Raw genomic sequence first — 52,962 nt, forward strand, 5'->3', positions numbered from 1 at the left:
GACACCCAGACGGCGAAGTGTTCGGGGACGGCCTTGTAGGTGAGCAGCTCGGCCATGCGCTGGTACTGCCAGTCGTGGGCGCGTTCGCGGTTGTCGAGCACCGGCTCGTTGCGCAGCCGCATGGCGATGGCTTCGACGTAGGCGGCGGTCAGCGGGTCGCCTCGGCCGACGATCTCCCGGATGGCCTGGAAGTTGTGGACGCGCCAGACCGGTGAGTGCGCGCGGGTGTCGAACAGCTCGCGCAGCTCGTCGAGCGCTTCCTTGCTGGCCGGTCCGTAGCTGGTCATGCTTCCCTCCCCTTCACATACGCTACCCGTGCAGTCATTTGGTATGCAACTTGTTGGCTCATACTTTCGGACACAAGAGAAGGGCGCCCCGGGGAAGAGGGGCGCCCTTGCGGTGTGACGGCTTCTACCTGCGTGTTTGCATCTCCTTCCGCTCGTCGCTGAGCCTCTGCATGTCGGCGGCGAAGACGACGTCGGCCTGCTCCTGACGGCGACGGCTGAGCCGGGCCGCGGCGGCGACCATCTGGGCTCGGGCCCAGCGCACGAGGCGGTCGACCGGCTGGAACCGCAGCCGCAGCGCGGTCCACGTGCAGCACACGAACACGCCCACGCACACCGCCGTGAAGATGTCGAAGATCAGCAGCAGCATCGGCGTGCCCGGCGCGCCGTAGCTGAACTCGTACGCCTTGACCGCGCCGTACCCGGTAAGCGCGCCGAAGCCGGACGCTCGCGAGTACGACCACAGCCGCGGCAGGGAGTCCTTGTCCACCGTGGTCACTCCCCGTCCGGGCTGGCCGGGGTGCGCGGTGGGCGGCCGCGCAGGATCAGCATGGCGGTCGCGAACGCGAACAGCGCGGCCGCGGCGGCGGAGACGCCGATGACGGAGACGGAGTTGCGCTCGGGCCGGGCGAGCACGGCGATGACGGCGCAGGCCGGCGTGGCGAGTCCGATGATGACGGCCGCGGTGATCGCGGCGCTGCGGGTGAGCGGGGGCTTGGAGGCGGACACGGGCAGGTGCTCCTCACGCGAGGGGAATCCGATGTCGGCGCCCTGCCGGTGAGGCTCCCCTGGCTCCCAGCTGCGACGGTCTCGATACCAGTCGCGGCCGCGGCCTCTGTGGCGGAGAGCCTCACCGCGCTGGCCCGCTACGGGGCCGGGCCAGCGGGGCTGCTGGTGCACCGTTGGCGCGTCCAGCCCTTGCCGATACGGACAGGCTACCCCTGCCGCATGTGGAGTACAACCAGTTGGGGAACGCTATCTGCTACCGGTTACTGGCGGGCGGCGCCCTCGAGCGGCTCGCCGTGAAAGAACGCCATCCCGTCCAGCCACGCCACCAGCTCGTCCGCCCCGATCCGGTGCGTCTCGTCGCCCACCGCGAGCTTGTACTCGACCAGGCGGCGCGCCTTCGACGGGTCAGGCTCGTCCAGGTACGCCAGCCAGCCTTTGTCCTCGGCGGCCAGGATCAGCCGCAGCCGCCGGATCCCCGGCATCTCCGGAGCCGGATCCATGCCGGCCACGCCGACCCGCCGCTCGCGGTCGGCCCACTGGCAGCCGGTCGCCTCCATCAGCCGGTCCAGGTGCTCGACCGGCACGTTCGCACCGAACTGCAGGAACCCGCTGACGGTCTTCTTCGTCCACCCGGCACGGATCGCCAGCTGCTGCCCGCTGATCTCGTTCTCCGGGCCGCGGCCCCACATCACACCGAGCAGCGTCAACCGCGACCGGTCCACACCTGACGGGCTGGTCAGCAGCGCGCGGATCGCCGCGAACGTGCTCTCCCGCCGCGCGCCGATGTGCGCGGCCGCCGCCACGTACCCGTCGATCCACGGCAGCGCCGCACCCGGGGCGATCGGCGCGGTCGGCCGCCCGCCGGCGGCCAGCCGCCAGCCCTGCTCCTCGTCGAAACGCGACACCGTCAGATCGAGGCCGTCCCCGCGGGCCTGGCGCAGCCGGCGCAGCACCCGCACCATCGGCGCCACCGACGGCCCGGACACCATCATCTTCCGGCCGGCCAGCACGATCTCGAACTGGTCGCCTCCGACGAACCCGTCGTAGATGAGCAGCGAGTCCCGCTCGGCGGCGATCAGCAGTGGGGCAGGGTCGTTCTCAGGCGGGTGCGCGGAAGTCATGAGAGCCTCTCGAAGGACGGTCGGGTGTCCACCCGAGAGGCTACGCCGCGCCCATTTGGCGGACAACGTGCGGGGGAACGCTACCCGATGGGGGTCACCCGCCGGTATGGCGGGCCGCCCAGCCCCGCGTCGTCGGCCACGATCTTCGCTCTCCACTGCTCCAACACCTCCTGACATTTGCCGCACAACGGCGACGCCCCGTCGCCGTAGATCCGGGCGCTCTCCCCGCACCCGGCGCACGGCCCGAACGCCGTGCCCCACACGTCCCCCGCCCGGCGCTCCCCCAGCGAACCCAGCTCGCCGGCGGCCCGCCGCTCCGCGCCCCACACCGCACGGTCCTTGCACAGCCCGTCCCAGTGCGCGTGGTACCGCTTCTTCGCGTTGTCCCGGCCGGCGGCGAACGCCCGCCACCGGCTCTCCCCGTCGACCCGCTCGAACACCAGCAGCCCGTCCGGCGCCGGATCCACATCGATCGGCAGATGCACCACCTGGCCGCCGACGACCGTGCGCTCCCACCGCACCAGCGCGTTGCAGCGCCGCGCCTTGCAGCTGGTGGGGGCGGCGGCCAATCCGCCGCCCCGAACCGCGGTCGTCACCGCTACCAGCTCAACTCGCGGCTGTTCACCCGCCGGTCCCGGCCGGTGAACCTGATCAGAGTCGCGTCCTTCTGCAGCCTCGACCACATACGCGCGCCCAGCAGATCCTTGATGACCGACGACTCCACGTTCGTCGTGATCACCTGCCGAGCGCCCGCGCGCTCCAGCCGGGCACCGAGAAGCGTGCTCAGCTCCTTGCGGACGAACTCGGTGGGCGACGTGTCCATCTCCGCGCCGAGGTCATCGATCATCAGCAGCTCGGCGTCCTCGGCCCGCTTGCGGACCTGCCACGCCTTTTCCGGTGACCCGTCCGGCCGCAGCGCCTGGAGGTACGCGTCGACCTCCCAGCCACGCACCAGCAGCGGTCGCCGCTTCACGGACCCGTCCCGGCCGGTCGTCATCGCGCCCCACCGAGCGGCCTGACCGCACGTGGCGTATGCCGCCATCGTCTTCCCGTTGCCGGTCGGACCGGCCAGGATCAGCGTCCGCTGGTTCGGGTCGTTCAGCCACCCCTGGATCTCCCCGGCGTGCTGATCCGCCTCAAGCACGGCCAGACCGTTCACGCAGACCGCCCGTTCGTCGGGCAGCAGATCCAGCAGTGCGTTCTTCCGGTTCTCCACCCGCAGCTCCTCGATCGTGCGGGCCGCGTCCTCGCGCTGCTCCACGTCCACCGTTGGCCGGACGTACACCGTGCGGGTCGTCCCGTCGCCGTTGTCCACGGTCAGCTCGCCGGCCAAGGCCTGCGCCCGGCCGTGCTCCACGCCCTCCTGAAACGCGCGGCGCACCACCTCCGCCATCCGGCCGCGCGGCGTCAGCAAGCCCGGCATCAGGTGCCGGGCGTGGGTGCCCGCTCCGCCTCGGATCGGCTGCCCGGTCTCCGGGTCCAGCGCCTTCTCCTCGTTCACCACGCCGCCCCTTCGGTCTGCACCGGAGCGCTCGGATTGACCGTCGGGGTGGCCCCGACCCCCACGAGATCCCGTTCGGTGCCCTCAGCGCCGTCCTGGCGGCCCCAATGGGCGTTCACGTCGCGGCCGAAGCCCCGATCACCGGGCCGCATTTGGCGGGTCTGCGCCGCGCCGGGCTTCCAGTCCTTCGCCGGGCGCCAACCGTTCTGGCGGACCTGCACCAGCCCGGCCTCGAAACGGTCCGGGGTCGGCACCGACCGGTCGGCCCACATCAGCGCACGCTTTACGTCCGTCTCGCTGTACCCGGCCTTCAAGGCTGGCAGCAGCATGTTGCGCAGCACGACGATCGGGTCGCCTGTGCCCCGCCACACCAGCGGGCAGCCGAACGACTCACGCTTCGCCAGCCACTCCCGGCCGGTGCCAGTCGCCAAGTCGTTGAGGGCCTTCGCCTTCGCCTGCTCCGTCTCAGCCGGGTCGGGCAGATCCTCCGACAGGGGCGGCTGCTCGGCAGTCGTCGAGGACTTCGGCGAAGCCTTGCCGCGCCGTACCTGCGAAGCAGGTACGGAACCCGGGTTAGTAGTTAGAGGGTCAATAACAGGGTTGGGGGACTCTGAGACCCCCCGCTGTGAACTTGCAGTCCCCCCGTCGCGGTCCACGAGTCCCCCCGTGTCCGAATTGATGGGGTGACTTGAAGTCCCCTCGTCCCTATTCGCGAGGGGACTCGCAGTCTCCCCGTCGTTCTGCCTGCGCGGCTTCGGCTTCCCGACATCCGCGCGACGCTTCGGAGCCTCGGCCGGCGGCAGATCGGGCCGGTCCTCCGGGCGCAAGGCGTCCATCTGCTTGCCCAGGCGCTCCTTGTTGACGTTCTCCACGTTCGGGAACCAGGAGTACGGGATCATCAAGTCGCGGACCTTCGGGCGGCGGTCCGAGCGGATGTGCTGCACGAGTCGCTGGTCGCCCAGAGCGATCAGGCCGCGCTCCTCCATGTCGGCCAAGCGGCGGCGAACCGTGCGAGGCGAAAGCAGAGCGCGCTCGGCGATCGTGTCCTCGGACAGCCAGCAGCCGCAGCCCGAGCCGTCGACCTCGTCGCCCATGATCACGAGGATGGCGCGTTCCTCGACGTTGGCGGCCGGGGCGTCCTTCGCGCCCCACATCATCCCGGCGAGGCTCATGCGGCCACCGCCGCGGTGCGGTCGCTATCGATGCGGAGAATGCCTGAGGTCTTGATGCTGGTGGTGCTCATCGGGTGGGTCGGCTCCCTCTAAGGTGCGCAACCCCCGGTGCGGTGCATGTTGTGACCATGAAGGGATAGGACACGCGTTGTCCTATCCGCTAGCATGGGCATGCCCTCGCACTCTGGGGTAACAACTGAATGCATGGGAAGCAGTGCTTGACAGCTCGTCAGCCTGCGAAAAGTCGGTAGACACTCACTCTGTTTGTCACGCAACGCGATCTAGGTCGGCTCCCACTGACCCCTTGATCGCCCGGCTCACCTCCTGTTCTCTTCGGTTGTTGCTCGCGCACTTGCCTCCGCGCATGGGTGTTACGAGATGGCACACCGGGCCCCGCTTGTCGAGAGCGGGGCCCGGACTTTCTCCGGCCTTTGGGAACGCTCCCTGGACCGGATCAGTCCGTAGGTCAGCGATCGTAATGCCTTGATCGCTTCCAGTTGAGCTCACACGGCGCTCGCGCGACCGTTCAAACGTCAAGTACAGAGGCCGATCGGTTGTTCGGTCCCTTGCAGTAAGCGTGCAAATTCGCTACAACGTCAGCCCTGCCCGGCGGCTTTTGGCCGGTTCCTGGTGCCTCGCTCCTTTCCCGGGGGCAGCTTGAGCACGGGCTCGTACCAGGCGTCCAGCCACTTGAGCTGGCGGCAGGCGCGCATGGCCTTGCCCACCGGCCAGGTCGGTGACCATCCGTCCTTGATCGGTTCAGGCAGCGCACCGGTCAGCTTGGTGCGCAGGAACTCCATCTCGGCGAAGAACGGCGAGCCCTCGCGCCGCTTGTCCATCTTGAGCAGCTCGGCCGCGACCGCTTCCGCTTCGGCGTCCCGGCCGGCGCGGGCCAGCGCGATCCGCTGTTCGACGAGCCGGTCGTAGTCCTCCTCGTCGATCGGGGAGATGTCACGCAGCCGGTCCCGCCAGATCCCGGAGAGCATGTTCAGCTTCTTGACGGTGGCGTACTGGCGCTGCGAGATGACGTGCAGCCCCGCCATGGTGATCCGCCGGTCGTCGCTGAGGTAGCGCTGTTCGCGCTCGGCGGCGGTCTCGCGGCGGCTGGGGTCCTCGACGATGAACCACTGGTCGGCCTGCCGGCGGCTGGGGTCGCGTTCGATCAGCCGGACAGGTCGCGGGGTCGGGTTGAACTCGGCCGGTGGCGGTAGCGCTACGGCGAGCCTCGGGGCCATCGGCGGCCTCTCTTCGCAGGTCGGGGGCTTGATTCGTGTGGCAGGTGCCGGGTGTTGATCACCCGTCGCTCCGCAACGCTACTCCACCTTTGGAAAGGCATGCAACTTGTTGGGGGCGGTTCGCGTGTCGGGTGTTCGGCCATGCTCACACACCCAGGTCGTCAGGGTCATGCGCTGCCAGGGCAGCCACGGCCGCCACAACGTTCGGCGGGGCCGTGCCGGTGAACATGGCGCGCCAGTCGACCTCCCCGCACTGGCAGCCCGGCTCGTGACCGTCGCCGGGCGCCTGGTGCTCGGACAGCGGCCGCCGCCGGATCACCACGGCGACCACGGCCAGGTCGCCGCGCAGCAGCACCGACACCGACCCGGCGCCCTTGACCGCGCCCATCAGCACCGCCGGCGTCACCTTCGGCAGCTCGCCGGGGTCGCGCCGCTGCGTACGCCATCCAGCCGCGGCCAGCTGCTGCTCGAGCTGGGTGATCCATTCGTTGGTCACGGCCAGGACCATCGCGACCTTGGTCCGCGCGTCAACGTCCCTCATCGGTTCCTCTCCTCGCAGATGCCAAGCGGCGCCCGGGCCAGCTGGTGGCCGATCGGGCGCCGCAGTCCAGCAGTTCAGGCGACCCGCGCCTCGAGCTGCTCGGTTGTCACATGGTTGAGGCCGTCCGGCCCGGCGAGCTCCTTGCGCAGCGCGACCAGCCGCTCCCACCGCTCGGTGGGCACGAACCGGTAGCCCGAGACGGGTGCGTCGCAGTTCCACACCCAGCCGCCGGCGGCGCGCTGCGCCTTGTCGATCGCGGACAGGACCTTGCTGATCTCGTGGGTCTTCCACCAGAACGTCCCGGTCGGGCTCGGCCCCTTGTCGCGCCAGGCGGTGAGCGCCTCCCAGGCCAGCCAGGGAGTGTCATCCGCCCACACGTCGCCGCCGCGTTCGACCATCGACAGGTCGCTCATCGCGCGGCGCAGCGTCTCCGCTGCGGGGGTCAGCTGCCCGGTCAGGTCGTCGATGCTGATCGGCGTGGACTGCTCGGCCACGTCGATCATGTTCAGCTGGCGGGCGCTGACCCACCGATTCGTCGTTCCGTGCTCGGTGGGGATTGCCGGCAGCCTGAGCGCGGTGACGCCCGCACGGAAGGTGCCTTCCACGTGGCGGGCGTCGGCGCCGCGCATGCCGGGCACGACGAGGCGCTCCCCGTTGGCGAACCACAGCGTCACCGTCGAGCGGCGCTGCTCGAGGCGAGGGACGACCACGGTGGCCCCCCACACGTCGGTCTCGACGACGTCCCATCCCGCGACGGCGACGTCGGTGGTGGTGTACTGCTCGGCCGCGCGCTCGACGGCGTGCTCCAGGTGCCGGAACGCCAGCTGGGGCGCGTCCTTGTCGGCCGGGCGGCCGCGCTCACTGTTCGGCTCGTAGGGCAGCTTGTTCTCGTCCAGCTCGACGCCGGCGGCGAGGAACTCGTGCACGTACCAGCCGTAGGTCGCGGCGGGCGGCTCGGCCGGCTCGAACGCGTACTGGAAGGTGAGCAGCTCGTTGGGGATGCGCCCGTATCGCAGGGCGAGTCCGGGCTGCAGGTCGGTGGCAGGGAGGGTTTGGGTCATGCCAACCAAGCTATACCCCCTGCCCTTTGGTATGCAACTAGTCGGTGGTTACCCTGGTCAGATGGCAGGGCAAAGCAATGGGGGCCCGGCCACCCGGCCGGACCCCCATGCGATCGGAACGCGCGCTTACCTGTCCAAGCCCTCCAGCAGCGCGGCCGCCACCACACGCCGGGCGTCCGCGTCGAGCCGCTGCGCCAAATTGGCACCCACCTCCACCGGGGTCTTGCCCAAGCGCGCGACCGCCCGGTCGATCGGACTGGGCCGCTGGGCGCGCTGCGCAGGGACGGGCGGCACCTTAGGCGTCTCCCCCGGCTCGGCCGGCTCCGCGGCCGCCGCGGTCAGCTTGCCTCGCAGCCGCAGCACCTCCTGCAGGTATTCGATCTGCTCCTTCTCCGCCTTGCTGTGCAGAGACCCGCGCAGCTCGCGGATCGGCAGCCGATGCTGGCGGATCAGTTCCTGCGCCTCGGGCGACAGCTTCAGCAAGTTCAGGCGGTGCGCCACCCATGGCTGATCGTGGCCCAGCTCGCGCGCGGCCGCCGACTGGTTCCGGCCGCACGCCTCGAACACCTCGGCGACCGACTCGGCCTCCTCGATGAGGTCCAAGTCCTGGCGCTTGAGGTTCTCGACCGCGGTCGCGGCCTTCCACCGCTCAGGCGAGTCGGCGAACTCGTCCTTCACCCGCACGTCCAGGTCGATGCCCTTGACGATCGCGGCGGCTCGCCGGCGGCCGCCAGCGAGCTGCACGTACTGCGCATCGCCGATCGTCTCCTCGAGCTCGGGGAAGATCCGCAGGAACGCCGCCCGCGTCGCGATGGTCGACGCCTGGATCTGCCCGGTCGCCATCGAGTCGCCCAGCTCGCGGATGTCCTTCGACCCCGGGTCGATGCGCCGCTTGTTGAACGGGTTCGGCGCGATCAGGTGAGGCGAGATCGACGTCGGGTGCTCTGGCGCCGCACTCCCCCGCTGCGCCGGCCGCTCGTCCGGCTCGTCGATGCTGAACCGCCGCGACAGGGCGTTCGTCGCCACGGACGTGTTCGGCGGCGGCAGCGTCTTGCTCATGCGGGCACCTCCGCGAAGTAGTCGTCCACCCGCTTCGCCAGCGCCACGTACGCCACCGACGAGTCCGCCTTCGGCTCGTGCTCGATGACCGGCAGCTTCAACCGCCACGCCTCGCGGATCGCGGTGCGGTCACCGATCTCCCCCACCACGTCGACCTCCTCCATCGCCAGGTAAGCGTCACGGGTCGACGTGGCGATCAGGCCGCGGCGCTTGTCGTAGAGGTTGATGACCAGGCCGATGATGTCCACGGCCAGCTCCATCTCCTCCTCCATGGTGCGGATCTGCGTGAACAGCAGCCGCAGCGCGTTGAGCGACGAATCCTCCGCCTGCACCGGGATGAGCAGGCCACCAGTACGCGCCGTCTCCCCCTTGCGCCGGCTGATCGCCACGAGACCGTTGTCCGTGAGGGCGCCCAGCTCGGGCGGGCAGTCGATCAGGCAGTAGTCGTACGCGTCGTCCAAGGCGTCGAGCAGCCGACGCAGCCGGTGCTCGCGGTTGCGAACCTTCCCGCCGTACAAGTCGGGCTCGAGCAACACCATGTCGAGGTTGGTCGGGATCACGTGCAGATTCGGCCGGTACTCGACGATCAGCTCGCCCAGCTCCCCCGACCACTCGCCGATCAACGCGCGCTTCAACGTCGCCGGCTCGACCGCGTTCGGCAAACCGAGAGCGTCGGTCAGGTGGCCCTGCGGGTCGAAGTCGACCAGCAGCACCCGGCGGCCCGACGCGGCCAGTGCGGCGCCGACGTTAAGCGTCGTCGCCGTTTTCCCGACCCCGCCCTTCTGATTCGCGACAGCAATACGCCTCATGCAAATTCCGATCCTGATGATGTGTGTGGGAACTGCTGCGCACCATATCGGTCGCGCACGCCCACGATCACGCCCGCCGCGCTGCGATTCCTCCATTCGCACAGTGCGACTCGCGACGGGTAATCATGTCCGCGGACATACTTCGGGCCGACGACACGACCCGGGGTATGTCCGCGGACATAGCTGACCGACCCGGGGAGTCTCGACCGTAAGGCTCGGAGACCGGCGAGTCGGAGACCCGGAGACCCGGCCGGGACCGCGGCCGCTGGGTCAGTAGCGGGTCTCGACGGCTGGGTCTCGGGTGGTGTCGAGTCTCGGACGTCGCGCACGACGGAGACCGGTCGGGTCTCCGGAGCCCGGGCGGCACCCGAGACCGAGACCCGCGTTCGGAGACCGCGGAGACCCGTACGTCGGGTCTCGGCGGCACGCGGCGAGACCGACGCGGGGACCGCGACGGAGACCAGCGCCGGGGGAGACCGACCGTGGACCGTCCGCCGAGACCCGACTACCGGCCCTCTGGACCCGGCAAGCTGCGGGTCTCGCGGACCGACTCGTAGCCGTCCCGCAGTGCGCCGTACCGCCGCACCATGGCGGCCAGCTCGGTTCCGGCCGGCAGCTGCACCGGACCGTCCGGGCGCAGCCACCACAGCACTTGGCAGACGGCCGCCGCGAACGTCGCGGAGGGGTTCTGGGCGATGTGCTGGTCGCTGGCGTCGAGCGCCTCGTTGACCTGGTCGTGGAGCCGCACTGGGACGTGGCGCAGCAGTTCGTCACGCTCGTCAGCAAACAGCTCTGCGGCCCTCCGCAGTGCCGCGTGGTTAGCCTCGAGCCAGGCCGTGCGCCGGGCGGCCCTGGAGGAGGGCGCGACCGCCAGCTCGCTCTCGTATAGTTCGCGCAGCTCAGCGGCTTGGCGGGGGAGGTCGGTGCGGCGTCCGGGACGCCGGTTGTCCCGCCATCGTTCGATCGTTGAGCGCCGCCACCGTGGTCGGCGCCGGTTCTTCGGGGTGTCCGAGTCTGGGTCGTCCGGCGCTGGAACGCGGCGGGGCTTGCCTTCGGCCACGCGCTTCTCGTCGCGCCATGCGTAGGCCCGCCAGGTAGAAGGCTTTCGGCCGAGCAGCTCGGCGACCTGGTCGATGTAGAGCAGGGGATCGTCGTCGTCAGGGGTGCCCATGACGCGACCTTACAACTCCAGTGTTGCGCGGGGATCAGCATCCCAGTGCACCTAAGAACGGTGACGCTGCGTTGATCTATCCATCTATCCATCCCTACCCCCACCGGTACGCGGGGAGGGGGGGTCTACGTGCCCGGAAACGACTCAACCCCCGCCGTGGCGGGGGTTGAGATACGTGATGGATAGATGGATAGATCCACGCAGAGTTACCGGCTGCGGGGGAGCGCGGTCAGGTCGCCGCCGGCGGCTGATCCGGGGGGATGAGGTGCGCGAGCTCGGCCGGTACGCGGCTGCGCTGGCCCTTGTCGATCAGCATCCTCACCACGGCCGCGGGATCGACGTAGCGGTGCGAGTCGGGGCGGTGCGGGAAGCGGCGGCCGCCCTCGATGACGCCGTCGTCGATCCAGGAGTGAAGGGTGCGCACCGAGATGCCGAGCAGCTCGGCGGCCGGCTCGAGGCGCATGGTGCCGTCCGGGTGGAGCATCGGCAGGGGGCCTCGTCGTCTTGGCCCTGGCGGTGGCCCGCCCTCGTCCCTCTGCACGTCGAGCCCCCCTCGGCGAAATGCGGTTGTGGACACGCAGTCTCCCAGACGTTCTCCGCGGGGAGAGTCCGGTGCTGGACAGTCTCCCGGAGACCGGCTTGATCTTGGTGGATGAGTCTCGGTCTCGGCGAGTCTCGGTGCTTTGACCTGCGGGTCTCCACCCGAGTCTCCATGTAACCTGCAAAACCTGCAAAACCTGTGGCATGATGATCGCATGCCCGAGACCGAGACCCACTCCGTCGAGACTCCGGAGACTTCCGTCGAGTCTCCGAAGACCGTCTCCGAGACCCTGGCCGCGATCGCCGAGACCCTGACCGAGACCGACCGCGCGGCCGAGACCGTCGAGACCCGCGCGGCCTCCCGTCCGGTCTCGGGTCTGCGGTCTCCGGTCTCCGAGACCGAGACCCGCCGACCCGCCCCGCGCCGCACGATCCGAAAGGTCGTCGTGCACAAGCACACCGGTATTCGCCGTCCGGCCCGGCCGCTTTTCTCGCGGACACCGAAAACGGCGGATGTGAAGAAGCAGGAGAACGGCGAGCAGGTGATGCCGCTATCCGTCCGGCTGCTCGGCGGATTCGGCCTCACGATCCTGAGCGGACTGGTCGCTGTGATGGCGTCGGTCGGCCAGGTGCTTTTCGCCAAGGCGCAGGGCGCGGTGGAAATGCTGTGGCTGCTCGGCCACGACATCACCCCGTACTTCGCGCCTGCCCTGTTCGACCTGTCCGTCGCCGTGCTGCTGGCCCGGGGTCTTCGCGCGGCCTACAAGAACCGGTCGCCGTGGCCGTACTGGATCGCCGGGTTCGGCGTCGGCGGCTACTCGATGTTCACCAACACCCAGCACGAGGGTGCGCTGCTGTTCGCCGGGGCCAGCGGCATCCTGATGCTGATCTGGTTCCTGAACCTGTACGGCGACTACGTCGACCTGGAGATCGCCGCCGAGCGGCGCGCTGCGGCCCGGCCGAAGCTGATCCTGTCGGACCTGATGCTGTCGGCGCCGCGCACGGCGATCCGGGCGCAGATCATCGTGTCCCGCAAGGACCTGCCGCGGCGGGTCGCCGAGCTGGCCGCCGAGGGCAAGCCCACCAGCGAGCGGGCTCTGGCGATCAAGATGGCGGACCTGTGGCTGACGCTGTTCGATGACCGGCTGATGGCCGAGCTCGCGGTGGCCGGCCGCAAGAACGGGGCGCGGAAGCAGGCCAGGCGCAAGGCGAAGCTGACCGCGTGGCGTGAGGTCGACCGGCGGCTGGGGGAGGAGCTGGTCGATCTGACCGGCATCGAGATCGGCGAGGTCACCTACGCCGCGCCGAAGCCGCAGCCCGCCCCGGTCGTCGTCGAGCCGCAGCCGCAGGCCGAGAAGCCGAAGGAGCGCCCGGCCAACGCCCCGGTGTCGCCCGCCGCTGGCAAGTCCGAGCTGCCCATGGACGGGCTGCCCGTCATCACCGACCCGGCGCTGCGGGCCGAGGCCGACAAGGACCTCAAGTACCTGGTCCGGATCATCACCCACCCAGACTTCGACAAGGGCCGCTGGCACTCCCGCAAGGACGACTTCAGCAAGGCCGACATCGAGACCGCGACCGGCATCGTCGGCAGCGGCACCCAGTACCGGCTCATGGTGCTGGTCAACAAACTCCGCGACCTTCCGCTGCACGACAAAACCGCCGCCGCTTGAAGGGAGGCACCCGGATGACCGCCCAGCCCCACACCACCAGCTCCGACACCGGCGCCGCCGGGGACACCCCGAAGAAGACCACCGAGGCTGCACCGAAGCAGCCCGAACACACGCCGGCCCAGGACACCGACATCGACCTGCCGCTGGGCGTCGGCGACGACGAGCAGCCGATCATCCAGACCGGCGGCGTCACCAAGGACCAGGGCGAGCCGAAGCAGGACAAGGTCCCGGCCGCCCGCAAGGAACGCCTCGTGCCGGCCGCGCCGCTGCTGACCATCGGCGGAGGCTCGTTCGCCACGCTCGTGCCGATGATCGCGCAGGCGGCCACCCCGTCGCAGATGCTGTGGCTTGGTGGTGGCGCGGCCGCCGCGACCGCGCTCGGCGTCGGCGCGAAGGTGTCCCGGGGCAAGAACGGCCGCGCCGGTCGCCGCGGCGGCGGGCGCAGCGCCGCGTTCGGCAGCGGCGGTGTCGGCGGCGGCCGCCGCGGCGGGCTGCTCGGTGCGCTGAGCTCGCTCGGCGGCGGCGTCGGCCCTCGCGCGACCAAGGGAGCAGCCGGGGGAGTGGGCCGGAAGACCTCGGCCGCTGGCGCGGTCGGCTCGCCCGGTTCCCGCGCCGGACGCAAGGGTGCCGGTCTGCTCACCGGCAAGGGCGCCGGCCTGCTCACCGGCAAGGGCCGCGGCACCGGGGTGGGCAAGACCGGCGGCAAGGGACTGTTCGGCGCGGGCAGCCCGCAGGCCAGCGGCGCGACCAGCCGTGCCGGTAAGACCGGCAAGCACCGTGCTGGCCGCGGCGCGCCCGGCGCTACCCGCCGCGCGGCCAGCACGGTCGGCCGGGCCTTGGCCGCGCCGTTGCGGGCCGGAAGCTACGGGCTGGACGGCGCGAAAGGGGCGTCCAGTGCCGCCGAGGCCGTCCGCCGGGCCCGCAAGAAGCACCGCAAGGACGCGCAGAAGGGCCGCACCCGCAGCCCGTGGCGGGGCTGGGGCGCAGCCCTGGCCGGTCTCGGCGCGTACGGGATCCGCCGCGCCGGCCGCGGACTCATCCGGCTGTGGAAGTGGACCCCGCCCGAGCCGCCCAGCAACGACCCGCCCAAGCAGCGGGTCGCGAACACCATCCGTCAGGACCCGAACGCGCCCCAGCCGCGCAAGGACACCCAGTCGACCAGCAAGCCGATCAGCGTCCCGAAAACGCCGATCCAGCCAATCAGTGCCCCCCAGCCCACCAGCAACGGAGCAAAGACCATGTCAACCGGACGCCGCCGCCGCGGTAACAGCGCGATCCTCACCCACATGCACGCGGCGCTCGCTGAGGCCAAGCGCCGCGCCAATGCCGGGGCACGCCCGGGAATGCTCGAAGTCGTCGACGACGCTCACGACCTGGCCGAGGCCGTCGACATCATGGCCGAGATCCTGCGGATCGAGAGCATCGCATACCAGCGGATGCCGTTCCACCGCGCTGTGCTGGCCACCATGGCGAACGCGACCTCGTCGGTGGGCAACGCTGCGAACGTCATGAAGACGGTCAACAGCACCGCCGAGCAGATCCACAGGGAGCAGCTGGACAAGCTGCGCAACCCGCAGCACGCCAACGAGCAGATGTGGGACCAGTCGGCCAACGGCGGCGTGAACGGAGGTGCCTGAGATGGCTGGCCGCCCCCTGCAGCTGGACACCTCGGCCAAGCACGGGCCGTGGTCGGCGGCGATCGCCGCGACGGTCGCCGCCCTGGCCGCGACCTCCATCACTGACGCGCTCGAGTCGCCGGTCTGGTACGTGCCGGTCGCCGCGAACATCGTCGGCTTGGTCGCCTTCTGCATGGCCCTGGCGAAGGACTACTCCAAGGGCGCGGCGGTGTGGCGGCTGCTGTGCTGGATGGCCGCCGGCGGCTGGTCGATGTGGGTGCGCACGCACGAGCAGGAGCTGCCGTTCGGCACGCACAAGCAGGTGTGGTGGGCGAACGCCGAGAACTGGTACCTGGGCGTCGTCCTGGTCGTCCTCGGCGGCATCACCGCCGGGACGATGGCGTTCCGTCAGGTACGGGCCGCCGACCGGGCCGCCGCCGAGGCGCGCCGGATCGCGCAGGAGGCGATGGCCGGCAACGTCAACGACGAGAAGGCGCGGCAGTTCCGCATCGCGCTGGCCGCGACCCAAGGGATCGGCAGCTACGTCGAGGTGCACGACCCGCAGACGGGTAAGCCGGTCATCGACCCCCTGACCGGAGCGAAGCGCAAGGTGCTCGTCGGCGGCGCGAAGATCCACGGTCTGGTGCCGTGGCCCGAGCAGAACGGCCGCTCGCACGGTTTCACCATCGACGGTGACCTGCCCCCGGGTAAGACGTACGAGGACATCTCGAACCTCAAGAGCTTGGCCAGCTGGCTCGGCCTGCCTAAGGGCTGCGGCGTCGAAGTCGACGAGGGCAACACCGGCCGCAACTCGTTCATCGCCAAGGTGCAGACCCACGACGCGTTCGTGCACAACTACCCGTTCCCGTGGGAGCTGGTGAAGCCGCACAGCATGAAGGACCCGATGCCGCTGGGCGTCAAGACCGACGGCACGATCGCCGCGATCAACGTGCACCGCTACGGCACCGTGCTGGCCGGCGAGCCGGACTCCGGGAAGACCGGCGCCGAGAACGAGATGGGCGTGTTCGTGGCGACCGCAGTGGACGGCATGCTGATCGACTTCGACCTGTCGATGGGCATGTCCCGGCCGTACGTCGAGCCGTGGTTCCGGGCGCAGATGTCCGGTGACCCGGAGCGCATGGCCGCGGTCCCGGCACCCGCGATCGGCATCACCTGCCCGAACAAGGCGATCTCGTGGTTCGTCAGTGAGTGCCTGATCGATGCTGTCGGTGCGCGTAAGAGTGGCCACGCCCGATTCATGAGCAACATGATGCTCAAGCTGGGCCGCGGTCCGGCCGAGGGCGGCGTGATCGAGTTGTACGCCCGCGTCGACGAGGGCGGCGCGTACGGCGATGGCAGCCTGCTCGGCAACCTGACCCGGCAAAACCTCGGGCAGGTCTGGGGGCAGGGACGGCCCGCGCTGACACGTGGCCTGTTCGGCGGTCTGCGCGGCGTCGACGAGTTCATCCCCACGAACATCGCGTCGCTGTCGGAACACCGGATCATCCTGCGGCCGACCAAGGAACGGGAGGCTGGCCTGTTCCTCGGGTGGGGCGAGCTGCCCGACATCAAGCGAGCACAGCGACCCGGCATGTCGTACGTGAAGTCGGGCACCAACCCGCCCTACCTGCAGAAGTACTACATGATGGGCGACGGCACAGACGACTTCACCGTCGAGCAGCACGTCGCGCAGATCGCCGAGAAGTGCGCGCCGTGGCAACCCGAGCTCGACCAGATCACCAGGGACGTGTTCAACGCGCCCCGGGTGGTCGACGTGGACGAGGAGGCGATCAAGTTCTTCCGCGGCAAGCCTGGCGTCACGGACAACGAGGACGGCACGGTGACCGTCACCAATTTCTGGGAGAACCGGTGGGACATCGTCCTGCCGCTGATGTTCCCCGACGAGTACGAGAGCGGCCACGTGAAGCCGCAGCCGGTCCCGGCCGGCGCCGTGAACGCGACCGCCGCGAAGTCAACGATGAAGGGATCAGGTGGGATGAAGGAGCTGGGACGCGCCGCGCGTGCACTGGCCGACGATCAGGCCACGCTGGCGCAGAACCTCCAGGATCTGCAGGCGGCCGCTGACGAGGCGGAGCGCCGCCGCTTGGCCGGTGAGCCGCCCGAGTACGACGCCGCGGCGTGGGACCAGGAGGCCGACCGGCAGCGGGGCGGGCAGCAGGAAGAGGACGGTGCCCCGCTCGACGAGGCCGAGTTCCACGCCTGGCTCAACACGCTGCCGGTCGCCGCCGCGGAGCCGCACGTTCCGAACGTTGCCGCCGGCGAGAAGCGCGAGGTGAGCGAGGCGGCGCCGACGCCGAAGCGGCAGTCCCTGCTCATGCTGGCGATCATCGCGGAGGCGGGGGAGCGGGGCCTGCGGGTCAGCGAGATCCACGCCCAGTTCAACACGGTGATGGAGCGCCATCAGGGTGAGGTGTCGATCCAGACCATCGACAAGCGGCTGAAGCGGATGGCCGAGTCCGAGTGGGTGTTCCAGCCGTTCGGCCCGGGCCCGGGCGCGGACCCGAAGGGCCGGTGGGCGATCACCGAGCACGGCCGCGCGAAGCTGCGCGAGCAGGAGTAGCTCACGCACTGGGCCAGGTGCCGTTTAGCACTCTCCTACAAGTTCCATATCAAACGGCACTCGGGTAAGATCGGGGGCGTCAGCGGATCGGTCCGCTGACGCCCCCGAACCTGTTGGGAGCTGGTGACGGGGCCCCGCCGAAGGGCACGCGGAGAGGCACCGCGGCGCCCACCGGAGGCCAGCCATGCCTGAAACCACGAGCCGCGACCGACGGTGGCCGCCGCTTACCCGGGTCGCGGACGCCGTCGTTGACCACGTCGTCGCCGGGCAGACCGACCGGGTACGGACGGCACTGCACCAGCTCGGCCCCGCCCAGCTCGTCGGGCTGGTCCTCATCCTGGCCGAACGGGTGCACCCCTACCGGATGGCGCGTGCTCGTTACGCCGCCGCCACCCCCAAGTCGCCGGCCCCGGCCGACGACGGCCGCTGGCTGTGCGAGGCCCTCGGTATCGACCCTGCCCAGCTGAGGCAGAACACCGCCGCGTGACCGGCCACCGCGCCTTCTTCGAGCGCAGCTGCCGAATGGCCGTCCACAAGATCCGGTGGAATCCCGCGCCCGGCCATGAATCCATGCCCGAACGGATCACGCCGCCCCCGCCCGTGCCGGACATGATCATTCGCCCCTACTGCACCGACCACTCTGGAGAGTGATCACCATGAACGTCCGCCCCCTCGCTCTGGCCGCCGCCCTCGTCGCCGCCGCGTTCACCCTCGCCGGGTGCCCCGCCGACGCCGGGGACCACGGCCGGAAGCCCAAGGCGTCGCTCACCGACTGCGCGCCCGCCGGCACCGCCTCGTGCACCGTCGTGTCCAAGGAGTACGTGAAGGCGACCGGCGACTACGAGGTGTGCGTGAAGATGCCCGACGGGCAGGTCTGCGAGGCCGTGCCCGTCGACCTCTACAACGGCGCCCACGTCGGGAAGCCCTACACCGGGGCAGTCGGATGAGCGCCGCCGCCCCGGCGGTCACCACCGTCACCGTGCTCTACCGCACCACCCACGACCGCGGCGTGCACATCATCAACCGCGTCGCCGTGCCCGCCGCCCGCCGGATGCTCGACGCCTGGGCCCAAGGCACCGGCGAGCTGCAGATTCTCGCCGTACGAGGCGGCGTCACCCCGGAAGGCGTCGAGCGGCGCCCGGTCGTGGTGAAGGTGCCGTGGGCCGAGGTCACCTACCTCGACTTCGAGCCCACCCGCCCCGCCTGCGCCCGGGTCGGCTCGCACAACTGCGACGGCACCTGGCGCAACCACGACCGCGCCGACGACCAGCCGTTCGCCCCCGCCATCGGCGGTGCCCGATGACGGCCCCGACGCTCGCGGTCCCGCCCGCGTTCTGGTCACCCGAGCAGCCCGACGCGTGCAGATGCGACTACGCGCCCGTTCTCACCCCGCGCAAGGCCGGCGCCCCCCAGCTGGTGAAGGCGGGGGAGCCGGCCTACGAGATGGCGGAGAAGCGCAACCGCGACTACGGCTGCCTCGACGAGCGGATACGGCCACTCGCCCGGGACTTCTACCCGGTCGACTGGAACCGGGTCAACGACTCCCGCAACAACACCCCAGGCTGGCCGGACTGGGTCGCCTGGACCGAGCCGCTGCTCGAGCGCGGCCCGTGGGCTGACCGATTCCTGTTCATGGAGCTCAAGCGGATGGACCGCAGCCCCGAACCTGAGCAGGTCCGCGTCCTGACCAAGATGCTCAAGCTCGGCCACGCCGTCTACCTCGTCAGACCCTGCTGCCTGCTGTCGGGCCGCGTCGACCAGATCCTCGGCTGGTTCACCGGCCGCAAGCCCTGCTCGCCGTATTGGAAGACCCGCCGAACCGTGCAGACAATCGCCACCGATCCGGACCTGACCACCAGCGCGCCGATGTACTGGCCGCCGGACCCGGTGCCGCTGGCCAGGAAGAAACGCACCCGCGCTACCGCGGCGACCGCGCCCGCGGCCGCCGCGAAGAAGACCGGCCGCCTGGCGAAGAAGCCGGTCGAGCTGCCCGGCTGGGACGAGCCGGGCATCGAGCTGAGCCTGCTGCACGGCTACGTCGTGCCGATCCCGACCAGCGACGTGGCCGCCGACGCCGCGTACGCCGAGATCCGCGCCTGGCTCAACCGGGCCGGGTTCCCCACCGCGAGCATGACGGCGCCGCTGCGCATCATCGTCGGCCGCCTCTACCTCGCCGTGCTGTGCCCGACCGGCCTGGCCAGCGGCGGCAAGCCCGCGCCCCGGGTGTGGCGCTACGCCGCCCCTACCGAGCCGTTCCCGGCGGCCGCCGCGGCGCTGCTGTCCGCGACCGCGATCCCCGGATCCGGTGACGCCCTCGAGGAGGAAGTCGAACGATGGAACCCATGATCGACCCGGCCGAGATCGCGGCGCCCGCCAAGTACGAGCTGACCGACCAGGACCGCTCCATGCTCGACCTCGCCGCGGACTACCCCGACGAGGCGCAGCTGCTCAACGCCGTCCACGCCCTGCAGATGCCGGCCACCTGGTACTTCGCCAAGCTCCGCCAGCTCATCCGCACCGAGGCCGCGCTCGCCTACGACCCCGTCACCGTGCGCCGCCTCGACCGCACCATGACCGCCCACACCAAGGCGCGCCGCCCCTACTGGGAGTCCACCTGAATGGCCGTCCACCTGATCGCTGTCGCCCTCGGCGCCATCCTGCTCGGCGCGGTCGCCCTGGCCGCCGTCGCCCCGCTCAAGGACCGCCGCCGGCAGACCGGCGAGTTCGAGCACACCCGCACCTACCGCTCCCGAGCCGCGCGCCGAACCCGCAGCGGCCGCTGAGCACCCACCCCTGGCACGACCCAACTGAATAGCTGACCAAGGAGACCCTCTTGCGGTTCCGGACCCCCCTCACCGTCTCTGCCGTCTTCCTGACCCTCGGCCTGGCCGCCACCAGCTCGGCGTGCGCCGCCCCGGCCACGGCCAGCACCACCGCCGCCGGCGTCCTCGACGGCCCGCAGCGCGCACGGCAGTCCGTCACGATCACCCTGCTCGGCGACTCCACCGGCAACGAGAGCACCGAATGGTTCTACCGGCTGTCGGTGTGGCTGGCCGCGACCTGGCCCACCTACCGCACCGAGTACCGGCTGTTCAACGCCACCACCCAGGCGTACGGCCCGATCCACGTGCTGCGCCCCGGCAACGGCGGCCCCGTCCTGCGGATCTTCAACGGCAGCGTGCCGTCCAAGACCGCCGCGTACGCCCTCGACGCGACCCGCTTCGGCAAGCTGACCGGCCACGGCGGTGACCTGTTCCTGCTGTCGTACGGCCACAACGAGACCGGCTCCACCTACCCGTCGTTCGCCACGCTCGCGAACCGGCTCGCCAGCACCTACCAGGCGGGCATCATGCCGGTGCTGCAGAACCCGGAAGGCGCACCGTCCAAGACCCCCGCGCAGGTGAACGCGTACAAGGCCCGGCAGGCGGTGGTGCGCCGGCTCGCCACGGGCAAGCGGTGGCCACTGATCGACGCCGCCACCCCGATCGCCGCCGACAAGCGCGGCCTCAAGGCCCTCGTCCCCGACGGGGTGCACCCGAACGCCGCCGGCCAAGCCATGTGGCTGGCAGCCGCGAAGAAGCCGTTCATCCCCGCCCCGCGCAGCGTCAGCCGCGCGGCTCTCCTGACAGGAAACCGGTCATGACCTTCTACGTCGAGTACGAGCTGCGCTGCGACGGCGCCGCCGGCCCCTACGACTGCGAGCCTGCCATCTACGCCAACACGAAGGCCCGAGCCCTCGACGACGCCCGCCACTTCGGCTGGCTCATCAAGGGCAGCAAGCACTACTGCACCCGCCCCGAGCACCGAGAGAAGGCCGCCGTCAGCGTCGAGCCGAGCGGAGCCTGATCGTGTCATTCCAGATGGACATCTTCGGCGGCGAGACGCAGCTGCAGCAGCGGCCTGCCCCGCCGCGGCCGCGCCCCGTCCAGATCCGCGCCGAGCGGCCGGCCGAGTACGTCGAGACGGCCGACGGGTGGACGGTGGTCGTGTTCACCCTGATCCCGAAGATGGGGTGGGGGCACCTCGAGTTCCCGCACTACTGGGGCGGGCCGCCCGAGCAGCCGGTGTGGCGGTGCGCCCGACACGGCGAGGTCCCGCCCGGCACGTTCCTGTTCACCAGCCGCGAGCACGCCCGCGAGGTCGTCGCGCAGGCGTTCGGCCACGACCGCGACGTGTACCAGCACATGGGCCGCATCGAGATCCCCTCTGACGACAACCGGCGGCGGCGGCGGTGAGCAACGGCGAGCCGTACGGCGTCGAGTTCGAGCGGCCGTGCGCGAACGACCGAGACCACGCCGGCGGGGACTGGTGCCCCGGCACGCTGATGTTCCACCCGTACGCCAACCAGGCGGCATGCCCCGAGTGCGGGGCGTGGTGCGGCCGGTTCGCGCCGCCGGACCTGACCTGCCCGCGCGACGCCGAGTGGGCAGCAGCCCGCCGGTCGGCATAGTTGCCCGGACGGCTTTCGCCGCGCAGACCGGGTGACACGAGCTCGTACCGCCGGCGTTGGCCGGGCAACTATGCTGCCGTGCCCGGTCGGCATAGTTGCCCGGCCTTTTTCGTCGCCGCTGACGCGCCCGGCTGTGGATAAGTCGTCACACGGCGGTCGGCATAGTTGCCCGGAGCAGGGCAGATGTGAGCCAGACTCGCGGCAGTCGGCATGGTTGCCCGGACGCTGATCCGGACATTCGGCGTATACGGGCCGGATCGTGACCGCGCCGGTTATCCACAGTCGGCATGGTTGCCCGGACTGATCCACAAAACGGGTTCCGGTCGGCATAGTTGCCCGGACTGGTGCACGACACTCTGTGGATAACCCCCTTGAACAGGGGGTTCTGCGGTGGGTTATCCCAGCATGGTTGCCCGGACGAGTCGGCATAGTTGCCCGGCCCGGTCGGCATAGTTGCCCGGACGCCTGCCACGTTTCCGCAGGTCAAGACCGGTTTTTCGACGCCCCTTGTAGTTCGGCTGTATAGGAAAATCCTATAGACGTCGGCGGGCCGGTCCTGTGCACAACCGCGCCGCAGGCCGACACGCCGGAAGCGACAGAAGTTGATCCCGCCCCCTCCGACACGCCATGCTCGTCGCCATGCCGAAGCCGCCCAGCGAACTCGAGTTGGTCGAAGCGGTCGCCGCCATGGACGAACGCCTCAACCCGCTGATCGGCTACATGCCGTTCGAGTTCGTGCAGTGCGCGTTCCCGCAGAGGAAACCCCTCGACGACGCGACCCGCAAGGTGTTCCTGCGCCGCAACAACGGCCTGTCGCTGAAGATGGTGGCCGGCACGAACGAGGACAACACCAACATCGGTGTGCCGTACGGCCCCAAGACCCGCCTCGCGCTCGCCGCCTGGTGCCGGGGCATCAAGCTGCACGGCAAGTTCGTCAGCATGGGCCCGTCGATGGCGCAGTGGCTCACCGAGGACCTGGGCTTCACGTCGGCCACCGGCGGCAAGAACGGCAACAAACCCGCCGTCGGTGAGCAGGTCCGCCGCCTCATCCACGCCAACATCGAGGTCATCCCGCACACTGACAAGCTGCGTCACCGCGGCGGCGGCCTGCGCATCATCGAAGACTGGGACGTGTGGTGGGACACCCGCCGCCCCAACCCGACCACCAAACGCCCCACCCAGCACTCGTTCGTGGTGTTCACCGACCGGTTCGTACGGCTGGTCAAGGACGCCACCCCGGTGCACATGGAGACGATGGTGCGCCTCGGCCAGAGCGCGCTGGCCCAGGACATCTACTCCTTCCTCGCCGCCAAGCTGCCGAACCTCGAGGCGCCGTTCAAGCTCAACTGGATCCAAGCGGCCATCCAGTTCGGCAACGGTCCGATGCCCGAAGACCCCGCCGAGCAGTCCGGCTTCATCAGCGAGACCAAGCGCAACATCCTCACCCAGCTGCCCAAAGTGATGCGCGAATACCACGAGGCCAACGTGTCCCTCGCCGACGACGACAGCGGCCTGTGGCTCAAGCGCTCACCCGCGCACGTCCCGCAGCGCGGCGCGTGGGAACTCACCCGCGACCGGCGCCGCAAAACCGTCGAGCAGCGCCGCATGGAGGCCGCGGCCGCCGACCGGCTCGCCGCCGGCGTCACCGGGCGCCGCGCCAAGCAGAAGCAGAAGGGCCAGCTCGCCCTGTTCGGCTGACCAGCGCATCCGGGCAACTATGCCGACCGCGGCGACGGCCCCCGAACACGAGAACGGCGCCGGATCCCGCCCCCCATTCTTGGAGGGATCCGACGCCGTCCGATGTTCTGCCCGGCTGTGACGTGCCGGCGCCGCCACGCCTTCACGTCTCGGCTGGGCACCCCCCGCACAGCCGGGTAGCTCATCAGGTGCTCGGCCCGGCAGGGCAACCCCTCGCCGGAGGGAGGTCCGTGCCGCCGTGGATAGGGCTAGAACGTCCCTTGCCCAGCCGCGCCGAGCACCTGAGATCAATATGCCCCATGACCTGCGCCGCCGACTGGCCCACCCGTGATCGACTGTCCGGCTGAGAAACACCCTGCACTTTGGACTACGAGTCGCGCCGGCTCACCTGATCCAGCAGCTTCCGCAACGCCAACGTCTCGTGCAGGCTGGCCTCGCCGCTGACCGACAGCCGGTGCAGCACGCTCATCAGCGCCTGCGCCGCGGTGTGCAGTTCCCCGCCGTCGAGCATGATCACGCCTGGCTGGCCGTCCAGCTTCGCCCGCAGCGCTTCCACCTGCTGCAGGTAGTCCGTCTGCGCGGTGGTGCGCTCGGCCAGGGGGATCGCGTCGATCCGGTCGGTCTCGAGGTCGAACGCCGCCTGCAGCAGGTCAGCGTCGGTGCGATGCAGCCGCAGCCGGCGCGGCGGGTTCGTGCCTTCGGCCATGCCCTCATCATCCTGGCTGCAGCACCTGGCCGCTGCCGATCGCGTCCCACGTTCCTGGTGCGCCGCGGTCCTACCCTGATGCCGTGATCTTCGCAGCCGCCGTCCCCAAGGTCGACGTCATCACCGACCGCTTCGACTGGTGGAACGCCGGCGTCGGCACCGCCGGCGTCCTCATCGCGATCGCCGCCATCACCATCGCCATCCGCGCCGACAAGAAAGCCGACCGGATCCTCGCCGAGGAACGCCGCCGCGTCTTCGAGCTGGAGGTTTTGCGCGAGCTCGCCAAGGAGGTCGACGAGGGCAAGCTGGACACGGCCGCAGAGCACCCAAGCTTGATCGGCGAATACCGGCTACGCCTGCGGCTCCTGTCTAACCCGCCGCAGTTCTGGATCGATTGCCTAGACAAAGACACCGTCGCGATGATGGACCTGCTCGGCCGCCCGGAATATCGGGGCCTTGCGGACGCCTTCCGGAGCCTTGAGGCTCGCAGGGAAACCGTCCGCAGGCTGGCCAAGTACCACAGGCGGGAGAACGCCTTCTCACCTGACGAGCTGCTGGAGCTTGTTGTCGACGTCGAGACTGACCTCTACCCTGCGGACGAGCTGCCTCCCCCGGAAGGTCTCCCCAGGGCGACAAGGATCACCAAGGCGCACGACCACACCACCAGGACGCTCCGAGAGCTCGACTCGAAGATGAAGGGCATGCAGTGGGACGCGAACCGGGAACTCGTCCCCAGGTTGGCTGAGGACCTCGAGAAGTCGATCAAGCAGCTCATCGACCCGCCGCCGCGCCGCAGGCCGCCGTTCTGGCTGCTCGCGCCGTGGAAGTGGTCACGGACGTGGCGTGCGGCCGCCGCGTGGCTGCGGGACGGCCGCGCCTAGCCGTCCTCCGTCACGCCCCAGCTGACCCTCTGCGCTCGACGATCTTCGACACGACCAGGTCGACGGCCTTCTCCTGCTCGGCGGGGGAGCCCCGCAGGTGCCCCAGCCACTCGACGATCTCGTCGACCGTCCAGCCCGGCATCTGCGGCAGCAGCTTGACCGCGACCTGCCGGTCATGCCACGGCTGCGCGTACGCCCGCTCCGCCGCCGTCAGCCGGTTGTCGCGCTGCAGCGACTTCCACAGCTGCCACGCGAACAGGTACGCCTTCACGTCGTCGGCATAGGCACCCGGGTGCGGCGGCCGCGGCCGGGCCGCGAGCTGCTCCAGCGTGTACGGATCCTGCTGGTCGGAGTGCTCCGGATCCCAGCCCTCCGGGACCGTGCAGGCGACGTGCCCGGCCGCGCACCGTGGCAGCGGCACGTCCGCCGGCCAGTCGAACGCGGCCGGGGCCAGGTGGTAGCCCGCCCTGGTGCCGCTCGGCGCGCCGGCCGCACCCAACGTCACCCGCCGCGCGAAGTGCCGCCACTGTTCGCCGTTCACACCGTCCACGTCCCGTCACGCTCCCGCTTGAAGTCGACCAGCCAGCCCGGTTCGCAGTCCTGCACCGGACAGCTCATCGGCTGCTCCGACCACCACCGCAACTGCCCGTGCGAGGCGTCCACGTCGCAGCTGAACCAGTCCAGCTGCACCTCCAGCGGCTGCACCATCGCCCGCTGCGCCACCGCCCGCTCCACCCGCATGCCGGCCTCGTCGAACCGGTCGGCGACCACCGTCACGTACGTCGCCGCCCCGAGCGGGTTCAGCCGCGGGTACAGGGCGTACAGCGTCGACTCCCGCGTCGTCTCCAACCGCATCAGCACCCGCTGCCCAGCATGCTCAGGCGGCCGCGGCCGCTGCGGCAGCCCCCACTCCTCGACCGTCACCGCCGACGAGCCGCCCGGCCTTGCCACCGGCCGCACGTAGCCGACCTCACCGCACAGCAGGAACACCGGCTCCACCGGATCAGCGAACCGGCGCGGCGCCGCCTCGTGCGCGTACGGGTTCAAGCCCATCCACAGCAGCCACCCGCCCCGCACCAGCCTGCCGCCGCGGCGCACCCCGAACGTCGCGTCGAGCACCGCCCGCATCGCCGCGCCGGGCGCGACCGGTCGCGCCGGCAGCCTGTCCAGATAGCCGTCCACGTTCAACCCGTCCACCGACACCCTCCCCGATCCTGCGCACCGCCAGGGCGCGACACACCAACGCCTTCGGCATCTCCTGCCACCGGCCCGGCCCGACCACCGTCACCTGCAGCTGGTCGGCGAACTCGCGGATCTCCTGCGCGGCGATCCGGCGCGCCCGCGACGGCATCAGGTCGTACGCCTCGCGGTCCTCGATCGGCCACGCCACCTGCAGCCACACCAGCGCCCGCGGCGGCCGCCGCCTCACGAGCTGGTCGGCCACGTCCGGAACCCCAGATGCGCGCGCGACGCGACCGGCCCGCGCTGCTGCCCCTGATACCGGCCGACCCCCTCGGAGCCGTACGGCCGGTCCGCCTTACCCGACATCGCGAACACGCACAGCTGCCCGATCTTCATGCCCGGCCACAACCGGATCGGCAGCTCGCTGAGGTTGGCCAGCTCGAGCGTGACATGACCTTGGAAGCCTGGATCCACGAAGCCCGCGGTCGCATGCACCGCCAGCAGAAGCCGGCCGATGCTCGACTTGCCCTCGACGCGCGCCGCCAGGTCGTCGCCGAGGGTGATCCGTTCCAACGTCGACGCCAGCGCCACCGCGCGAGGGTGCAGAATGAACGGCTCGCCCTCCGCGACCTCGTGGCTCTGCATCCTCGGCGCGATCCTCGGGTCGAGCACCTGATCCGGCTCGAACGTCTTGAAGAACCGGTCCAGCCGCACGTCCACGCTCGACGGCTGCAGCATCTCCGGGTCATACCCCTCGATCACCAGCCAGCCCCCGGCGATCGCGTTGGCCAGGTCCCCGTCACGCAGCAGCATCCACCGACTCCGTCTCCACCAGCCGCAGCCGCCGCACCACGACCCGCAGCACCTTCTCCGCCACCTGATCCTCCGGATACGCGGCCGGCACGACCGCCCACCTGCGCGACGCCGCCTGCCGGTGCGCGCCCTCACCCGCCTGCCGCAAGAAGCTGGCCCGCACCGCCCGGTGAAACGCGAGCTCCTCCGCCTCGAACCGGTTCGTCTCACCGCGCTCCCGCGCCCGCGCCAGCCCAATCTCCGGGGCCACATCCAGCAGCACCGTCAGGTGCGGATGCCGGTGCTCGGTGGCGAACATCGCCAGCTCGCTGATCCGCCGCTCACCCAGCCCGCGGCCGGCGCCCTGATAGGCGATCGACGACCCCGCGTGCCGGTCCGAGATCACCACCATCCCGGCCGCCAGGGCAGGCTCCACCACCCGCTCCATGTGCAACGCCCGGTCCGCGGCGTACAGCAGCGCCTCCGCCCGCGCGGTCAGGTGCACCTCGTCGGCCAGCAGCAGCTCCCGCAGCTTCTGCCCGGTCACCGTGCCGCCCGGCTCCCGGGTCACCAGCACCTTCCGGCCGTACTCGGTGCGCAGCGCGTGCGCCAGGTGCGACGCCTGCGTGCTCTTGCCGGATCCTTCGCCGCCCTCCAGCGCGATGAACAGCCCGCCGCCGCTCATACCGCCACCGGAGCCTTGATCGCCGGGTGGTGCCGGTAGCCGGACAGCAGCACGTCGTCCAGCTCGTACTCGTCGATCGAGTTGCGGTGCACCAGGCCCAGCTCCGGGAACGGCAGCACCTCCCGCTCCAGCTGCAGCCGCACCTGCTCGACGTGGTTGGCGTAGACGTGGCAGTCCCCGCCCACCCACACCAGCTCACCGACCTCGAGCCCGGCCTGCTGCGCGAGCATGTGCGTCAGCAGCGCGTACGACGCCAGGTTGAACGGCACCCCCAGGAACAAGTCCGCCGACCGCTGGTACACCTGCAGCGACAGGCGGCCGTCCGCGACGTAGCACTGGAACAACAGGTGGCACGGCGGCAACGCCATCGAGTCGAGCTGGCCCACGTTCCACGCCGACACGATGTGCCGCCGCGAGTCCGGGCTCTCCCGCAGCCCGCGCACGAGCTCGTGGACCTGGTCGACGTGCCGGCCGTCCGGCGCCGGCCACGACCGCCACTGCACCCCGTACACCGGACCGAGATCCCCGGCCTGGTCCGCCCACTCGTCCCAGATCGTCACGCCCTGCTCGCGCAGCCACGCCACGTTCGACTCGCCGCGCAGGAACCACAGCAGCTCCACCGCCACGCTCTTGAAGTGCACCCGCTTCGTCGTGATCAGCGGGAACCCCTCGGCCAGGTCGTAGCGCAGCCGCTCCCCGAACACGCTGTACGTGCCGGTGCCCGTCCGGTCCTGCTTCTCCACGCCGTCGTTGAGCACCCGGAACAGCAGCCGCTCGTACTGGTCGTCCAGCCCGCTCACGCCTGCACCCCCGAACCGTCCAACGGATCGACCGGCCCGGCCTGGGGGAGCGCGGTCTCGTCGATCTCCTCGGTGCCCTGCACCACCAGCTGCACCACCTGGCCCGCGCCGTAAACGAACTCGACCAGCGCCTTGCCCGGCACCTCCGCCTCGTCCAACGCCGCCACGAACGCCCGCAGCGCCGACACGTCGATCAGCGCCGCCCGGGCCGACGCGACCTTCACCGTCTCCGTCCGCCGCACCTGCTCCATCACCGCAGACCCCTGCTTGCGCTTCGACGTCGTCACCGTCGTCCGCTCGATCACAGCCTCAGCCACGCGACACACCCCCGATCGGCGCGGACACCACCGGCGGCCGCGGCACCTCGAACACCAACACCCCGTCGACCAGCTCCACCGGCGTCCCGCCCGGCGCCAACGTCGACGGCAGCTCGTGCAGCTTGAAGAAGTCCCCCGCCGAGAACCCGGCCGGCCACTCCGCGCTCAACTGCACCGGCTTCTTCTCCGACCCCGACTGGAACCACGACAGGTTCTGCCGCACCCCGTGCGCGCACACCACCGGCGCCGCACCGACACCGACCCGCCGCGCCCGCCGGTCAAAGCCGAGCACCACCCCGTGCAGCAGACGGCCACCGTTCGCCGACTCCAGCAACGCCACCGCCGCCCGGCTCAACACCAGCCAGCCATGCGACACCCGCACCCGGGCACCCATCCGCTCGTCGACGACCGCCCGCGCCTCAGCCCGGTCGAACACCTCGAACCCCGACGGCAACACCTGCTCGAGCTCAGCCATCCGACTCACCCCGACCCGACAGCTCCCGCTCCGTACGCAGCCGCGCCCGCGCCACGTCCACCACCGCCGGCGGCAGGCCCTCACCGGCCAGCAGCCGCATCAGCACATCCCGCGCCACCGCAGCCGACTCCACCGTGTGCGGATACGAGTAGAAGCCACACACCGCCGCCAACACCGACCCGGCCAGCCGCGGATCATCCGCACCCAGCCCCGACCGGGCCAACTCCCGGCTCGCCTCCACGATCGCGTCCGGCACACCACGGCCCGGCCCGGCCTGCGCCTCGACCTCGGCCTGCAACCGCAGCACCTCGCCCGCCGCCGACCGGTGCCGCGCCTCCCGCAACTCCCGCGACGACCCATCCGGCGCCGACTCCGCCTCCGCCTGCACGTGCGCCCACACCCGCGACATCGCAGCGTCCAGCACCCGCTCGACCACCCGCACCCCGCAGATACACCACGCCGACTCCGACCCGTCCCCGTTGCGGCCCTCGTACCGCACCGCCAGGCCGTGCGAGAACTCACCGGCATCCGCGGGGGAGAACACCACCGACACCCGCCCCCGCGACGCGTCGCTCAGCGCCTCGAACGCCGCGCGCGCCTCCGCATGACCGGCCACAAGCGGCGGCACCGCGTTGACGGCCCGGAACGCCTCCGCCGACGACACTCCACCCTCGAGTAGCCCGGCCGGCACGCCCGACTCGGCGGCCACCACCGCAACCGCGTCCCCCGCCGCGTCCAGGTACGGCTGCAGCTCGACCGGCAGGCCCTTTACCACCTCAGCCGCCAACGAGTCCCGCTCCCCGGTGACCCTGGCCAGCTCTGCCTTGACCGCCTCAGTCTCCTCGTAACGCGCCGAGCAGCGCCGAGCCAGCGAGTCCCGCTCCCGCGAAGCCTTGGCCAGCGCGGCGCGCAGCTCCTCACCGTCGGGGAACCGCTCACCGTCGATCGGCCGCTGATGGTCGGCATAGTCGCCCGCGCTGTGCTCGTGCATGCCATGCTGGCCGTGCGCGTGCACCACCGTCCGCGCCTCGGATGACGCCCGCGGCGCGACACTCACCGGGCTCGCCTCGTTGAGCTTCTGCAACCGCTCCGCGAAACCGGGCGCCAGAGTCAGCCGCTGCTCGTCAGGCAGACCCGGCCCGTCCAGCCACGATGTCCCCTCCGAAGACCCCTCGCCGCCGGCGACCTCCCAGCCGCGCGCCTCCCAGTCGACGGGCTCGTCGACCGCGGGGGCGGGCTGGGCGTCCGGGTTGGCGAAGAACATCGCGTCACCTCGGGCGTAGACCCCGTGGCCGATCTTCGTCAGCTTCCCGCTGGCGTCGGCCGGGGCCGGGTCCTGGTTTGCCGGATTGGATTGCCCAGCAATCCGATAATCGGGCGAGTCGTGTTCGGGCTGCTCAGCCACGGGTTCACCTCTCAAGATCATCCGGCCGGACCCCTCCGGTCGGTGCGCCCTTAAAGGCAGCTATAGGTACGACGCTGAACTGTTACGACATGCCGATGACCAGCGGTTCCTTGTCGCGCTCTGTCATCGTTAAGATGCCTTATGCCTGATAGAGCTTTGGCCTCTGATCAAGACCGCAAGAGCGGCGCCGACGCGGCGGAATACCGGTTCGTCGCCGTGCTGTCGAGCGGCGAATATGAGGACCACCGAATCCACTGCGTCTTCGAGGACCCGGCCGACGCCGAGCACGCCGCCGACGCGCTGAACGCCGAGCTGATCTACCCGGAGTTCTCGGTCGAGCGGCTGCCCGTCGTGCCCGCCGGCCGGGTGCCGCGCAAGACCATCGTCTACACGATGGCCGTCGACGAGCGCCGCAACCTGGCTCAGGGCCTCGACCCCGTGCTCGTCGACAGCGAGGTCTGGGAATGGGAGGCGCCCGCGTTCGACGACACCGGCCACCGGGCCAACGGCGAGCTCTACCGCGCCCGGGGCACCGATCCCGACCGGGTGCGCGACGCGGTCCTCGAGCGCCTGGCCCAGGAAAGGCTCAACCATGCCTGAGGACACGACGCAGGGGAACGGCCAGGTCTGCATCAAGCTGCTGGTGAACGAGGTGCTGATGGAGACCTGGTACGCGGACCGGTTCGAGATCAGCGAGAAGCACATGATCGTGCTCGGCGACAACAGCGACGGGTACCACATCACGCTGGTGGAGTGGCACGGCCCGCGCGACGTGAGCCTGCACCTGGAGCACGAGTGAGCGGAACCGCCGAGACCGCCTACCTGTCCGAGCTGAGGAGCACGCATGGCTGACCAGAAGTCCGAGACCGAGGCCCGGTTCGAGATCGAGATCGTCGTCGAGGAAACCGGCGACCAGCTCGCCATCTGGAAGTCGGACCACAGCGAGTTCGCCGTGGGCGACGTGATCAACCTCGGCGGGGAGGCGGGTGCCGTGGTGCGGCGCCGCGAGTGGTACTCGCCGCGGGAGCTGACGCTGTGGTGCGAGCCGAAGCCGTGAGCGACCTGCACCTGGTCCGTGAGAACGCGATCGCGTACCTGACCGAGCTGAGGAGCAAGCGTGGCTGACGACGTCGACGAGCAGCTGGCCGCGGCCGGGTTCCCGATCGCGGCGGTCGACCCGGCTGAGATGGCCGAGGACCTCGAGGCATTCATGCGGGGCAGCGCGCGACTGGCCGAACAGGAGGCAAGCGCGGAGTTCCCGGATGGCGAGGTGCTCGAGTGACCACCACGACCGCGCCGCGCGCCCGTGACCTCGCGCTCTACCAGGAGCACGAGGCGGGCTTCTCCGTGCGTGACCTGGCCGATGACTACGGCCTGGAGCTTCGGGAGGTCCGTCAGGTCCTGGCCGACGTCGAGGCGTGGCTGGCCACCGTTCCGGCCGAGCAGCGCCCGGACTTGTCCGGCCCGTCGTTCCTCGTTGAGGTGGCCGAGGCGGAGGTGGTGGAGGGCGAGCTCGTCGACGACCCGCCGCCGACGCCGAGCACCGCGCTGGTGCACGAGGACGAGCAGCGTAAGCGGTGGACGCCGACCGGCAAGGCCGCCGCGGCGCTGGCCGGCCAGCTGGAGCGGTACGACCCGCAGGGCCGCCTCACCGCGATCGCCAAGATGTTCTACGACAAGGGCGAGTCGCAGAGCACGGTCGACACGATGCGCTTCCAGTGGATGCGTTTCTGCCTGTGGTGCTACGAGCACAAGCTGGACCCGCTGCCGGCCGACGCGGTCACCGTGCACAACTGGATCGGCGCCCATTGGGAGATGCGTGACGTCGAGGGGAAGAAGCGCGGCCGCAAGGGGCAGCCCTACTCCCCCAACACGGTGCGGCTGTCGCTGGCGGCGATCGCCCGCGCGCACCGCCGCTACTTCACGCAGAACCCGGCTGAGCTCGCCCGGTTCTTCTCCGAGAACCCCGGCGAGCTGGAGGCGGCGGCCGCGCGGAAGGGCCGCGACCGTGGCGCCCTGCCGACGCCGACCGCGCACCAGTACGTCACGCAGGCCATGAAGGGCTACGCCAAGGAGTGGTACAAGCATGGCTTCGTCGAGGACGTGGCCGCGTCGATCACGGTCGACGAGATGTACGCGATGGTGCGGACCTGCGACCTGAACACGGTGTGGGGCATCCGCGACGCGTTCCTGATGCGGCTGGCGGCCGACACCGGCCGGCGCAACAGCGAGCTCATGTCGCTGGACTGGGTGCACCTGAAGATGCTCGTCACCGGGGATGCCGAGGACGAGCTGCTCGAGGTGCGCATCCCGCTGTCGAAGACCAACCAGGACGGCAGCCGGTCTGACAAGGCGTACGTCAGCGCGGACACCACGCTGCACCCGGAGCTGGACACGCTGAAGCTGATGCGCATGTGGAAGGCGGTGTGCGCCGCTCAGGGCTTCACCAGCGGTCCGGTGTTCCGCAAGGTCCGCGGCACCGGCCAGGAACGTAAGGACGGTCAGCCGCGCGGCGTGATCCGCGACGAGCGGATGACCCGCAAGAACTACCAGGACATCGTCGCGCAGGCCGCGCACCTGTCCGGGGTGGACATCGACCCGGGCGACCCGGAGGGCGGCTACCGGCGCTGCGTGCCGCACATGTTCCGGGTGTTCATGGCCCGGCGTCTGCTGGCCGCCGGCGGCACCATCGGCCAGGTCTGCGACCAGGGCGGCTGGTCGCGCAACTCGCCTGTGGTGCTGCGCTACGACCGCGAGGCTGACGCTGAGCGGGCCGAGAACACTGCTGGCGCGATGATCCGGGCGGCCGAGTTGCGGCGCCGGGAAGCGAAGAAGGAGAGCGCCGACAAGGACGCGACGATCGCGAAGTTGTCCGGCGAGGTGGCGCGGTTGACCGCTGAGCTGCGCCGGGTGACCGGCGGCGGGTGAGCGGCGGAGGGCACGTGGTGCGGTGTTGCCCATGCGTGCCCTCCTGTCCGCGCCGTCGCCTCGGTGCGTGACAACGCCCCTGGCCGCACGAGGGTGCGTAGGGGTGGACGCCACCCGGCGACGGGCGGACGGGGGTGCTACATCGTGGACCGACCGGCTCCCATCGTCCGATCCACGCATTTGATGTTGTCACGCAGGGGCCAACCTTAGAGGACGCGGCGGCCGCGGTGGTAGGCGCAACGCGATGATCGACCGTTCGGTCAGGTTCGGCAGACGTTGGTTTCGTCGGCGTGTCGCGGGGCTGATGTGTGCGGGGAACCCGGCATAGCGTCGGCGCATGGTGACTGGTGAGACCGCGTTCGGGACGTTGTACTTCGCGGTGCGTGACGTGGCGCTGGCGCGGGTGCTGCGGTTCAACGAGTACGTGGACCTGACCGTGCTGGCCGGTGGGCACCTGTGGGATCAGCTACTGCGTGACTGCCAGTCGATGCCGTTTCGGTACGTGGCGTCGCAGGTGCAGCCGGGGGTGCTGCAGCTGGCGATGCTTGGTGGTCGGACAGCTCGGGTGGTGCGGCACACCAGCGACCCGGGGCTGGGGCCGTGGCAGTGGAAGGTGCTCGTCGACGTCGGCGCCGCTGGGGAGATCCCGGCGCCGCGGCAGCCCGCCGCGGCCGGTGCCGACCGGCTGTGAGGTCAGCGGCAGGGCTGGTCCTGCAGGTGGGTGGCGGCGGCCTGGCCGGGCGTGAGGTCGACGGGGACGAGCTCGGTGCCGAGCAGCACCGCGTACATGACGTCGAGCGGGCCGGTGAGCTGGTCGGCTCGGGCGGCGTCGGCGGCCGGCAGGTGCGGGCGTAGCTGCTTGATGGTGGTGGACAGGCGTTGCACCTCGCCGGGCTTGATGACGTTGCTGGTCAGCTCGGGGTCGAGTTTGTGGCGCATCGCGATCGTCTGCCAGTCGGAGGCGGCTTCGCTGATCAGGGTGCAGGCCCGCGCGCGGGTGAGTTTCGCCGCCGGTACCGCGGTGCGCTGCGCCCCGGCGGCGGGTGGGGTTTCGGCGGGCGGCATGCCCTTGAAGCGCCTCGGGTCGGGGCTGGCGGTGGCGTCGGCGCTGGCCTGGCCTGCTGGTGGGGCGGACACGACGGGCGCGGCGGCCGGTTCGATGCTGGTGGCGTTGGAACAGCCGGCGAGGGTGAGCAGCGCGGCGGCCGCGGTGGCGGTCGCGGTGTGGCGGGGCAGGCGCACGGGGGTCTCCTACGCGGGGGCGTGGGCGGGGCTCGAACAGGGTATCGGCCGGCGTCGCAGCCGGGTGCTACGCCACAGGCCGGTGGTATGGGCCTGGTGAGTTCATCCCACCGGGGTCGGGAACCGAGGGTCCATCGACGCATCGTCTGAACGGTCAGACAATGCGTGCACCGTGGTGGGCTGCCCCCATCGATGATCTCGGCCGCTATGGTGGGCGCCAGGTGTGATCGCGGAGGCAAACGCAACATGCCTAGCAAGACGGCGGCGGGCTATGGGAGTGGCCCTGGCGCCGACGGTGCGCTGCGCGCGTGCTGACGGGTGGCTTGGCATGAAGGAGTTCCAGAGTGCCTGGACAACAGGTGGAGTCTGCCCAGGGGCAGGCAGTTGAGGTCGTCGCCGGGTTCGACGGGTCCGCCGGCGGGGTCGAAGTGGTGGTGGTGCGCCGCACCGCGGGTGGCCGCTGGTTCGAGGTCGGCACCGACCGGGTCGTCCCGGACGCCGAGGTGGCGCGGCTGACCGGCCGGATCGGACGGTCACAGGACGACACGGCGCGCGGCGGCGAGGTGGGTGTGCCCACCGGGGCGGAGCTGCGGGACGCGGTGACGTCGTGGATCGCGGACTACACCGGCAAGGACGCGGAGCCGCTGAACTTGACCAACGAGCAGGCCGAGCTGGTGGCGCAGCTGTTCGCTGCGGCGATCCGCGACGGCCGGATCGCGGTGCCTGCGGCGATATCGGCGGCGATCGCGGGGGGTCGGGCGGCATGAGCAGCGCGGCGCAGCAGGATCTGGACGCGGTGTACGCCGCCCTCGAGGAGAAGCTGCACGGCGGGACGGCCGCCGAGCGGGAGACGGCGCGGGGCATCCTGCGTAAGGTCGCCCCGGAGCGGCTGCTGCCGGCGGAGCCGCCGGTCGGTGCGGTGCTCGAGTGCGACGCGGGCGGTGGCAGGGAGCTGATCGTGCGGGGCCGCAACGGCTACCGGCGGATCGAGCTGGTCGCGACGAACATGCCGAACCCGTTGCTGTCGTGGGGGTACGTGCACAAGCTGCCCGGCCTCGTGCGGCTGGTCCCCGAGCAGCCCGCCCAGGGCGGCGGCCTGGTCGTGGAGTTCACCGCGCCGTCGCGGCTGGCCATCAACGGCCACGAGCTGTCCTACGACGCGGTGGCGTCGCTGTCGGAGCAGTGCGAGCAGGTGCTGCGCGCCGGGACCGGGGCGGCGCGGTGATCCGGCTGCGGCTGGCCCGCGGTGGGGTGCTGATGCGTGATCCGCTCCCCCGCCGGCGGTTGTTCGGCGAGAAGCTGATGGCGGTGGCCGCGAGGGATGCGGGCAGCACCGTGCGGTGGTGGAAGAACGGCGACCACCCGGGCGACCGGATCGGTGAGGTGCTGCCCGACCCGATCGGTGGCGGCACCTACGTGCGGCAGGAAGGCGCGGTCGTGCGCTACTTCCGGCACCCGCAGTTCGACGGCGGGCAGGTCCACGACGGCTGCGGCCGCACCTGGCACGATCACGGCTGGATCGACTCGGGCGGCGACGGGTTGACGGTGTGCCCCGGCGACCACATCTGGACGGGCGCGGACGGGCGCGTGTTCGGCGTCTACAAGCCGGGCCAGCGAGGCCAGTCGTGATCGGGCTGGCGCGCGAGCTCGCGCACCACGTCGGCATGCTGTGGCGGCTGCGGCAGCTGCGCAAGCGGTGCTGGCACCACGACCCGTCCACCGGCACGTCGTGGGTGAGCCAGATGCTGATCAACGGCGGCATGGGCAAGAAGTTCTGGTGCCGCCGCTGCGAGCGGACGGTGTTCGTCTGATGTGGCTGTGCGCGCTGGCGGGGCTGCTGGTCGGGTTGGGTTTCGGGATCGGTGCGGGGGTGCCGGTCGGGCGGCGGCTGGCGCGGCCGCGGCCGGTGGAGTCGCGGCCGTACGCGTTGCAGCCGCGCCCGTCGCGGTTCGGTGACACCGACGCCCGGCTGGGCGTGCCGGCCCGGGCGCAGACGGGGCCGGACTGGTCGCGGTGGACGGAGCTGGGCGGCAACGGCGGCGGGGAGACGACGACGTGGCCGGCGCAGCTGGCCGAGACGCACGTCGACCGGCTTGAGCAGACCCGCGTGGAGGGCCTCGACCGGACCCGCGTCGAGGAGCAACCCGCGGCGGCCGAGGAGCATCCGGCGCCGCCGGTGGCCGAGACCCGCGTCGACCCGGTGTCAGCCACAGCGTTCCGGTGGTGGGAGCAGCCGCTGCCGGACGCTGACGCGCGCGGGGTGGCCCGCCCGCCCGGCCCGGCGGCGCCCGGGCAGCGCCGCGCCCGGATCCGGCTGGAGGAATCCGGCGAGTACGCGCGGATCCCCGGCGACCGTACGACGTGGATCGGCCGGCACTCCAGCGGCGACGACGCGGACGCCTGACAACACACGAAGGGCGGCCGCAGACCCGACCCGATCTGCTGCCGCCCTTCGCATGGTGGTGACCCGACGGGAAGCCCCTTCCCACCCGATCGCACCTGCCAGACAACAGAATATCCGACCTGCGGGGAGACGGAAACCGATGCGTTCCGAGCCGTGTGTGGTGTGCCGCCACCGTGACGCCGACGTGGTCTGCGACGACGACCGGGCCTTGCTGCGCGAGCAGCTCACCGACATCCCCCGCAAGCTGGCCGACCTGGCAACCCGGGTGATGCGGGCCAGCGGCGGCGACGACGGGCCGCGGGTGACCGCGACGAAGGTGGAAGCCGACTCGCCGGTCAACGAGCACGTCCTGTCGCTGCTGGCCGGCGGCAGCGAGCACGTGTCGGCGGTGCTGGTGCCGCTGGTGCGCCGCTTCCCGATCACCACCACCGTCACCGTGCAGCAGGTCGTCGGCGGTCGGACGGTGACCAGCGAGCAGCAGATCACGAAGTGGTTCACCGAAGCGGTCGGCGACCCCGACGGGCCACTGTCCTGGGTACGCCACGACGACCAGATCGGGGTGCTGCCCCCACGCGAATGGCTCGACGTGACCGTGCGGGCCTGGCGCGCCCAGCTCGGCCACCACGTCCCCGCCCGGTCGATGGGCGCGGTCGCCGTACGCCGCGGCGGCGGCGCGGTCACGTTCTGGCCCAAGCAGCCCCGCCCGCCGGCGCGGGCGGTGTCGGCGTGGCGGATGGGCGCGGCCGGGATGCTCGCGCTGCTGTCGTTCCCCGCCGGCCGGCGCGCGTACGCGATCGCCGCGGCGTTCGAGCAGCACCGCCGAGACCGAGTGAACGCCTACCTCGGGCTGCTCGGGCCGCTGGCCGCCGCCGACCGGCCCGAGGACCCGCTGCTCGACGACATCGAAACCCGGTTCGGGGAGCCGCCGCGCTCGCAGGCGATCGCGTGGGACGTGGACTACCTGCTGACCTGGCTGGACGAGGCGTGCGACCGGGACCTGGGGATCGCGGAGTTCGCCGGCGAGCTGGCCACGCTGACCGCCGAGCTCGAGCGGGCGCTGGGTGAGCAGCCCGAGCAGACGTGGATCGGCCGGTGCCCGGCCATGCTCATCGAGGAGCGCGACAGCGACGACGGGGAGGCGGCGGAGGTCCGGCGGCGGCCGTGCGGGGCCGGGCTGTGGCACCAGCCCGGCTGGGCGCAGGTGCCGTGCCCGCGCTGCCACGCCACCTGGGACGTGCGCGGCCCGGCCGCCGCCCGCACCGCCCTGCAGATCCGGAAGGTGTGGCCGTACGACCGGCGGCGCCGCTACACCGTCGACGAGATCGGCCAGCTGCCGGTGCGGCACTGCGCGACGTGCACCGCGCCGCTGCAGGTGCGCTGGCGCGAGGCGACCGGCAGCGGGGAGAAGACCCGCACCTGGCAGCTCGCCGAGGTGTCCTGCCCGGCCGGGCACGACGTGTCGAGCGTGCTGTGATGGGCGTCATCTGGCCGTACGGGTGGGAGGTCGACCTCGGCGTGCCCGACCGGTGGTGGGAACGGCGCGACCAGGTCGAGCAGGTGCTCGGCTACCGCCGCTGGTGTCCGGCCTGCCTGGCGCTGCGTGTGCCGCGGCTGCATGGCGAGGTTGACGAACCGGACCTGCCGTGGCTCGACGCCAACGCCACGCTGGGCTGGCGGCGGCCTTGGTTCTACCAGACGTGCTCGTGGTGCTCCCGGTCGTGGCACGGCGCGGCTATGACCGCTCACATCGGCCTCGGCGACGACGACATTTTCCAGCTCAGACTCAGCTCATCCCGTTGGTGGGTAAGGGATTCGGTCACACTGGAGGCGTTGCGGCGCTGCCCGGACATCCGTTCGATGGCGGACATGATCTGGGAGCGCATGGAACGGGCAGGCAGGCACATCGAGGTTGAGGGGGCCTACCGGTGATTTTCCGCTGGCACGACGACAACGCGTTCATCGACCAGGAGTTCGCGGCGACCGACCGGGAACTGTCCAAGCACACCGTCCGCAACCGGCTCCGCGAACTCCAGGTCGCCTGCGACGTGAAGACGCGGGCGCCGCTGTACGACCACGAGCAGGCGCTCACCGTGCTGGAAGGGGTGCGGCCGCGGCCGGCGCGCTGCGCCGGGGTGCAGCGCGCCCGGCGGGCGGTGCGGGCGTGAACGGCGAGCAGACCGTCGACGAGGCCGCCGAGGCGGTCCTCGTCGCCCACCAGCGCGCCACCGACCGCAGCTGCCTGTGCGGCTGGGCCAAGCTGGGCAGGTCCCACCCCAAGCACCAAGTCGCCAAGCTGCGCCAGGCCGGGCTGCTCAGCGACGACGCTGCCGAAGTAGCGCCGGTTTCAGCGGATCCGCCCGGCGAAGTACGGCACGCTGGCTGACCACGCCTCTTCGAAGGTGGAGCATTCCACCGAGGTTTTGCGGCCCAGCACCAGGAACTTCTTGCCGCGTTTGACGATTCGGACGGCGACTCTGTTCACGGGCCGACTGTAGTTCGCACAACGAGAAAGCCCGCCCCGGTGGTCGGCCGGGGCGGGCTTTGTCGTGGTGTGGGTCAGGCGAGCAGGTGGTCGAACTCGCCGTTCTTCGCGCCGTCCAGGAACGCGTCCCATTCGGCGAGGGTGTAGACGTGGGCGGGCTTGGACCGGTTCTTGGTGTCGCGCACCTCGACGTGGCCGTCGTGGCGGCGCACCTCGACGCAGTTCCCGCCGTTGCCGGCGGACTTGCTGGCCTTGACCCAGGGAGTGTCTTTCATGGCAGGTACTCCTTGATCGGTTCGGACTTGTCGATGATCAGGTCATAGATGCGGCGGTACTCGGCAAGCTCGGCCTCCTTCTCGAGGTAGCGGGCCCCGGTGTGTTCCTCGAGGTAGACGACGTCGGGGTCTTCCGGGTCGTCGAAGGTCAGGATCCGGAAGGCGCCCGCCATCGCAGCGTGCGCCCCGACGGAGAACGGAAGCCACCGGATTTCGACGTGCTCGCGGTTGCTGAGCTCGCGCAGATGCTGGATCTGCGCGGCCATCACGTCGGGTCCGCCGACCGGGCGACGCAGCGCGCCTTCACCGACGACCATCTGCAGGCGGGCGCCGCGGCCGAGCAGGGCGGCCTGCCGGTCCATCCGCAGCTTGACGTGGCGTTCGATCTCGGCGCGGCCGTCGCTGGGCTGAGCGGCCTGGTAGATGGCCTTGGCGTAGTCGGCGGTCTGGACCTCGCCGGGCACGACGCCCTCGTCGAGGCCTTGGATCAGCTGGGCTGCGGCCTCGAGGCCGACGTACATCTCGAACCAGCTGGGGACGACGTCGTCGTAGTCCTCCCACCAGCCCTGCTGGTCGGCGTTGGCGGCCAGCTTCTCCAGGACGGCGGTCTCTTCCTCGCCGAGGCCGTACAGGCGGCACAGCGCTTGCAGGTCGGAACGCTTGACCGGCACCCGACCGGCTTCGATGCGCCACAGCTTGGTGCGTGAGGCGAAGCCTTCCGCTTCGACCTGCTCACCGGTGACCCCGGCGGTTTCGCGGGCGCGCTTGAGCCGCCGCCCGAGCTGGCGGCGCAGAACGGTGGGCCCTGACTCCGGCATTCCTTACCTCCCGACGCTCAGTGTTTCACGACGAAACACTGCCACGCATCCGCCCTTTGCGTGCAACTTGCACGGCAGATTTTTCTTCGCGAACACGTCGCAGTGAAACATTGCACCGCGCGTGTTGCTCTGCGATGCTACGGCAATCGGAGGGGTCACCAACCGAACTCGGTTAGTGATCATCGCCGCCCTGTACGCGGTCGCCGTCGGTTTCAGGAGTGCCCGGCGGTGGCCGCCCGCGGGGCCCGGGCACGCGCGGTCGAAGCCCCCCTTCACACCGCGCGGACCCGGGCCCCACCGACCCGCGAGCCGAGGGGGCGCACATGGCGCAGCAGCTCAGCCCGGACGCTCTGCGCGCCGCACGGCGCGTTCTGTTCCGCCACCGGCCCAACGACAGCGACGGCCTGCGCTGCCAGGTCTGCGGCGCCCCATGGCGCCGGCCCGCCCGCGGCGAGCTCATCTCCGGATGCCCCGCCCGCCGGCTGGCGCTGCACTGGCTGTCTGTCGCCGGGTTCGACGACACCCGGATGGCGCAGTTCCTCGGCCTGTCCCCCACCAGGGCCGCGTCGTGACGCTCTACCACTCCGGCGCCCCGGCCGACGTGACCCGCACCTGGCTGGTCTACCGCGACCGGTTCCTCGACGGGTGGGCGCTCGTGCGGGACCACGGCGTGCTCGACCTCGCCGGCAGGTGCGCCCGCTGCAAAAGCGAACCGCCGTGCGAGGCGCTGCAGCACGGCGAATGGCTCACCAGCCTGTACGCCGCATGGGCGCCCACCGGCTTCCGGATCCCCACCGGCAGCGAACCGGCCCCCCGCGTGCTGGTGCGCCCCTACGTCCGCCACCACCACGCCCGGCGCTCCATATGAGCGCCGCGCCGAAGGCTCCGCACTGGCCCGCTACCGCGCGGCCAGAGCGGCTGGGAGTCATCCCCGGCGCGGGGACCGTATCCCCGCACCCCCTCGATCAGGAGGACCCCATGACCGTCGAAGCGACCCGTATCGCGCGCACCGGTCGATCCCTCATCCCCGAGGCCCTGTTCGACCGGCTCACCGCCCGGATCGCCGCCGAGCACCCCGACCTGGACGCCGCGATGCCCACCCGCATCGTCGACCAGGCGCTCGCGTTCCTCGGCACCGTCGCCACCGCCACCCGCCCGCTCGGCCCGTCCGACCTCGTCGACATCGGCTGGCACACGTTCATCCTCTACACCGAGGAGTACGCCGAGTTCTGCCAGCGGATCGCTGGACGGTTCATCCACCACGTGCCCGACGACCAGGAGCCCAGCGGCGGCACCCCGCCGACCATCCCGGCCTCGACGCTGGCCGACACCGTGGACGCGATCGCCGCGGCCGGGTTCGCCGTCGACGAGGAACTGTGGCCGTGCGCCGCCGGGAACTGCAACAGCAAGTGCTCGCAGTGCCACGCGGGCTGCCACGACAGCCCCACCAAGAAGTAAGCACCGATCCGCACGCTGACGCCGGGAAACCCCAGCGAAGGGGGTTTCCCGGCCTCGGCCCGAACGAAGGAACTCGAGTTGCCCAGGACCCCGTGGGACGAGCTGCCCGCCGAGCTGCGCGAGAAGGTCACCGCCCACACCGGCGGCGTCGACCAGGTCGAGCCGGTCACGGCCGGGTCGGTCGCCGACTTCGCGGCCACCCTGACCACCGGCGGCCGCCGCGTCTTCTGCAAAGGCTCCCGCCTCGACACCGAACGGGTCGGATTCCTGCGCACCGAGATCCGCCTCAACGAGCACCTGCCCGCCGACCTCACACCCCGCCTGCAGTGGACGACCGAGATGCAGGGCTGGCTGATCGCCGGGTTCGACCACGTGCCCGGCGCGCCGGCTGACCTTCGGCCCGGCTCCCCCGACCTGCCGGCCGTCGCCGCGGCGCTGACCAGCATGGCGCAGACGCTCACACCCGCCCCGGCCGTCGACGTGCAGCCCGCCACCGCCCGATGGGGTGGCCTGCTCAACCCGGCCCTCGTCGACGGCGACACGCTGCTGCACACCGACATGACCCACAACAACTTCCTCGTCAGCGGCGCCCGCAGCTGGGTGGTGGACTGGTCGATGCCGTGCCGCGGCGCCGTCTGGATCGACACCGCGCGCATGCTCATCCGGCTCATCCGCGCCGGGCACACCGCCGCCGACGCCGAAGCGTGGGCGGCCGCCCTGCCGATGTGGGAGCACGCCAGCAGCGAAGCCCTGGACGCGTTCGCGCGGGCCGCCGCCACCGTGTCGCGGCGGCTGCGCGACCGCAACCCGAGCGCCCCGCACCTGGTGGAGATGGCCGCCGCCGGCCGCGCCTGGGTGGAACACCGCCACGCCACCGCCTGACCTGCTGCCCCGATCCGACCATCGACCTTCCGGGAGGCGACCCCCATGGACGGCGCGCCCAAGCCGGGCGAGGAGTTCGACTGCGAGTGGCCCGGCAGCGGCATCACCTACCGGTTCCGCGCCCCCGACGCGGTCGACCTCGCCCGGCACCCCCGGTTCCGGGAGCCGGTGCTCGACGCGTCCGGCTGGGTGCTGCTGACCGTCGAGCAGCTGCACCCGAAACCGGAGCCGTGGTGGCGGTTCCCGCAGCGCTACATCCACCAGATCGGTGAAGGCCGGTACGAGATGAAACCGAAGCTGCTGTGAAGGACTACCCGCCTGCCCGGCTCATCCACGAGAGCACCTGCCCGGACGCGCCGGGCGGGCTCGTCTTGCCGGCCAGCGCGTTCCGCGACTCCCACGACCGGCCGCACACCTGCGTCACCCGCGACACCATCCGCAACAACCGGCCGGTGGTCACCGAGCACGTCGAGTACGAACGGCACACGTACACGCCGTCGACGATCGAACCGGCCGACGCCACCCGCAAGCTGTGCCGGGTGTGCTACGGCACCCACCCCGAAGACTTCAACACCGTCCGCCTCTCGGGAGTAGACGGACCGTGACCGGTTACTAGCTTCACGCTCAGGAACGCGACCCTCACTCAGCTCCCGGGTCGCGCCTGACTGCGGGCGCGAGCGTCTCGCCGCCGCCGCGGGCTACATCCGCGACGCTGGCGGCCTGACCCGCCCGCAAAGAAGGGGCCGCCCGGCCAGTCACCGGGCGGCCCCGCCTACTTCTGGGCTCAGGCCTCGGCGTTGAAACCCTTCCGGATCTGCTCACCGAGCCGGGCGGCGGTCTCCTCCGACGCGGTCGGGGACGTGGCCATGTCCGCCTGGGCCGGGGTGGGGATGCGCGCCTCCTGCAGCCACTCCCACGGCCACTCGGCCAGGTTGTCGCCGTGCTCGAAGTCGGCCCACAGCTCGCGGGCCACCGCGTCGGCCGGGCCGGGCGCGACCGCGGCGAACTCGCGCAGCACCCGCGCCAGCCCGGCCGCGTACGCGACGGCCGTCAACTCGGCGTTGTCGCCTCGGAGGATGCGCTCCTGCTCGGGGGTGCGCTCACCGCGCGGCGGCACCTTGAGGAGTGGCCGGTCGAACCAGGCGCGCTGGCCGCGGATCGCGGCGCCGGCGAAGTGCGCCCACATCGCCGCGGCGGTGGCGGCCCGCTCCGTCTCGGGCCAGTCGGTGCCGAGCGGCGCCTCGTCGGTGGGCAGCTCGGCCGGGTGGTCGGGCAACGCGTACGGCACCGCCGGGTCGAGGCCCTCGCGGACGCGGTTGGGCATGAGCAGCACGACCAGCCAGTCGCCGCACTCGACCCGGACCGGCTTGTCGGCGGCGCGCACGTACAGCCGCACCGGTTCGTGGCTGTACGCGGTATCGGCCAGGGCGTCCCGGACGACGCCCAGCATGCCCGGACGCAGCGCGACGCGGCCGTCGGTGGGTTCGCCGTACCCGGCCGGATCGAGCAGCTCCCGGAACTTGGCGACGCCGAACTCCGGATACTTGATCGGCAAGACCATGACGACCTTGTCGAGGGTGACGGTCATGGTGCGGCCAGCCGAGTTCACGGCGAGCGAGACGCGGGCCCGATGGTCGGTGCGTTCAGGGTCGACGAGGTCGAACAGCACGTCCGCCCCGGAGCGCACGAGCAGCAGGCGGCTCATGTCCCCTTCGGCGGCCCGTGCGGCGCGGGCCAGCACGTACCGGTTGGTGGCCATCGCGGCGAGGTGCCCGTTCCCGGCCTCGAGGTGCACGCCGGCGAGGATGGGATTGTCGTCGCGGTCGGCGGTGAAGTGGCGCACCGCGGCGAGCGCGGCGCGCAGCTCGCCGGCGGCGACCCACACGGTGCCGGCGGGCGGCCGCTCGTTGTCGGTCTCGGTAGCGGCGGGGGTGGTGTCGGTGGCGATGTCCTGGACGGTCATCGGGTTTCTCCCTGGGTCGGTGTGGAGGTCGAGTTCGGGGCCTGGTTGAACAGCGGCTGCAGCGCGAGCTCGTGCCAGCCGGGGTCGCCGGGGTAGCTGCCCTGGTTGTCCGGCCACAGCAGCTGCAGGCAGGTGGGCGTGGCATTCGGGTACAGCTGTCGAGCAGCGGTGATCGGGGCGTGCGGCGCGTCGACCACGCGCAGCTCCACAGAGGCGCAGCCGCGCGCGATCCCGCCGGCCGTGTACGGGTCCATGACGTGCAGCCGGGCGGCCTCGTTGAGCAGCTGCGCGGTCAGCGCGTCGGGCAGCCCCGAGATGAGCAGCTCGGGCAGCTGCAGCGCGGTCAGGCCGACCGTGTACCCGTACGCCGGCGCGGTCGATCCGGGCATGGGGTGCTGCATCTGGATCGCCCAGCCGAACGCGTCGATCGCATCCTGGGTCTGCTGCAGGTAGAGGTTCCGGCGGGCTTGCGCGGACGCGGCCCGCTCGAGGTCGAGTTCAGGCATCGGCATCGGCGTCGCCTTCCGGCGTCGGCGCGGTGGTGGGCTGCCAGTCGCTGGTGATGGTGGTGCCGCCGGGCAGCTCGGCCACCCACCGGAACACCACCTCGGCGCCGCTGACGCCCATGCGCTGCCGCTCAACGTCGTCGCCGGCGGCGTACCCACGCAGCACGGAGACGAGCGCCTCCGCCTTCAACTCGCTCATCGCGAGGGAGTCCGTCACGGAGTCGCGCCACAGGAACGTGCCGCGCTGCGGGTCGAGGGAGGTTGCCCGGACGCCGAACTCGCGGCGGGCGAGCAGGTGGGCGAACAGCGACGACCACAGGTCGTATTCGGTGCGCTGCGCCCACGTCGACGTGCCGTCCGGGACGGGGGCGGGGATGCGGGCTGGGATCGGGGCGGGCGCGGCGGCGCCCACGACGGCGGCGAGGCTGGCCAGGTCGTGCTGTGACATCAGGGGCTCCTTCTCAGGCGTCGGCTGGGCGGCTGGTGAGCGGCTGGTGAGCGGCTGGTGCCGCAGGTACTGGTCGTGCATCTGCCAGATCCGTTTCGCGCCGACCCACGGCTCCCCGTTGATGCCGCGGGACTCGTCGCGGTCGATGCACGTCTCGACGGGCACGTCGGTCATGTCCCACAGCTCGAAGGTCGCGCCGCAGTCGGCGGCGATCGACTGGAGGGCGGTCAGGTGCTGCGGCAGCAGGTTGGTGTCGTCGCACACCACGGAGATCCCGGCGGTCAGCAGCGCGCGGATGGCCCCGTGCAGCGCGACCGTGGCGTGCAGGTCGGCGGCCTCGTCGTGCTCGTCGGGCTCGTCGGGCTCGTCGTAGAACGATCGGGGTTCGTGCAGCATGCCGGTGAGCTCGTCGGTGCCGACACGGGCGCGGCCGGAGGGATCCTCGGCGACCCAGCGCCGCGCGCGGAAGCTTTTGCCGGCGCCGGGCAGACCGCGGGTGGCGATCAGCGTCGTGGTCATGCAGTTCTCCTTCATGCGGCGCGGCGCGCCGGGACGGCGGTACGGACGGGCAAGGGGATGACCGGCGGCAGCGCCACCGGGGCGGGGAACAGGTCGTCGTCGTCGGCCAGGGGGATGCCGAGCACGTTCGAGGCGAGGCGGTCGTCGGCCATCTCCGCCCAGGTCGAGTCGGTGGGCTCGCACCACGGCGGGGTGCCGCCGTGGGCGTACGCGGCGCCGGGCGAGCCGATCAGGGCCGGTTTCGGCCGCCTGCGCCGCATGCGGATACGTCGTCGGGACATGGCAGGTGGTCCGTTCTCGGGGCTGGGTCAGGCGGCGAGCTGGTGCTGCGCGGCGTGGAACTCGCGCAAACTGCCGGGCAGGTTGTGCTTGCGCAGCCGCTGCGCGACGGCGTTCGCCTGCAGCTGGACGATGTCCTTGGCGACGCGGTGGCCGGGCAAGCCCTGAACGAAGATCAGGTCGTAGAGCTCGGCGGCGAGCATCGCGCCGGCCTGCCGGACGGGATGCCCGGGCGGGTGGCCGGTGTGGGTGGTGGCGGCCAGGTCGCGCAGCTCCCGGATTCGCTGCACCCGGTCGGCGGGCACCAGGGCGAGCACGTCGAGCTTCGGCGGCGTGTTCGGGCTGGGCCCGTCGAACGGTGGCGCGTACGGAATGTCGACGCCGGTCAGGTCGGCGTGCTGCCCGGCGTAGCGGTACACCATCCGGCCCACCGCCTCCGGGGTTTTGCCCAGCGCGACCGCCAGCGCCGCCATCGACCATCCGCGCGTGAACGCCTTGTGCAGCGCGACGTGGAACCGCTTGTCGTGGCGGCTGAAGAGGGTCTCGTCGTGCAGGCGGCGCAGCGTGGCGGCCAGCTCGTCGGGCACCACCTGCAGCGGCCGGCGGGTGTAGCTGCCGCTGCTCATACCGAGATTGCCTCGAGTTCGGCGAGCTGCTGCGCGGTGAGCCCGTCGCACCACGTCTGCACCGGGAAGCCGTACTCGTTCGGCTTGGGCCGGTTGAACGGGTGCGGCTCGTGCACCACGGTGACGTAGCACTCGGGTCCGTGCACGGGCGTCGGGCGGCGGGTCTGCGGCTCCACGTGCGACAGCGCCACGTAGTCGGTCTTGTCGGTGACGAACTCGCGCACCCGCACCACCGGGTGCCCGTGCCAGAGGATCGCCGGTTCGATCGTCTGGCCCGTGCGTCCGGCGCCCTCCTTCACGCCGGTCCAGTAGCGGACGCCGGTGAGGACGTCGTGGTGGTGGTTGAACGTGTCGACCTGCGCGCGCAGCGGCCGCAGCCGCTTCTCCTCGGCGGCGATCCGGTGGACTTCGACGATCTGCTCGGCGGCGTCGTCGGTCACCCCGGCCGCGGTCAGCGGCGGGCACGGCCACGCCACCGCGGGCTGCTTGTCCTCTCCCAGCGGGGTGCACTTCAGGCACCAGTAGCCGGTCACGCCGATCTCGTACCGGTGGGCGCGGACCAGCGACGGCAGCAGCGCGTCGTTGAGCGCCTGGTCGCGGTCGGACCGTACGGCCTCGCCGGGCTCGCCCGGCCGGCGCACGATCCAGTCGCCGCCGCCCGCGCTGCGGACCGTGGCCATGAGGCGGCCGCCGTGGTGCAGCGCGTACGAGTGGTCCTTGTCGAACATGGTCAGCCCGGCCTCGTCGAGGCGGGCCAGGATCACGTCGGGCACCGGGCGGGTCAGCTTGCGGTGCGGCACCGAAACCATCGGGCCGCGCTTGAGGTAGCCGTCCGATTCCTTCTTCGTGGCGTAGGTGGTCATGTCAGTTGCTCCCGTCGTTGTCGGTGGGTGCGGTGTCGGGGTCGGGTGTGGTGGCGTGCCAGCGGCTCGGGTCGTCGCAGCGGAAGCCGCAGCCGGTCATCTCCCGTACGGAGCGCAGGGTGGAGCGGCACGTCGGGCAGTGGGGCAGCGTCGCGGTCTCAGCGTCGTCAAACGCGCGTCGGGCAGTGGGGCTGGTGAACGTCCGGTGCGGGTTGACGCCGCACTGCTCGAGGACGTGCCAGACGGCGCGGGTCCGCCACTCTCGGACCTTCTCCACGCCGCGGCCGGGGGTGTGATCGCGGCCGATGAACGTCCCGGGGTCGACGACCGCGATGCCGATCAGGTCGGCCGCGGGCAGGTTCTGCAGGTTGCCGGGGATCGGCATCAGGTGTGACCTCCGAGGGGGTGGGCGCTGATCTGCGGGGGCGTTTCTCGGCAGCCGCAGCTCGTGATCGCCGGGGTGTCGTAGTTCAGGGCGTGGCATCCGAAGGCGGTGTGCGAGGCGTGCAGGTGTCCGCAGGTGGGGCACCGGGGTGGCAGGTCAGCGCTGCCAGAGGTGCTGGTCACGAGGGGCCTTTCCTGGCCGATCACGGCCGAGGTGCTACTGAGGGGGTACGACAAGACTACGCCCTAGCATCACTGGTATTCAACTTGTAGGCGAATATCAAACGGGCCTGATAACGGACCGTTCGGTTGATGCTGGTGGATACGCGACGGGCCCGGAAGGCACATGCCTTCCGGGCCCGTACGGGCTATGCGGTTGGAGCGGCTAGCGGGTCTTCTTGCCGAAGCCGATCAGCAGGAACGCCATCAGCACGCCGGCGACGGCAGCGGCGACCCAGCCGATCACCGTGACGGCCGACTCGAGCAGCCACAGCAGACCATCGCCAAGGCGCGGGATGAACAGCAGAGCGGCTGCCACGACGACGACCCAGAACAGCAGACCGGCGACGGCCCGCAGAGTCCACCGCGCGGGCGCGCTGCTCACGGCCGGGCGTCCGGGTCGGCGCCGGGCTGGGTGCCCTCCATCGCGGCGATACCGGCCATCAGGTCGGACATCATGGCGGCCTCGAGCACCTCGCCCGGGGGGATCGGGATGCGCCGCGGCTCGCCGCCGCCGGGCGGGACGATGACGACCTCGATGCTGGCGGCCAGCTCGCTGCTGCCGTCGTCGAACTCGCGGGTGTAGATCCGGTGGCCCTTCACCTCGGCGCGCAGTTGCAGCTCGCCGAGGTGCTGGCCGTCGAGGTGCATCCGGCACCAGTCCCACTTCGGGCAGGCGTCCGGGTCGTTCGGGTTGAGGTCGGGGTTGGGGCTGCTCATCTCGGGTGCCTCCGCAGATGGGTGAACGGTTGGGAACGGGGTCTAGTCAGCGTTGTCGGCGGTGTGTTCCGCCCAGTCGTCGATCCGGGCGACGACGCGCTTCTCTTCCTCGGCGATCAGCTCGGCGATGTGCGCCCGCCTCGACTCGGAGTCGTAATCCGACACCTTGAGCAGGCCCAGCCGCTTGCGGTACCAGGCTCGCAGATCCTGCTCCTGGTCGCCGTTCCATGCCGGCAGCTTCGCGCCGCGTGAGGCGCGCGGGTACGGCATGGGGTCGTCCTGGTAGCGGTTCTTGGGCTTGCCGGGGGCGGCGGGCTGGGAGAAGCGCTTGTAGTCGTGCACGATGTTCGGCTTGACCTCGGGGGCGTCGCTGCCTTTCACCGCGCGGCGCTCCTCGGTCCAGATGGCCTGGACGTCTTCGACGAACAGCAACGGGCGGTTCGGCATGTCTTCCTCCGCTAGGTCTCTGTACGGATGTTCCGTACAAAGGTAGCGGACGGTGGGAGCCGATGCAACCACAGCCCTCACCGAGCCCCCGAACCGGCCACCGCCGCCGCGTACTCATCCAGCACCGGCCCCCACACGTCCGCACCGACCGGCTGCTCGTCGACGGGCGCCGGCGGCGCAGTGGCAGGAAGGTGGAACGGCATCGACCGATGGCCGTGGCACGGCGGGATGCAGAAGACCGGCTGGCCGTCCTCATCCAGCGACGACTCCGTGTTGCCGACGAACTCATGCACGATCCCCGAGTTGATGTGCGGGACCTTCACCTCCAGCTCGGCGCCCAAGTGCAAAGCCAGCGCTGCCCGCAACGCCACCTCCGCATCCCACACCACCTGGTGCGCTGCCTTGATCCGCTCGCCGTGCGCGGCCAAGCGCGCGTCGTGCAGCGTGCGCTTCGCCTCATCGACCCGGGCGCTGGCCGCCTCGATCGCCTCCCGCGCCTCGGCGTGCTCGTGGACAGCCTCGACCGGCTGCTCGTCGACCGGCTCGGTTAGGTCGACGTGGCTTACCTCGGCGATCACGGAAAGCCCGCCGTCGTGGCCCGTCGTCCCGATCGTGTAGTCCTCCACGTCCTGCTCCTGTTCGACGTCGTCCGCCTCCGCACTGGGTTCGGCCTGGTCCTGGTCGTCGGGCTGCTCCCACGTGCCGGCCGGGTGCACCGCGAACCAGGTGTGCGTCTTGACGGTGGTCTCCCGCCCGTCGACCAGGGTGACTGTGACGAAGTCGCCGCGCTCGCGCCGGTCGATCACGCCCGAGACCGTCGCGACTGGCCCGCAGAAGCTCTTGACGAGCCGCTCGTCGCCCCCGAAGTTCCGCTCGTAGAAGCCGACGGCCAGGTCGCCCGGGGCGATCGCGATGATGTCGTCGTGGCCCGGGCGGACCTGGTCACGGTTGGCGATGCGGCGCACCGGCTCCCGGTCGGGCACCCGCCACGCCGCCTGCAGCGCGATCGGCTCGAACTGCGCCTTCACGTCGGCCGCCTTCACCCCGTCCTCGCCTAGCCACGTGAACACGTCGAAGAACGACGCGTACACCTGCCGCTCGGTGATCGGGTCGTCGATCGCCTTCATGCACACCTCGACCTCGGCGTCGGCGGCGTCCAGGTCCAGCCCGAGCACGATGCGCTGCGCCTGCTTGAGCCGGATCCGCTTGAACACCGCCTCCGTGCTCGAGTCGTTGCCGTTCAGCCACCGAGCGGCGGAGAACCACGCCGCGACCCGGTTGGCGAGCTCGACCGGCCACGGCTCGCCGTTGGGCTTGTCGAGCTGCTCGTCGCCGCGGCGCCGGCCGGCGACCTCGTCCCACGGGATCGTGCCCTTGTAGCCGAAGTCGTTGATGATGCTCACCGACTTCGCGTTCACCCGCGTCACCGGATACCAGTTGGGGAAGCCGTCGCGGCGCACCCGGTCACCCTTGGCGAAGTGCTCTTTGCCCCACGGCACGAACGCGCCGGACTCGCCCAGCTTCGCCAGCTCGCCGCGCCAGTAGGCGATCTTCTCGTTGTTGTCGGCGATCCGCTTGAGCAGCGTCTCGCGCTGCCCGCCGACCGACGGCGCGTGCTTCTCGACGAAGTGGACCGTCTTGCCGTCGCCCTTGTAGAACGTGCGCTCGTAGCCGTCGAGGTCGCGCTGGTACTTCCGGTTCTCGGCCTCCAACGTCTCGATGCGGCGCATCGTCGTGCGCGGGTTGACCCGCTGCTGCTGGTTCGCCTCCACACCGCTGGCCCGCTCGGCGAGATGCTCGGCGCTGCGCCACTGCTCGACGGCCTTGCCGTCCAGCTGGTCGGCGCGCTCGAGGTCGCGGGTGTGCCGGGCGTACGAGTGGTGGCCGGGGTGCTGGCGGGGCTGGCCAAACGGGATGCCGTCGGTGATCCGGCGCCGGGCGGCGAGCGCGGCGTCGCCGGCGGCGTCCGCCTTCGCCGACCGCTCCCCCAGCCGCTCGGCCTTCTCCGCCGCCCGCTCGGCTTTCTCCCGCTCGACGACCTCGGTCGGGCGGGCCGTGTTGTCGATGTCCAGCTCGACCTCGTGGCCGTGGGCGCGCAGCAACTCGACGACCGGGGTGATGATGTGCATCTTGGCGTCCATGTCGCGGCTGGGCCGGATGATGATGCGGCCGTACCGGGCGGTGAACCCGCGCTTGCGGACGAGGTCGTAGACGCCGTCGCCCTTGGTGGAGCCGTGCAGTTCGGTGCCGTCAGCGTGTGAGTGGGTGATCCGGATTGTCTTGCCCAAGACGGGTGTACCTCCGCGTGTGTTTGCGCTGCTCAGATGGGGGATGAACCGGGCTGCGGTTCGGACTGCAAGAAGGTAGGTCTGGCCGATGGGACCGGCCAAACAGCCAGCTCAGATGGCCTCGGCCAGTTCCGCGAGCACGTGGTCCCACAGGTGGGTCTGCACGAACGTGGGCGGGGCCTGCGCGGCGAGCTCGCGCTGCCCGCGCGCCCAGTCGGCGGCGTACTGCGGGCAGTTGGCCTCCCATTCGACGCCCTGCCCGTGCGTGCAGCGGCCCACGGTGCGGCGCGCCTCGTCCGACCAGCCCGCCGAGTCGATGGAGGTGAGCAGGTGCCCGACCTCGGCGACGAGCTGGTTCTTCCCGCCGAACGCGTGCATCCGCGTGACGCCGGCGGCGTGCAGCACCCGCACGATCTCGGCTTGCTCGGCGTACGGGCGGCCCAGCAGCGCGCCGACACCGACGAGCGGCTCGGCGGTCAGGTCGATCCCGGCGCGCCGGTACATGTCCATGTGCCGCAGGTATCCGGCCACGGTCAGCCCGGTGAGCACCGGGATGATGTGCACCCCGGTGCCGGCCGCCCGCAGGTCGAGCACCGACCGCAGCGTCCGGAGCTGGTGCTCGTACTCGGTCAGGCCGGTCGCGGCGAGCGCGGCCGCCGCGGCGGGCCAGTCCTGCGGCGCCGCCCACCGCAGCTTCCCGATCGCGGCCGCCCACCGGCGGATGTCGGCG

At 71.1% G+C, this 52,962-nt stretch carries 74 protein-coding genes (2 of these 74 only partly in view); 36 read left to right on the plus strand and 38 right to left on the minus strand.

The genetic code is table 11. The features are described 5' to 3' along the window. From ACSNN8_RS00360 to ACSNN8_RS00425, 14 genes are all read right to left on the minus strand, one after another. Positions 1-287: the 5' portion of a hypothetical protein gene (locus ACSNN8_RS00360; protein ID WP_436646049.1), read on the minus strand. It extends 247 nt beyond the left edge of the window; only the first 287 of its 534 coding nucleotides appear in the window; the start codon lies at positions 285-287; the stop codon falls past the left edge of the window. A 124-nt stretch (positions 288-411) separates the two neighbouring features. After that, positions 412-774 carry a hypothetical protein gene (locus ACSNN8_RS00365; protein ID WP_436646051.1) on the minus strand — a complete coding sequence of 121 codons (363 nt, stop codon included), beginning with the start codon at positions 772-774 and terminating at the stop codon, positions 412-414. A gap of 5 nt (positions 775-779) precedes the next feature. Next, positions 780-1,013: a hypothetical protein gene (locus ACSNN8_RS00370; protein WP_436646052.1), complete on the minus strand. Its 234-nt coding sequence runs from the start codon at positions 1,011-1,013 to the stop codon at positions 780-782. A 260-nt stretch (positions 1,014-1,273) separates the two neighbouring features. Beyond that, complete coding sequence (locus ACSNN8_RS00375) at positions 1,274-2,134, minus strand: hypothetical protein (RefSeq protein WP_436646053.1); 861 nt, start codon at positions 2,132-2,134, stop codon at positions 1,274-1,276. Between the two features lie 80 nt (positions 2,135-2,214). Then, positions 2,215-2,730, minus strand: coding sequence for a hypothetical protein (locus ACSNN8_RS00380; RefSeq protein WP_436646055.1), 516 nt, complete (start codon positions 2,728-2,730; stop codon positions 2,215-2,217). 2 nt (positions 2,731-2,732) lie between these two features. Further along, on the minus strand, positions 2,733-3,635 hold the full coding sequence (locus ACSNN8_RS00385; RefSeq protein WP_436646056.1) for a hypothetical protein: 903 nt from the start codon (positions 3,633-3,635) through the stop codon (positions 2,733-2,735). After that, entirely contained in the window at positions 3,632-4,807 is a 1,176-nt protein-coding gene (locus ACSNN8_RS00390) for a hypothetical protein (RefSeq protein ID WP_436646058.1), read from the minus strand. Before ACSNN8_RS00390 ends, ACSNN8_RS00385 begins: the two co-directional genes overlap by 4 nt. 596 nt (positions 4,808-5,403) lie before the next feature. Next, the gene (locus ACSNN8_RS00395) at positions 5,404-6,042 is read right to left on the minus strand and encodes a hypothetical protein (protein ID WP_436646059.1); all 639 of its coding nucleotides are present in this window, start codon (positions 6,040-6,042) and stop codon (positions 5,404-5,406) included. 145 nt (positions 6,043-6,187) lie between these two features. Then, positions 6,188-6,583 (minus strand): hypothetical protein, encoded by a 396-nt coding sequence (locus tag ACSNN8_RS00400; RefSeq protein ID WP_436646060.1) that lies wholly within the window; start codon positions 6,581-6,583, stop codon positions 6,188-6,190. A gap of 74 nt (positions 6,584-6,657) precedes the next feature. After that, on the minus strand, positions 6,658-7,644 hold the full coding sequence (locus ACSNN8_RS00405) for a hypothetical protein (RefSeq protein WP_436646061.1): 987 nt from the start codon (positions 7,642-7,644) through the stop codon (positions 6,658-6,660). Positions 7,645-7,770: 126 nt separating this feature from the next. Next, positions 7,771-8,703: a ParB/RepB/Spo0J family partition protein gene (locus tag ACSNN8_RS00410; protein ID WP_436646062.1), complete on the minus strand. Its 933-nt coding sequence runs from the start codon at positions 8,701-8,703 to the stop codon at positions 7,771-7,773. After that, on the minus strand, positions 8,700-9,512 hold the full coding sequence (locus ACSNN8_RS00415) for a ParA family protein (protein WP_436646064.1): 813 nt from the start codon (positions 9,510-9,512) through the stop codon (positions 8,700-8,702). Before ACSNN8_RS00415 ends, ACSNN8_RS00410 begins: the two co-directional genes overlap by 4 nt. Before the next feature lie 505 nt (positions 9,513-10,017). Next, the gene (locus ACSNN8_RS00420; RefSeq protein ID WP_436646066.1) at positions 10,018-10,683 is read right to left on the minus strand and encodes a hypothetical protein; all 666 of its coding nucleotides are present in this window, start codon (positions 10,681-10,683) and stop codon (positions 10,018-10,020) included. A gap of 229 nt (positions 10,684-10,912) precedes the next feature. Continuing rightward, positions 10,913-11,167 (minus strand): helix-turn-helix domain-containing protein, encoded by a 255-nt coding sequence (locus tag ACSNN8_RS00425; RefSeq protein WP_436646068.1) that lies wholly within the window; start codon positions 11,165-11,167, stop codon positions 10,913-10,915. Between the two features lie 271 nt (positions 11,168-11,438). Between ACSNN8_RS00425 and ACSNN8_RS00430 the strand changes: the two genes are divergently transcribed. The 14 genes from ACSNN8_RS00430 to ACSNN8_RS00495 all read left to right on the plus strand — a co-directional run bounded on the left by ACSNN8_RS00430 (position 11,439) and on the right by ACSNN8_RS00495 (position 23,238). Beyond that, positions 11,439-12,893: a hypothetical protein gene (locus ACSNN8_RS00430; protein ID WP_436646070.1), complete on the plus strand. Its 1,455-nt coding sequence runs from the start codon at positions 11,439-11,441 to the stop codon at positions 12,891-12,893. Between the two features lie 14 nt (positions 12,894-12,907). Beyond that, positions 12,908-14,530 carry a hypothetical protein gene (locus ACSNN8_RS00435; protein ID WP_436646072.1) on the plus strand — a complete coding sequence of 541 codons (1,623 nt, stop codon included), beginning with the start codon at positions 12,908-12,910 and terminating at the stop codon, positions 14,528-14,530. Between the two features lies 1 nt (position 14,531). Continuing rightward, positions 14,532-17,090 carry a hypothetical protein gene (locus ACSNN8_RS00440; RefSeq protein WP_436646074.1) on the plus strand — a complete coding sequence of 853 codons (2,559 nt, stop codon included), beginning with the start codon at positions 14,532-14,534 and terminating at the stop codon, positions 17,088-17,090. Between the two features lie 184 nt (positions 17,091-17,274). Then, entirely contained in the window at positions 17,275-17,577 is a 303-nt protein-coding gene (locus tag ACSNN8_RS00445) for a hypothetical protein (RefSeq protein WP_436646075.1), read from the plus strand. 169 nt (positions 17,578-17,746) lie between these two features. Next, positions 17,747-18,037 (plus strand): hypothetical protein, encoded by a 291-nt coding sequence (locus ACSNN8_RS00450; RefSeq protein WP_436646077.1) that lies wholly within the window; start codon positions 17,747-17,749, stop codon positions 18,035-18,037. Continuing rightward, on the plus strand, positions 18,034-18,393 hold the full coding sequence (locus ACSNN8_RS00455) for a hypothetical protein (protein WP_436646078.1): 360 nt from the start codon (positions 18,034-18,036) through the stop codon (positions 18,391-18,393). The genes ACSNN8_RS00450 and ACSNN8_RS00455 overlap by 4 nt, the downstream gene beginning before the upstream one ends. Beyond that, entirely contained in the window at positions 18,390-19,436 is a 1,047-nt protein-coding gene (locus tag ACSNN8_RS00460) for a hypothetical protein (protein ID WP_436646079.1), read from the plus strand. The genes ACSNN8_RS00455 and ACSNN8_RS00460 overlap by 4 nt, the downstream gene beginning before the upstream one ends. Further along, on the plus strand, positions 19,424-19,708 hold the full coding sequence (locus ACSNN8_RS00465; RefSeq protein ID WP_436646080.1) for a DUF3263 domain-containing protein: 285 nt from the start codon (positions 19,424-19,426) through the stop codon (positions 19,706-19,708). The genes ACSNN8_RS00460 and ACSNN8_RS00465 overlap by 13 nt, the downstream gene beginning before the upstream one ends. Next, on the plus strand, positions 19,709-19,873 hold the full coding sequence (locus tag ACSNN8_RS00470; protein ID WP_436646082.1) for a hypothetical protein: 165 nt from the start codon (positions 19,709-19,711) through the stop codon (positions 19,871-19,873). It abuts the gene before it with no gap. 50 nt (positions 19,874-19,923) lie between these two features. Further along, the gene (locus tag ACSNN8_RS00475) at positions 19,924-20,733 is read left to right on the plus strand and encodes an SGNH/GDSL hydrolase family protein (protein WP_436646084.1); all 810 of its coding nucleotides are present in this window, start codon (positions 19,924-19,926) and stop codon (positions 20,731-20,733) included. Next, a complete protein-coding gene (locus tag ACSNN8_RS00480; protein ID WP_436646086.1) occupies positions 20,730-20,936 on the plus strand; it encodes a hypothetical protein in 207 nt (68 codons plus the stop codon). Before ACSNN8_RS00475 ends, ACSNN8_RS00480 begins: the two co-directional genes overlap by 4 nt. A gap of 2 nt (positions 20,937-20,938) precedes the next feature. Then, entirely contained in the window at positions 20,939-21,325 is a 387-nt protein-coding gene (locus ACSNN8_RS00485) for a hypothetical protein (RefSeq protein ID WP_436646088.1), read from the plus strand. After that, complete coding sequence (locus ACSNN8_RS00490) at positions 21,322-21,540, plus strand: hypothetical protein (RefSeq protein ID WP_436646089.1); 219 nt, start codon at positions 21,322-21,324, stop codon at positions 21,538-21,540. The genes ACSNN8_RS00485 and ACSNN8_RS00490 overlap by 4 nt, the downstream gene beginning before the upstream one ends. A gap of 639 nt (positions 21,541-22,179) precedes the next feature. Next, positions 22,180-23,238 carry a replication protein RepA gene (locus ACSNN8_RS00495; protein ID WP_436646090.1) on the plus strand — a complete coding sequence of 353 codons (1,059 nt, stop codon included), beginning with the start codon at positions 22,180-22,182 and terminating at the stop codon, positions 23,236-23,238. Positions 23,239-23,605: 367 nt separating this feature from the next. Here the strand turns inward: ACSNN8_RS00495 and ACSNN8_RS00500 are convergent, their stop codons facing one another. After that, positions 23,606-23,944: a hypothetical protein gene (locus tag ACSNN8_RS00500; RefSeq protein WP_436646092.1), complete on the minus strand. Its 339-nt coding sequence runs from the start codon at positions 23,942-23,944 to the stop codon at positions 23,606-23,608. Between the two features lie 83 nt (positions 23,945-24,027). On the opposite strand from ACSNN8_RS00500, the gene ACSNN8_RS00505 reads away from it, so the two are divergent. Beyond that, positions 24,028-24,825 carry a hypothetical protein gene (locus ACSNN8_RS00505; protein WP_436646093.1) on the plus strand — a complete coding sequence of 266 codons (798 nt, stop codon included), beginning with the start codon at positions 24,028-24,030 and terminating at the stop codon, positions 24,823-24,825. Between the two features lie 10 nt (positions 24,826-24,835). On the opposite strand, the gene ACSNN8_RS00510 is transcribed toward ACSNN8_RS00505, so the two are convergent. The 8 genes from ACSNN8_RS00510 to ACSNN8_RS00545 form a co-directional block, all read right to left on the minus strand. Further along, positions 24,836-25,375, minus strand: coding sequence for a hypothetical protein (locus ACSNN8_RS00510; RefSeq protein ID WP_436646095.1), 540 nt, complete (start codon positions 25,373-25,375; stop codon positions 24,836-24,838). Next, complete coding sequence (locus ACSNN8_RS00515) at positions 25,363-26,022, minus strand: hypothetical protein (protein WP_436646096.1); 660 nt, start codon at positions 26,020-26,022, stop codon at positions 25,363-25,365. Before ACSNN8_RS00515 ends, ACSNN8_RS00510 begins: the two co-directional genes overlap by 13 nt. 228 nt (positions 26,023-26,250) lie before the next feature. After that, complete coding sequence (gene dcd, locus ACSNN8_RS00520) at positions 26,251-26,820, minus strand: dCTP deaminase (RefSeq protein ID WP_436646098.1); 570 nt, start codon at positions 26,818-26,820, stop codon at positions 26,251-26,253. After that, entirely contained in the window at positions 26,807-27,484 is a 678-nt protein-coding gene (gene tmk, locus ACSNN8_RS00525) for a dTMP kinase (protein ID WP_436646100.1), read from the minus strand. Before tmk ends, dcd begins: the two co-directional genes overlap by 14 nt. Further along, a complete protein-coding gene (locus tag ACSNN8_RS00530; protein WP_436646101.1) occupies positions 27,481-28,284 on the minus strand; it encodes a thymidylate synthase in 804 nt (267 codons plus the stop codon). The genes tmk and ACSNN8_RS00530 overlap by 4 nt, the downstream gene beginning before the upstream one ends. Continuing rightward, a complete protein-coding gene (locus ACSNN8_RS00535; RefSeq protein ID WP_436646102.1) occupies positions 28,281-28,601 on the minus strand; it encodes a hypothetical protein in 321 nt (106 codons plus the stop codon). Before ACSNN8_RS00535 ends, ACSNN8_RS00530 begins: the two co-directional genes overlap by 4 nt. Then, positions 28,594-29,076, minus strand: coding sequence for a hypothetical protein (locus ACSNN8_RS00540; RefSeq protein ID WP_436646104.1), 483 nt, complete (start codon positions 29,074-29,076; stop codon positions 28,594-28,596). Before ACSNN8_RS00540 ends, ACSNN8_RS00535 begins: the two co-directional genes overlap by 8 nt. Continuing rightward, entirely contained in the window at positions 29,069-30,340 is a 1,272-nt protein-coding gene (locus tag ACSNN8_RS00545) for a hypothetical protein (RefSeq protein WP_436646105.1), read from the minus strand. The genes ACSNN8_RS00540 and ACSNN8_RS00545 overlap by 8 nt, the downstream gene beginning before the upstream one ends. Before the next feature lie 297 nt (positions 30,341-30,637). On the opposite strand from ACSNN8_RS00545, the gene ACSNN8_RS00550 reads away from it, so the two are divergent. The 6 genes from ACSNN8_RS00550 to ACSNN8_RS00575 all read left to right on the plus strand — a co-directional run bounded on the left by ACSNN8_RS00550 (position 30,638) and on the right by ACSNN8_RS00575 (position 34,100). Beyond that, positions 30,638-31,081: a hypothetical protein gene (locus tag ACSNN8_RS00550; RefSeq protein WP_436646107.1), complete on the plus strand. Its 444-nt coding sequence runs from the start codon at positions 30,638-30,640 to the stop codon at positions 31,079-31,081. Further along, positions 31,074-31,280, plus strand: a complete 207-nt coding sequence (locus ACSNN8_RS00555; RefSeq protein ID WP_436646108.1) for a hypothetical protein — start codon at positions 31,074-31,076, stop codon at positions 31,278-31,280. Before ACSNN8_RS00550 ends, ACSNN8_RS00555 begins: the two co-directional genes overlap by 8 nt. 45 nt (positions 31,281-31,325) lie before the next feature. Next, complete coding sequence (locus ACSNN8_RS00560) at positions 31,326-31,538, plus strand: hypothetical protein (RefSeq protein ID WP_436646109.1); 213 nt, start codon at positions 31,326-31,328, stop codon at positions 31,536-31,538. A gap of 60 nt (positions 31,539-31,598) precedes the next feature. Next, complete coding sequence (locus tag ACSNN8_RS00565) at positions 31,599-31,763, plus strand: hypothetical protein (RefSeq protein ID WP_436646111.1); 165 nt, start codon at positions 31,599-31,601, stop codon at positions 31,761-31,763. Continuing rightward, the gene (locus ACSNN8_RS00570) at positions 31,760-33,409 is read left to right on the plus strand and encodes a tyrosine-type recombinase/integrase (protein WP_436646112.1); all 1,650 of its coding nucleotides are present in this window, start codon (positions 31,760-31,762) and stop codon (positions 33,407-33,409) included. The genes ACSNN8_RS00565 and ACSNN8_RS00570 overlap by 4 nt, the downstream gene beginning before the upstream one ends. Positions 33,410-33,746: 337 nt before the next feature. After that, a complete protein-coding gene (locus ACSNN8_RS00575) occupies positions 33,747-34,100 on the plus strand; it encodes a hypothetical protein (protein WP_436646114.1) in 354 nt (117 codons plus the stop codon). Positions 34,101-34,102: 2 nt separating this feature from the next. Here ACSNN8_RS00575 and ACSNN8_RS00580 read toward each other — a convergent pair whose 3' ends face one another. Then, positions 34,103-34,651, minus strand: coding sequence for a hypothetical protein (locus ACSNN8_RS00580; RefSeq protein WP_436646115.1), 549 nt, complete (start codon positions 34,649-34,651; stop codon positions 34,103-34,105). Between the two features lie 344 nt (positions 34,652-34,995). Between ACSNN8_RS00580 and ACSNN8_RS00585 the strand changes: the two genes are divergently transcribed. The 9 genes from ACSNN8_RS00585 to ACSNN8_RS00625 all read left to right on the plus strand — a co-directional run bounded on the left by ACSNN8_RS00585 (position 34,996) and on the right by ACSNN8_RS00625 (position 39,438). Further along, positions 34,996-35,418, plus strand: a complete 423-nt coding sequence (locus tag ACSNN8_RS00585) for a hypothetical protein (protein WP_436646117.1) — start codon at positions 34,996-34,998, stop codon at positions 35,416-35,418. Further along, on the plus strand, positions 35,415-35,876 hold the full coding sequence (locus ACSNN8_RS00590; protein WP_436646119.1) for a hypothetical protein: 462 nt from the start codon (positions 35,415-35,417) through the stop codon (positions 35,874-35,876). The genes ACSNN8_RS00585 and ACSNN8_RS00590 overlap by 4 nt, the downstream gene beginning before the upstream one ends. 32 nt (positions 35,877-35,908) lie before the next feature. Beyond that, complete coding sequence (locus tag ACSNN8_RS00595) at positions 35,909-36,280, plus strand: hypothetical protein (RefSeq protein WP_436646120.1); 372 nt, start codon at positions 35,909-35,911, stop codon at positions 36,278-36,280. Further along, positions 36,277-36,462, plus strand: coding sequence for a hypothetical protein (locus ACSNN8_RS00600; RefSeq protein WP_436646122.1), 186 nt, complete (start codon positions 36,277-36,279; stop codon positions 36,460-36,462). Before ACSNN8_RS00595 ends, ACSNN8_RS00600 begins: the two co-directional genes overlap by 4 nt. After that, positions 36,429-37,055: a hypothetical protein gene (locus ACSNN8_RS00605; RefSeq protein ID WP_436646123.1), complete on the plus strand. Its 627-nt coding sequence runs from the start codon at positions 36,429-36,431 to the stop codon at positions 37,053-37,055. Before ACSNN8_RS00600 ends, ACSNN8_RS00605 begins: the two co-directional genes overlap by 34 nt. 139 nt (positions 37,056-37,194) lie before the next feature. Next, a complete protein-coding gene (locus ACSNN8_RS00610; protein ID WP_436646124.1) occupies positions 37,195-38,529 on the plus strand; it encodes a hypothetical protein in 1,335 nt (444 codons plus the stop codon). Then, positions 38,529-38,984 carry a hypothetical protein gene (locus ACSNN8_RS00615; RefSeq protein WP_436646126.1) on the plus strand — a complete coding sequence of 152 codons (456 nt, stop codon included), beginning with the start codon at positions 38,529-38,531 and terminating at the stop codon, positions 38,982-38,984. The genes ACSNN8_RS00610 and ACSNN8_RS00615 overlap by 1 nt, the downstream gene beginning before the upstream one ends. After that, positions 38,981-39,220, plus strand: a complete 240-nt coding sequence (locus ACSNN8_RS00620; RefSeq protein ID WP_436646128.1) for a hypothetical protein — start codon at positions 38,981-38,983, stop codon at positions 39,218-39,220. The genes ACSNN8_RS00615 and ACSNN8_RS00620 overlap by 4 nt, the downstream gene beginning before the upstream one ends. Next, positions 39,217-39,438 (plus strand): hypothetical protein, encoded by a 222-nt coding sequence (locus ACSNN8_RS00625; protein ID WP_436646129.1) that lies wholly within the window; start codon positions 39,217-39,219, stop codon positions 39,436-39,438. Before ACSNN8_RS00620 ends, ACSNN8_RS00625 begins: the two co-directional genes overlap by 4 nt. A 173-nt stretch (positions 39,439-39,611) precedes the next feature. On the opposite strand, the gene ACSNN8_RS00630 is transcribed toward ACSNN8_RS00625, so the two are convergent. Next, positions 39,612-39,812 carry a DUF397 domain-containing protein gene (locus tag ACSNN8_RS00630; protein WP_436646130.1) on the minus strand — a complete coding sequence of 67 codons (201 nt, stop codon included), beginning with the start codon at positions 39,810-39,812 and terminating at the stop codon, positions 39,612-39,614. Then, entirely contained in the window at positions 39,809-40,630 is an 822-nt protein-coding gene (locus ACSNN8_RS00635; RefSeq protein ID WP_436646131.1) for a helix-turn-helix domain-containing protein, read from the minus strand. Before ACSNN8_RS00635 ends, ACSNN8_RS00630 begins: the two co-directional genes overlap by 4 nt. 323 nt (positions 40,631-40,953) lie before the next feature. Here ACSNN8_RS00635 and ACSNN8_RS00640 point away from each other — a divergent pair, with 323 nt between their 5' ends. From ACSNN8_RS00640 to ACSNN8_RS00665, 6 genes are all read left to right on the plus strand, one after another. Next, the gene (locus ACSNN8_RS00640; RefSeq protein ID WP_436646132.1) at positions 40,954-41,202 is read left to right on the plus strand and encodes a hypothetical protein; all 249 of its coding nucleotides are present in this window, start codon (positions 40,954-40,956) and stop codon (positions 41,200-41,202) included. Then, positions 41,199-41,498 (plus strand): hypothetical protein, encoded by a 300-nt coding sequence (locus tag ACSNN8_RS00645; RefSeq protein ID WP_436646133.1) that lies wholly within the window; start codon positions 41,199-41,201, stop codon positions 41,496-41,498. The genes ACSNN8_RS00640 and ACSNN8_RS00645 overlap by 4 nt, the downstream gene beginning before the upstream one ends. A 110-nt stretch (positions 41,499-41,608) precedes the next feature. Next, on the plus strand, positions 41,609-42,088 hold the full coding sequence (locus ACSNN8_RS00650; RefSeq protein WP_436646134.1) for a glycine-rich domain-containing protein: 480 nt from the start codon (positions 41,609-41,611) through the stop codon (positions 42,086-42,088). 78 nt (positions 42,089-42,166) lie between these two features. Then, complete coding sequence (locus tag ACSNN8_RS00655) at positions 42,167-42,970, plus strand: hypothetical protein (RefSeq protein ID WP_436646136.1); 804 nt, start codon at positions 42,167-42,169, stop codon at positions 42,968-42,970. A gap of 45 nt (positions 42,971-43,015) precedes the next feature. Then, positions 43,016-43,276: a hypothetical protein gene (locus tag ACSNN8_RS00660; RefSeq protein WP_436646138.1), complete on the plus strand. Its 261-nt coding sequence runs from the start codon at positions 43,016-43,018 to the stop codon at positions 43,274-43,276. Then, positions 43,273-43,575: a hypothetical protein gene (locus ACSNN8_RS00665; protein WP_436646140.1), complete on the plus strand. Its 303-nt coding sequence runs from the start codon at positions 43,273-43,275 to the stop codon at positions 43,573-43,575. The genes ACSNN8_RS00660 and ACSNN8_RS00665 overlap by 4 nt, the downstream gene beginning before the upstream one ends. Before the next feature lie 179 nt (positions 43,576-43,754). Here the strand turns inward: ACSNN8_RS00665 and ACSNN8_RS00670 are convergent, their stop codons facing one another. The 12 genes from ACSNN8_RS00670 to ACSNN8_RS00725 all read right to left on the minus strand — a co-directional run. Beyond that, positions 43,755-44,933 (minus strand): hypothetical protein, encoded by a 1,179-nt coding sequence (locus ACSNN8_RS00670; protein WP_436646142.1) that lies wholly within the window; start codon positions 44,931-44,933, stop codon positions 43,755-43,757. Then, positions 44,930-45,445: a DUF4262 domain-containing protein gene (locus tag ACSNN8_RS00675; protein ID WP_436646144.1), complete on the minus strand. Its 516-nt coding sequence runs from the start codon at positions 45,443-45,445 to the stop codon at positions 44,930-44,932. Before ACSNN8_RS00675 ends, ACSNN8_RS00670 begins: the two co-directional genes overlap by 4 nt. Next, entirely contained in the window at positions 45,432-46,406 is a 975-nt protein-coding gene (locus ACSNN8_RS00680) for an AAA family ATPase (protein WP_436646145.1), read from the minus strand. The genes ACSNN8_RS00675 and ACSNN8_RS00680 overlap by 14 nt, the downstream gene beginning before the upstream one ends. An 11-nt stretch (positions 46,407-46,417) precedes the next feature. Continuing rightward, positions 46,418-46,687: a hypothetical protein gene (locus tag ACSNN8_RS00685; RefSeq protein WP_436646147.1), complete on the minus strand. Its 270-nt coding sequence runs from the start codon at positions 46,685-46,687 to the stop codon at positions 46,418-46,420. Positions 46,688-46,714: 27 nt separating this feature from the next. Next, positions 46,715-47,311, minus strand: coding sequence for a hypothetical protein (locus ACSNN8_RS00690; protein WP_436646149.1), 597 nt, complete (start codon positions 47,309-47,311; stop codon positions 46,715-46,717). Then, the gene (locus ACSNN8_RS00695) at positions 47,308-48,174 is read right to left on the minus strand and encodes a hypothetical protein (RefSeq protein WP_436646151.1); all 867 of its coding nucleotides are present in this window, start codon (positions 48,172-48,174) and stop codon (positions 47,308-47,310) included. Before ACSNN8_RS00695 ends, ACSNN8_RS00690 begins: the two co-directional genes overlap by 4 nt. 1 nt (position 48,175) lies before the next feature. Continuing rightward, a complete protein-coding gene (locus tag ACSNN8_RS00700; protein WP_436646152.1) occupies positions 48,176-48,559 on the minus strand; it encodes a hypothetical protein in 384 nt (127 codons plus the stop codon). Positions 48,560-48,943: 384 nt separating this feature from the next. Then, positions 48,944-49,162 (minus strand): hypothetical protein, encoded by a 219-nt coding sequence (locus ACSNN8_RS00705; protein WP_436646154.1) that lies wholly within the window; start codon positions 49,160-49,162, stop codon positions 48,944-48,946. Then, positions 49,159-49,497 carry a hypothetical protein gene (locus ACSNN8_RS00710; RefSeq protein WP_436646155.1) on the minus strand — a complete coding sequence of 113 codons (339 nt, stop codon included), beginning with the start codon at positions 49,495-49,497 and terminating at the stop codon, positions 49,159-49,161. Before ACSNN8_RS00710 ends, ACSNN8_RS00705 begins: the two co-directional genes overlap by 4 nt. A gap of 42 nt (positions 49,498-49,539) precedes the next feature. Further along, entirely contained in the window at positions 49,540-49,944 is a 405-nt protein-coding gene (locus ACSNN8_RS00715; protein WP_436646157.1) for a hypothetical protein, read from the minus strand. A gap of 77 nt (positions 49,945-50,021) precedes the next feature. Continuing rightward, on the minus strand, positions 50,022-52,232 hold the full coding sequence (locus ACSNN8_RS00720) for a DUF3560 domain-containing protein (RefSeq protein ID WP_436646158.1): 2,211 nt from the start codon (positions 52,230-52,232) through the stop codon (positions 50,022-50,024). 111 nt (positions 52,233-52,343) lie between these two features. Further along, positions 52,344-52,962 carry the end of a DUF7221 family queuine tRNA-ribosyltransferase-like protein gene (locus tag ACSNN8_RS00725; RefSeq protein ID WP_436646160.1) on the minus strand. Its footprint extends 704 nt past the window's final position, so the window shows 619 of its 1,323 coding nt (coding positions 705-1,323); its start codon lies beyond the right edge, outside the window — the gene reads right to left on this strand; its stop codon occupies positions 52,344-52,346.

The organism is Actinoplanes sp. URMC 104 (assembly GCF_051386375.1).
Taxonomy (GTDB): Bacteria; Actinomycetota; Actinomycetes; order Mycobacteriales; family Micromonosporaceae; genus Actinoplanes.

Bases quoted from the DNA above. Each gene is read 5' to 3' on its own strand.
- ACSNN8_RS00375 (WP_436646053.1), bottom strand. From the start codon at position 2,134: ATGACTTCCGCGCACCCGCCTGAGAACGACCCTGCCCCACTGCTGATC.
- ACSNN8_RS00390 (WP_436646058.1), bottom strand. From the start codon at position 4,807: ATGAGCCTCGCCGGGATGATGTGGGGCGCGAAGGACGCCCCGGCCGCC.
- ACSNN8_RS00395 (WP_436646059.1), bottom strand. From the start codon at position 6,042: ATGGCCCCGAGGCTCGCCGTAGCGCTACCGCCACCGGCCGAGTTCAAC.
- ACSNN8_RS00400 (WP_436646060.1), bottom strand. From the start codon at position 6,583: ATGAGGGACGTTGACGCGCGGACCAAGGTCGCGATGGTCCTGGCCGTG.
- ACSNN8_RS00405 (WP_436646061.1), bottom strand. From the start codon at position 7,644: ATGACCCAAACCCTCCCTGCCACCGACCTGCAGCCCGGACTCGCCCTG.
- ACSNN8_RS00410 (WP_436646062.1), bottom strand. From the start codon at position 8,703: ATGAGCAAGACGCTGCCGCCGCCGAACACGTCCGTGGCGACGAACGCC.
- ACSNN8_RS00415 (WP_436646064.1), bottom strand. From the start codon at position 9,512: ATGAGGCGTATTGCTGTCGCGAATCAGAAGGGCGGGGTCGGGAAAACG.
- ACSNN8_RS00420 (WP_436646066.1), bottom strand. From the start codon at position 10,683: ATGGGCACCCCTGACGACGACGATCCCCTGCTCTACATCGACCAGGTC.
- ACSNN8_RS00425 (WP_436646068.1), bottom strand. From the start codon at position 11,167: ATGCTCCACCCGGACGGCACCATGCGCCTCGAGCCGGCCGCCGAGCTG.
- ACSNN8_RS00430 (WP_436646070.1), top strand. From the start codon at position 11,439: ATGCCCGAGACCGAGACCCACTCCGTCGAGACTCCGGAGACTTCCGTC.
- ACSNN8_RS00435 (WP_436646072.1), top strand. From the start codon at position 12,908: ATGACCGCCCAGCCCCACACCACCAGCTCCGACACCGGCGCCGCCGGG.
- ACSNN8_RS00440 (WP_436646074.1), top strand. From the start codon at position 14,532: ATGGCTGGCCGCCCCCTGCAGCTGGACACCTCGGCCAAGCACGGGCCG.
- ACSNN8_RS00445 (WP_436646075.1), top strand. From the start codon at position 17,275: ATGCCTGAAACCACGAGCCGCGACCGACGGTGGCCGCCGCTTACCCGG.
- ACSNN8_RS00450 (WP_436646077.1), top strand. From the start codon at position 17,747: ATGAACGTCCGCCCCCTCGCTCTGGCCGCCGCCCTCGTCGCCGCCGCG.
- ACSNN8_RS00455 (WP_436646078.1), top strand. From the start codon at position 18,034: ATGAGCGCCGCCGCCCCGGCGGTCACCACCGTCACCGTGCTCTACCGC.
- ACSNN8_RS00460 (WP_436646079.1), top strand. From the start codon at position 18,390: ATGACGGCCCCGACGCTCGCGGTCCCGCCCGCGTTCTGGTCACCCGAG.
- ACSNN8_RS00465 (WP_436646080.1), top strand. From the start codon at position 19,424: ATGGAACCCATGATCGACCCGGCCGAGATCGCGGCGCCCGCCAAGTAC.
- ACSNN8_RS00470 (WP_436646082.1), top strand. From the start codon at position 19,709: ATGGCCGTCCACCTGATCGCTGTCGCCCTCGGCGCCATCCTGCTCGGC.
- ACSNN8_RS00480 (WP_436646086.1), top strand. From the start codon at position 20,730: ATGACCTTCTACGTCGAGTACGAGCTGCGCTGCGACGGCGCCGCCGGC.
- ACSNN8_RS00495 (WP_436646090.1), top strand. From the start codon at position 22,180: ATGCCGAAGCCGCCCAGCGAACTCGAGTTGGTCGAAGCGGTCGCCGCC.
- ACSNN8_RS00500 (WP_436646092.1), bottom strand. From the start codon at position 23,944: ATGGCCGAAGGCACGAACCCGCCGCGCCGGCTGCGGCTGCATCGCACC.
- dcd (WP_436646098.1), bottom strand. From the start codon at position 26,820: ATGCTGCTGCGTGACGGGGACCTGGCCAACGCGATCGCCGGGGGCTGG.
- tmk (WP_436646100.1), bottom strand. From the start codon at position 27,484: ATGAGCGGCGGCGGGCTGTTCATCGCGCTGGAGGGCGGCGAAGGATCC.
- ACSNN8_RS00540 (WP_436646104.1), bottom strand. From the start codon at position 29,076: ATGGCTGAGCTCGAGCAGGTGTTGCCGTCGGGGTTCGAGGTGTTCGAC.
- ACSNN8_RS00545 (WP_436646105.1), bottom strand. From the start codon at position 30,340: ATGTTCTTCGCCAACCCGGACGCCCAGCCCGCCCCCGCGGTCGACGAG.
- ACSNN8_RS00555 (WP_436646108.1), top strand. From the start codon at position 31,074: ATGCCTGAGGACACGACGCAGGGGAACGGCCAGGTCTGCATCAAGCTG.
- ACSNN8_RS00560 (WP_436646109.1), top strand. From the start codon at position 31,326: ATGGCTGACCAGAAGTCCGAGACCGAGGCCCGGTTCGAGATCGAGATC.
- ACSNN8_RS00575 (WP_436646114.1), top strand. From the start codon at position 33,747: ATGGTGACTGGTGAGACCGCGTTCGGGACGTTGTACTTCGCGGTGCGT.
- ACSNN8_RS00590 (WP_436646119.1), top strand. From the start codon at position 35,415: ATGAGCAGCGCGGCGCAGCAGGATCTGGACGCGGTGTACGCCGCCCTC.
- ACSNN8_RS00595 (WP_436646120.1), top strand. From the start codon at position 35,909: ATGCGTGATCCGCTCCCCCGCCGGCGGTTGTTCGGCGAGAAGCTGATG.
- ACSNN8_RS00610 (WP_436646124.1), top strand. From the start codon at position 37,195: ATGCGTTCCGAGCCGTGTGTGGTGTGCCGCCACCGTGACGCCGACGTG.
- ACSNN8_RS00615 (WP_436646126.1), top strand. From the start codon at position 38,529: ATGGGCGTCATCTGGCCGTACGGGTGGGAGGTCGACCTCGGCGTGCCC.
- ACSNN8_RS00630 (WP_436646130.1), bottom strand. From the start codon at position 39,812: ATGAAAGACACTCCCTGGGTCAAGGCCAGCAAGTCCGCCGGCAACGGC.
- ACSNN8_RS00635 (WP_436646131.1), bottom strand. From the start codon at position 40,630: ATGCCGGAGTCAGGGCCCACCGTTCTGCGCCGCCAGCTCGGGCGGCGG.
- ACSNN8_RS00640 (WP_436646132.1), top strand. From the start codon at position 40,954: ATGGCGCAGCAGCTCAGCCCGGACGCTCTGCGCGCCGCACGGCGCGTT.
- ACSNN8_RS00650 (WP_436646134.1), top strand. From the start codon at position 41,609: ATGACCGTCGAAGCGACCCGTATCGCGCGCACCGGTCGATCCCTCATC.
- ACSNN8_RS00660 (WP_436646138.1), top strand. From the start codon at position 43,016: ATGGACGGCGCGCCCAAGCCGGGCGAGGAGTTCGACTGCGAGTGGCCC.
- ACSNN8_RS00670 (WP_436646142.1), bottom strand. From the start codon at position 44,933: ATGACCGTCCAGGACATCGCCACCGACACCACCCCCGCCGCTACCGAG.
- ACSNN8_RS00675 (WP_436646144.1), bottom strand. From the start codon at position 45,445: ATGCCGATGCCTGAACTCGACCTCGAGCGGGCCGCGTCCGCGCAAGCC.
- ACSNN8_RS00680 (WP_436646145.1), bottom strand. From the start codon at position 46,406: ATGACCACGACGCTGATCGCCACCCGCGGTCTGCCCGGCGCCGGCAAA.
- ACSNN8_RS00685 (WP_436646147.1), bottom strand. From the start codon at position 46,687: ATGTCCCGACGACGTATCCGCATGCGGCGCAGGCGGCCGAAACCGGCC.
- ACSNN8_RS00690 (WP_436646149.1), bottom strand. From the start codon at position 47,311: ATGAGCAGCGGCAGCTACACCCGCCGGCCGCTGCAGGTGGTGCCCGAC.
- ACSNN8_RS00695 (WP_436646151.1), bottom strand. From the start codon at position 48,174: ATGACCACCTACGCCACGAAGAAGGAATCGGACGGCTACCTCAAGCGC.
- ACSNN8_RS00700 (WP_436646152.1), bottom strand. From the start codon at position 48,559: ATGCCGATCCCCGGCAACCTGCAGAACCTGCCCGCGGCCGACCTGATC.
- ACSNN8_RS00710 (WP_436646155.1), bottom strand. From the start codon at position 49,497: ATGAGCAGCCCCAACCCCGACCTCAACCCGAACGACCCGGACGCCTGC.
- ACSNN8_RS00715 (WP_436646157.1), bottom strand. From the start codon at position 49,944: ATGCCGAACCGCCCGTTGCTGTTCGTCGAAGACGTCCAGGCCATCTGG.